49 protein-coding genes and 3 pseudogenes (1 of these 52 only partly in view) are annotated in these 56,495 nt (G+C 69.9%); 28 read left to right on the top strand and 24 right to left on the bottom strand.

From position 1 onward, the window contains the following. Positions 1 to 61 precede the first annotated feature (61 nt). Together LRS14_RS13750 and glpK are read left to right on the top strand one after the other, a co-directional pair. Positions 62 to 856 (top strand): DeoR/GlpR family DNA-binding transcription regulator, encoded by a 795-nt coding sequence (locus tag LRS14_RS13750; protein WP_257800477.1) that lies wholly within the window; start codon positions 62 to 64, stop codon positions 854 to 856. Then, a complete protein-coding gene (glpK, locus tag LRS14_RS13745; protein ID WP_046113269.1) occupies positions 853 to 2,352 on the top strand; it encodes a glycerol kinase GlpK in 1,500 nt (499 codons plus the stop codon). The genes LRS14_RS13750 and glpK overlap by 4 nt, the downstream gene beginning before the upstream one ends. A gap of 22 nt (positions 2,353 to 2,374) precedes the next feature. Here the strand turns inward: glpK and LRS14_RS13740 are convergent, their stop codons facing one another. The 8 genes from LRS14_RS13740 to LRS14_RS13705 all read right to left on the bottom strand — a co-directional run bounded on the left by LRS14_RS13740 (position 2,375) and on the right by LRS14_RS13705 (position 10,913). Continuing rightward, the gene (locus tag LRS14_RS13740; RefSeq protein WP_257799905.1) at positions 2,375 to 3,877 is read right to left on the bottom strand and encodes a pitrilysin family protein; all 1,503 of its coding nucleotides are present in this window, start codon (positions 3,875 to 3,877) and stop codon (positions 2,375 to 2,377) included. Next, positions 3,874 to 5,325: a pitrilysin family protein gene (locus LRS14_RS13735; RefSeq protein WP_257799904.1), complete on the bottom strand. Its 1,452-nt coding sequence runs from the start codon at positions 5,323 to 5,325 to the stop codon at positions 3,874 to 3,876. The genes LRS14_RS13740 and LRS14_RS13735 overlap by 4 nt, the downstream gene beginning before the upstream one ends. Positions 5,326 to 5,368: 43 nt before the next feature. After that, positions 5,369 to 5,935, bottom strand: coding sequence for an NADPH-dependent FMN reductase (locus LRS14_RS13730; RefSeq protein ID WP_257799903.1), 567 nt, complete (start codon positions 5,933 to 5,935; stop codon positions 5,369 to 5,371). Positions 5,936 to 5,980: 45 nt separating this feature from the next. Continuing rightward, on the bottom strand, positions 5,981 to 7,354 hold the full coding sequence (gene prsR / locus LRS14_RS13725) for a PEP-CTERM-box response regulator transcription factor (RefSeq protein WP_046113266.1): 1,374 nt from the start codon (positions 7,352 to 7,354) through the stop codon (positions 5,981 to 5,983). Next, positions 7,351 to 9,441 carry an XrtA/PEP-CTERM system histidine kinase PrsK gene (prsK, locus tag LRS14_RS13720; RefSeq protein ID WP_257799902.1) on the bottom strand — a complete coding sequence of 697 codons (2,091 nt, stop codon included), beginning with the start codon at positions 9,439 to 9,441 and terminating at the stop codon, positions 7,351 to 7,353. Before prsK ends, prsR begins: the two co-directional genes overlap by 4 nt. A 94-nt stretch (positions 9,442 to 9,535) precedes the next feature. Beyond that, positions 9,536 to 10,318 carry a TIGR03013 family XrtA/PEP-CTERM system glycosyltransferase gene (locus LRS14_RS13715; RefSeq protein ID WP_257799901.1) on the bottom strand — a complete coding sequence of 261 codons (783 nt, stop codon included), beginning with the start codon at positions 10,316 to 10,318 and terminating at the stop codon, positions 9,536 to 9,538. An 8-nt stretch (positions 10,319 to 10,326) separates the two neighbouring features. Continuing rightward, positions 10,327 to 10,572: a hypothetical protein gene (locus tag LRS14_RS13710; RefSeq protein ID WP_257799899.1), complete on the bottom strand. Its 246-nt coding sequence runs from the start codon at positions 10,570 to 10,572 to the stop codon at positions 10,327 to 10,329. Further along, a complete protein-coding gene (locus LRS14_RS13705; protein WP_257799898.1) occupies positions 10,569 to 10,913 on the bottom strand; it encodes a hypothetical protein in 345 nt (114 codons plus the stop codon). Before LRS14_RS13705 ends, LRS14_RS13710 begins: the two co-directional genes overlap by 4 nt. 344 nt (positions 10,914 to 11,257) lie before the next feature. Here LRS14_RS13705 and LRS14_RS13700 point away from each other — a divergent pair, with 344 nt between their 5' ends. The 4 genes from LRS14_RS13700 (at position 11,258) to LRS14_RS13685 (ending at position 15,626) form a co-directional block, all read left to right on the top strand. Next, the gene (locus tag LRS14_RS13700; RefSeq protein ID WP_046113263.1) at positions 11,258 to 11,977 is read left to right on the top strand and encodes a hypothetical protein; all 720 of its coding nucleotides are present in this window, start codon (positions 11,258 to 11,260) and stop codon (positions 11,975 to 11,977) included. Positions 11,978 to 12,175: 198 nt separating this feature from the next. Continuing rightward, on the top strand, positions 12,176 to 14,308 hold the full coding sequence (locus LRS14_RS13695) for a TonB-dependent receptor (protein WP_310740827.1): 2,133 nt from the start codon (positions 12,176 to 12,178) through the stop codon (positions 14,306 to 14,308). A gap of 8 nt (positions 14,309 to 14,316) precedes the next feature. Then, positions 14,317 to 15,462: a PepSY domain-containing protein gene (locus tag LRS14_RS13690; RefSeq protein ID WP_257799896.1), complete on the top strand. Its 1,146-nt coding sequence runs from the start codon at positions 14,317 to 14,319 to the stop codon at positions 15,460 to 15,462. Further along, positions 15,459 to 15,626 (top strand): hypothetical protein, encoded by a 168-nt coding sequence (locus LRS14_RS13685; RefSeq protein WP_257799895.1) that lies wholly within the window; start codon positions 15,459 to 15,461, stop codon positions 15,624 to 15,626. The genes LRS14_RS13690 and LRS14_RS13685 overlap by 4 nt, the downstream gene beginning before the upstream one ends. On the opposite strand, the pseudogene LRS14_RS13680 reads toward LRS14_RS13685, so the two are convergent. After that, a pseudogene (locus LRS14_RS13680) lies at positions 15,616 to 16,918 on the bottom strand (O-acetylhomoserine aminocarboxypropyltransferase/cysteine synthase family protein). The gene LRS14_RS13685 and the pseudogene LRS14_RS13680 overlap by 11 nt on opposite strands. A gap of 131 nt (positions 16,919 to 17,049) precedes the next feature. Here LRS14_RS13680 and LRS14_RS13675 point away from each other — a divergent pair. The 10 genes and pseudogenes from LRS14_RS13675 (at position 17,050) to LRS14_RS13630 (ending at position 26,121) form a co-directional block, all read left to right on the top strand. Beyond that, complete coding sequence (locus LRS14_RS13675; protein ID WP_257799894.1) at positions 17,050 to 17,946, top strand: TauD/TfdA family dioxygenase; 897 nt, start codon at positions 17,050 to 17,052, stop codon at positions 17,944 to 17,946. Positions 17,947 to 17,958: 12 nt separating this feature from the next. Then, positions 17,959 to 18,966, top strand: a complete 1,008-nt coding sequence (locus LRS14_RS13670) for an ABC transporter substrate-binding protein (RefSeq protein ID WP_046113257.1) — start codon at positions 17,959 to 17,961, stop codon at positions 18,964 to 18,966. A gap of 1 nt (position 18,967) precedes the next feature. After that, a complete protein-coding gene (locus LRS14_RS13665) occupies positions 18,968 to 19,819 on the top strand; it encodes an ABC transporter ATP-binding protein (protein WP_083440557.1) in 852 nt (283 codons plus the stop codon). After that, positions 19,816 to 20,685 carry an ABC transporter permease gene (locus LRS14_RS13660; protein WP_257799893.1) on the top strand — a complete coding sequence of 290 codons (870 nt, stop codon included), beginning with the start codon at positions 19,816 to 19,818 and terminating at the stop codon, positions 20,683 to 20,685. Before LRS14_RS13665 ends, LRS14_RS13660 begins: the two co-directional genes overlap by 4 nt. 21 nt (positions 20,686 to 20,706) lie before the next feature. Next, entirely contained in the window at positions 20,707 to 21,063 is a 357-nt protein-coding gene (locus LRS14_RS13655; RefSeq protein ID WP_046113255.1) for a thioredoxin domain-containing protein, read from the top strand. Between the two features lie 84 nt (positions 21,064 to 21,147). Beyond that, a pseudogene (locus tag LRS14_RS13650) lies at positions 21,148 to 22,153 on the top strand (sulfate ABC transporter substrate-binding protein). 136 nt (positions 22,154 to 22,289) lie between these two features. Next, positions 22,290 to 23,321, top strand: a complete 1,032-nt coding sequence (locus LRS14_RS13645) for a sulfate ABC transporter substrate-binding protein (protein ID WP_046113253.1) — start codon at positions 22,290 to 22,292, stop codon at positions 23,319 to 23,321. Continuing rightward, positions 23,318 to 24,163: a sulfate ABC transporter permease subunit CysT gene (gene cysT, locus LRS14_RS13640; RefSeq protein WP_046113252.1), complete on the top strand. Its 846-nt coding sequence runs from the start codon at positions 23,318 to 23,320 to the stop codon at positions 24,161 to 24,163. The genes LRS14_RS13645 and cysT overlap by 4 nt, the downstream gene beginning before the upstream one ends. Continuing rightward, entirely contained in the window at positions 24,164 to 25,069 is a 906-nt protein-coding gene (cysW, locus tag LRS14_RS13635; protein ID WP_083440556.1) for a sulfate ABC transporter permease subunit CysW, read from the top strand. Then, positions 25,066 to 26,121, top strand: coding sequence for a sulfate/molybdate ABC transporter ATP-binding protein (locus tag LRS14_RS13630; protein ID WP_257799892.1), 1,056 nt, complete (start codon positions 25,066 to 25,068; stop codon positions 26,119 to 26,121). Before cysW ends, LRS14_RS13630 begins: the two co-directional genes overlap by 4 nt. A gap of 28 nt (positions 26,122 to 26,149) precedes the next feature. On the opposite strand, the gene LRS14_RS13625 is transcribed toward LRS14_RS13630, so the two are convergent. Genes LRS14_RS13625 through LRS14_RS13615 form a run of 3 tightly spaced genes read right to left on the bottom strand, consistent with a single transcriptional unit; the run spans position 26,150 to position 31,063 of the window. Further along, positions 26,150 to 27,871 carry a M14 family zinc carboxypeptidase gene (locus LRS14_RS13625; RefSeq protein ID WP_257799891.1) on the bottom strand — a complete coding sequence of 574 codons (1,722 nt, stop codon included), beginning with the start codon at positions 27,869 to 27,871 and terminating at the stop codon, positions 26,150 to 26,152. A 52-nt stretch (positions 27,872 to 27,923) separates the two neighbouring features. Beyond that, on the bottom strand, positions 27,924 to 30,287 hold the full coding sequence (locus tag LRS14_RS13620) for a VanZ family protein (RefSeq protein WP_257799890.1): 2,364 nt from the start codon (positions 30,285 to 30,287) through the stop codon (positions 27,924 to 27,926). Positions 30,288 to 30,301: 14 nt separating this feature from the next. Further along, positions 30,302 to 31,063 (bottom strand): class II glutamine amidotransferase, encoded by a 762-nt coding sequence (locus tag LRS14_RS13615; protein ID WP_046113392.1) that lies wholly within the window; start codon positions 31,061 to 31,063, stop codon positions 30,302 to 30,304. A 90-nt stretch (positions 31,064 to 31,153) separates the two neighbouring features. On the opposite strand from LRS14_RS13615, the gene LRS14_RS13610 reads away from it, so the two are divergent. Continuing rightward, entirely contained in the window at positions 31,154 to 32,503 is a 1,350-nt protein-coding gene (locus LRS14_RS13610) for a putative zinc-binding metallopeptidase (protein WP_257799889.1), read from the top strand. On the opposite strand, the gene LRS14_RS30280 is transcribed toward LRS14_RS13610, so the two are convergent. After that, positions 32,460 to 33,257, bottom strand: coding sequence for an NAD(P)/FAD-dependent oxidoreductase (locus LRS14_RS30280; RefSeq protein WP_257799888.1), 798 nt, complete (start codon positions 33,255 to 33,257; stop codon positions 32,460 to 32,462). The genes LRS14_RS13610 and LRS14_RS30280 overlap by 44 nt on opposite strands. Before the next feature lie 94 nt (positions 33,258 to 33,351). Further along, positions 33,352 to 33,702, bottom strand: a pseudogene (locus LRS14_RS30275) (FAD-dependent oxidoreductase); the annotation flags it as partial. 155 nt (positions 33,703 to 33,857) lie between these two features. Here LRS14_RS30275 and LRS14_RS13595 point away from each other — a divergent pair. Next, entirely contained in the window at positions 33,858 to 34,310 is a 453-nt protein-coding gene (locus LRS14_RS13595; RefSeq protein WP_257799887.1) for a cache domain-containing protein, read from the top strand. After that, positions 34,307 to 35,860: a methyl-accepting chemotaxis protein gene (locus LRS14_RS30270; RefSeq protein WP_310740826.1), complete on the top strand. Its 1,554-nt coding sequence runs from the start codon at positions 34,307 to 34,309 to the stop codon at positions 35,858 to 35,860. The genes LRS14_RS13595 and LRS14_RS30270 overlap by 4 nt, the downstream gene beginning before the upstream one ends. On the opposite strand, the gene LRS14_RS13585 is transcribed toward LRS14_RS30270, so the two are convergent. Continuing rightward, entirely contained in the window at positions 35,857 to 38,061 is a 2,205-nt protein-coding gene (locus tag LRS14_RS13585; RefSeq protein WP_046113247.1) for a malate synthase G, read from the bottom strand. The two genes, LRS14_RS30270 and LRS14_RS13585, sit on opposite strands and share 4 nt — an antisense overlap. A gap of 191 nt (positions 38,062 to 38,252) precedes the next feature. Between LRS14_RS13585 and LRS14_RS13580 the strand changes: the two genes are divergently transcribed. After that, positions 38,253 to 39,197, top strand: coding sequence for a LysR family transcriptional regulator (locus LRS14_RS13580; RefSeq protein ID WP_257799886.1), 945 nt, complete (start codon positions 38,253 to 38,255; stop codon positions 39,195 to 39,197). On the opposite strand, the gene LRS14_RS13575 is transcribed toward LRS14_RS13580, so the two are convergent. Both LRS14_RS13575 and LRS14_RS13570 read right to left on the bottom strand, forming a co-directional pair. Next, positions 39,160 to 39,468: a PsiF family protein gene (locus tag LRS14_RS13575; protein WP_257799885.1), complete on the bottom strand. Its 309-nt coding sequence runs from the start codon at positions 39,466 to 39,468 to the stop codon at positions 39,160 to 39,162. The genes LRS14_RS13580 and LRS14_RS13575 overlap by 38 nt on opposite strands. A gap of 112 nt (positions 39,469 to 39,580) precedes the next feature. Next, positions 39,581 to 40,927 carry a serine/threonine-protein kinase gene (locus tag LRS14_RS13570; RefSeq protein WP_257799884.1) on the bottom strand — a complete coding sequence of 449 codons (1,347 nt, stop codon included), beginning with the start codon at positions 40,925 to 40,927 and terminating at the stop codon, positions 39,581 to 39,583. Between the two features lie 100 nt (positions 40,928 to 41,027). Here LRS14_RS13570 and argS point away from each other — a divergent pair, with 100 nt between their 5' ends. From argS to LRS14_RS13535, 7 genes are all read left to right on the top strand, one after another. Continuing rightward, positions 41,028 to 42,746: an arginine--tRNA ligase gene (gene argS / locus LRS14_RS13565; protein ID WP_257799883.1), complete on the top strand. Its 1,719-nt coding sequence runs from the start codon at positions 41,028 to 41,030 to the stop codon at positions 42,744 to 42,746. Further along, entirely contained in the window at positions 42,743 to 43,390 is a 648-nt protein-coding gene (locus LRS14_RS13560; RefSeq protein ID WP_257799882.1) for an SPOR domain-containing protein, read from the top strand. Before argS ends, LRS14_RS13560 begins: the two co-directional genes overlap by 4 nt. An 81-nt stretch (positions 43,391 to 43,471) precedes the next feature. Continuing rightward, the gene (locus tag LRS14_RS13555) at positions 43,472 to 44,125 is read left to right on the top strand and encodes a thiol:disulfide interchange protein DsbA/DsbL (RefSeq protein ID WP_257799881.1); all 654 of its coding nucleotides are present in this window, start codon (positions 43,472 to 43,474) and stop codon (positions 44,123 to 44,125) included. Positions 44,126 to 44,232: 107 nt separating this feature from the next. Then, positions 44,233 to 44,865: a lipopolysaccharide transport periplasmic protein LptA gene (gene lptA, locus LRS14_RS13550; protein ID WP_046113240.1), complete on the top strand. Its 633-nt coding sequence runs from the start codon at positions 44,233 to 44,235 to the stop codon at positions 44,863 to 44,865. Further along, positions 44,862 to 45,638, top strand: a complete 777-nt coding sequence (gene lptB / locus LRS14_RS13545) for an LPS export ABC transporter ATP-binding protein (RefSeq protein WP_257799880.1) — start codon at positions 44,862 to 44,864, stop codon at positions 45,636 to 45,638. The genes lptA and lptB overlap by 4 nt, the downstream gene beginning before the upstream one ends. Positions 45,639 to 45,660: 22 nt before the next feature. Next, positions 45,661 to 47,193, top strand: coding sequence for an RNA polymerase factor sigma-54 (locus tag LRS14_RS13540; RefSeq protein ID WP_046113239.1), 1,533 nt, complete (start codon positions 45,661 to 45,663; stop codon positions 47,191 to 47,193). Beyond that, a complete protein-coding gene (locus LRS14_RS13535; protein WP_257799879.1) occupies positions 47,194 to 48,432 on the top strand; it encodes a class I SAM-dependent RNA methyltransferase in 1,239 nt (412 codons plus the stop codon). Between the two features lie 18 nt (positions 48,433 to 48,450). Here the strand turns inward: LRS14_RS13535 and eutC are convergent, their stop codons facing one another. From eutC to eat, 3 genes are read right to left on the bottom strand one after another with little or no spacing between them, the layout of a single operon-like run. Next, on the bottom strand, positions 48,451 to 49,260 hold the full coding sequence (gene eutC, locus LRS14_RS13530) for an ethanolamine ammonia-lyase subunit EutC (RefSeq protein WP_257799878.1): 810 nt from the start codon (positions 49,258 to 49,260) through the stop codon (positions 48,451 to 48,453). Continuing rightward, positions 49,253 to 50,650, bottom strand: coding sequence for an ethanolamine ammonia-lyase subunit EutB (locus LRS14_RS13525; RefSeq protein ID WP_257799877.1), 1,398 nt, complete (start codon positions 50,648 to 50,650; stop codon positions 49,253 to 49,255). Before LRS14_RS13525 ends, eutC begins: the two co-directional genes overlap by 8 nt. Before the next feature lie 18 nt (positions 50,651 to 50,668). Further along, the gene (eat, locus tag LRS14_RS13520) at positions 50,669 to 52,069 is read right to left on the bottom strand and encodes an ethanolamine permease (RefSeq protein WP_404977555.1); all 1,401 of its coding nucleotides are present in this window, start codon (positions 52,067 to 52,069) and stop codon (positions 50,669 to 50,671) included. A 152-nt stretch (positions 52,070 to 52,221) separates the two neighbouring features. Here eat and LRS14_RS13515 point away from each other — a divergent pair, with 152 nt between their 5' ends. After that, a complete protein-coding gene (locus LRS14_RS13515) occupies positions 52,222 to 53,304 on the top strand; it encodes a helix-turn-helix domain-containing protein (RefSeq protein WP_257799874.1) in 1,083 nt (360 codons plus the stop codon). On the opposite strand, the gene LRS14_RS13510 is transcribed toward LRS14_RS13515, so the two are convergent. From LRS14_RS13510 to LRS14_RS13495, 4 genes are all read right to left on the bottom strand, one after another. Continuing rightward, the gene (locus tag LRS14_RS13510) at positions 53,186 to 53,671 is read right to left on the bottom strand and encodes a YidB family protein (RefSeq protein ID WP_257799873.1); all 486 of its coding nucleotides are present in this window, start codon (positions 53,669 to 53,671) and stop codon (positions 53,186 to 53,188) included. The genes LRS14_RS13515 and LRS14_RS13510 overlap by 119 nt on opposite strands. Positions 53,672 to 53,774: 103 nt before the next feature. Then, positions 53,775 to 54,524 carry a 16S rRNA (uracil(1498)-N(3))-methyltransferase gene (locus tag LRS14_RS13505; RefSeq protein WP_257799871.1) on the bottom strand — a complete coding sequence of 250 codons (750 nt, stop codon included), beginning with the start codon at positions 54,522 to 54,524 and terminating at the stop codon, positions 53,775 to 53,777. A gap of 33 nt (positions 54,525 to 54,557) precedes the next feature. After that, complete coding sequence (locus tag LRS14_RS13500; protein ID WP_257800476.1) at positions 54,558 to 55,295, bottom strand: 5'-methylthioadenosine/adenosylhomocysteine nucleosidase; 738 nt, start codon at positions 55,293 to 55,295, stop codon at positions 54,558 to 54,560. After that, on the bottom strand, positions 55,292 to 56,495 hold the 3' portion of the coding sequence (locus tag LRS14_RS13495; RefSeq protein ID WP_257799870.1) for a long-chain-fatty-acid--CoA ligase. The gene runs 500 nt beyond the window's last position; only the last 1,204 of its 1,704 coding nucleotides appear in the window; its start codon lies beyond the right edge, outside the window; the stop codon is at positions 55,292 to 55,294. The genes LRS14_RS13500 and LRS14_RS13495 overlap by 4 nt, the downstream gene beginning before the upstream one ends.

Here is a 56,495-nt window from a genome sequence, read left to right as displayed (position 1 = left end):
GGCAAACCGCCGGGAGGCAGAACGCGCTTTTGCCCCTACCCTCCCAGCCGTGGCCCAAACGCTGAACCCCAATCCCCGCCAGGAAGGCATGCTGGCCCTCGTGAAGACACGCGGTTCGGTGTCGGTCGAAACGCTGGCCGAGCACTTCGGCGTGACGCTGCAAACCGCGCGGCGCGATGTTCGTTTGCTGTGCGACGCCGGCATGCTGGCGCGTTTTCACGGCGGCGCGCGGGTGCCCAGCTCCACCACCGAGAACATCGCCTACCGGCAGCGCCAGTTGCTGAACGACGACGCCAAGCGCCGCATCGCGCGCGCCGCGGCGCAGGCGCTGCCCGACGGCTGCTCGCTCATCCTCAACATCGGCACCACCACCGAGGCCATCGCGCATGAGCTGCTGAAGCGCAAGGGCCTGCGCGTGATCACCAACAACCTGAACGTGGCGGCGATCCTGTCCGACAACCCGGACTGCGAGGTCATCGTGGCCGGCGGCGTGGTGCGCGGACGCGACCGCGGCATCGTGGGCGAGGCCACGGTCGACTTCATCCGCCAGTTCAAGGTGGACATCGGGCTGATCGGCATCTCGGCCATCGAGGACGACGGCACGCTGCGCGATTTCGACTACCGCGAGGTGAAGGTGGCGCGCGCCATCCTCGAGCATTCGCGCGAGGTGTGGCTGGCCGCCGACCACAGCAAGTTCAACCGCCCCGCGATGGTGGAACTGGGCCGGCTGGAGCAGGTGGACCGCCTGTTCACCGACCAGCCGCCGCCACCGCCCTTCGCCCACCTGCTGGCCGAGGCCGGCGTGCAGTGCGTGGTGGCCGGGGGCGGCGCCGACGAATCAGGAGACAAAGCATGACCGCCCGCTACCTGCTGGCACTGGACCAGGGCACGTCCAGCTCGCGCAGCATCGTGTTCGACCACCGCGGCACCATCGTGGCCATGGCGCAGCGCGAGTTCCGCCAGATCTATCCGCAGCCCGGCTGGGTGGAGCACGACCCGAAGGAGATCTGGACCTCGCAGCTGGCCACCGCCCGCGAAGCGCTGGAAGCAGCACGCCTCGCGCCCGCCGACCTGGCCGGCATCGGCATCACCAACCAGCGCGAGACCACGTTGCTGTGGAACCGCCGCACCGGCGAGCCCATCCACAACGCCATCGTCTGGCAGGACCGCCGCGCCGAGCCGCTGTGCGCCGAGCTGCGCGACGCCGGCATGGGCGAGCGGGTGCAGCGGACCACCGGGCTGGTGATCGATGCCTACTTCTCGGCCACCAAGCTGCGCTGGCTGTTCGACCACGTGGCCGGCGCACGCGAGGCCGCCGAGCGCGGCGAACTCGCCTTCGGCACCGTGGACAGCTGGCTGCTGTGGCAGCTCACGCGCGGGCAGGTACATGCCACCGACGTGAGCAATGCCTCGCGCACCATGCTGTTCGACATCCGCCGCAACCAGTGGGACGAGGAGCTGCTGCAGCTGCTGAAGATCCCGGCCAGCGTGCTGCCCGAGGTGCATCCGTCCAGCCACGTGTTCGGCGTGGCCGACCCCGAATTCCTGGGCGCCGCGGTGCCCATCGCCGGCATGGCGGGCGACCAGCAGAGCGCGCTGTTCGGCCAGGCCTGCTTCCGCCCCGGGCTGGCCAAGAACACCTACGGCACCGGCTGCTTCATGCTGATGCCCACCGGCCCGCGCTTCGAGACTTCGGCCAACGGGCTGCTGACCACCGCCGCCGCACAGATCGACGGCACGCCGCAGTACGCCTTCGAGGGCGGCGTGTTCATCGGCGGCGCGGTGGTGCAGTGGCTGCGCGACGGCCTGCGTGCCATCGAGAGCAGCGCCCAGGTGCAGGCGCTGGCCGAGAGCGTGCCCGATGCGGGCGGCGTGGTCTTCGTGCCCGCCTTCACCGGCCTGGGCGCCCCCTACTGGGACGCGGATGCGCGCGGCGCCATCGTCGGCGTGACCCGCGGCACCACCGTGGCCCACATCGCCCGCGCGGCGCTGGAAAGCATCGCATTCCAGAGCGCCGCGCTGCTGCAGGCGATGAGCCGCGACGCGGTGGCTGCCGGCGGCGCGCCGGTGAGCGAGCTGCGGGTGGACGGCGGCGCCTGCGTCAACGATCTGCTGATGCAGTTCCAGGCCGACCTGCTGGGCGTGCCGGTGGTGCGGCCGCAGGTCATCGAGACCACCGCGCTCGGCGCCGCCTACCTGGCCGGCCTGGCCACCGGCGTGTTCGGCAGCCTGGACGAGCTGAGCGCCCAGTGGCAGGTGCAGCGCCGCTTCCTGCCCACGCTGCCACGCGAGCGCGCCCAGGCGCTGATGGAAGGCTGGGAGCACGCGGTGCGGCAGGCCACGGCCAAGTAACCGCGCCCGCCGCCGCCACGGCTCAGCGGGCGGCCGCCTGCTGCAGTCCCGGGCCGCCGAAGTCCAGCTCGCCGGCCTGCAGACGCAGGGTGCTGGCGTCGGCGGCGGCCAGGGCATCGAACACCTCCGGCGCGGCGCTGAAGTCGCCCACCACCACGGTGCGCAAGTCGCTGGCCGGCCAGCGGCGCCGGGCGAACTCCTGCACCTGGCCGGGCGTGACGGCCAGCACCTCCTGCACGAAGCGGTCGAGCTCCGACAGCGGCCGGCCACTGGCCCAGCGCGCGGTGATCAGCGAGGCGATGCCGGCATTGGTGTCCAGCCGCCGCGCGAAGCCGCCCACCAGCGTGGCCTGGCGTGCGGCCAGTTCGTCGGCGGTGGGCGGCGTGGTGGCCAGGCCCAGCACCTGGGCCCGCAGCAGCTCGGCCACCTGGGCCGCATTGCGGTGGTCGGTCTGCGCGCTGGCTTCCCACAGGCCGCCCTCGGCATGCTGCTCGGCGCTGGTGCCGACGCCATAGCTCAGCCCGCGCTTGATGCGCACCTCCTGGTTGAGCCGCGCGGAATACCCGCCGCCCAGCACCGCATTGGCCACCTGGCCGATGCGCAGCTCGGCCACGTCGTCCGGCGCCAGCGAAGTGAAGGGCGCCAGCACGGTCACGCTGCTCTGGCCCACGCCGGGCAGGTTCACCAGCACCGTGCGGGGTGCCAGCGGCGCGGGCCGGCCGTCGCGGCGCGCCAGCGGCGCAATGCGGCTGGGCCGCCAGCTGCCCAGGTGCTGCTGCGCCAGCGCCAGCCCGCGCTCGGGCGTGAGGTCGCCGGCCAGCACCAGCAGGGTGTCCTCCGGCCGGAAGCCCTGCGCATGCAGCGCCTGCAGGTCGTCGCGCCGCAGGCGCTGCAGCGTCTGTTCGGTGCTCACGCCGCCATAGGCGCTGCCGCCCCAGTAGAGCCGGCGGGCCACCCGGCTGGCGATGCTGCCGGGGTCGCTGTTGCTCACCTTCAACGCATCCACCGCCTGCACGCGCAGCCGGTCCAGCTCGTCGGCGGCCAGCGTCGGCTGGCGCAGCACGTCGCTCATCAGCGACAGCGCCGCATCCAGGCGCGGCGTGGTCACCGTCATGCCCAGGCTGGTGGCGCGCCAGCCGCTGCTGGCCGACAGCGAGCCGCCCAGCGCCTCCGCCTGGCGCGCCAGCTCCGGCGCGGACACGGCACGGCCGTCGCGCCGCGCGCCCTGGGTGAGCAGCGCGGCCAGCATGTCGGCACGACCGGCGCGGTCCAGCGGATCGGTCTCGGCGCCCACGCGCACCAGCAGCCAGGCACTCACCAGCGGCAGGCCGCGGCGCGGGGCCACCACCACGTTCACGCCGTTGTCCAGCCGGCTTTCATGCAGGGGCGGCACCGTCACCGCGCGCGGCGGGCCGGCCGGTGGTGGTGCGCTCAGGTCGTCGGGCGTGGCGGCACCGGCGGGCAGCGTGGCCAGCAGGGCGGCAGCGGCGGGCAGGCTGCCGATGAGTTGGCGGCGGCGGATCATGGGCGGCCTTTCTGGCTGGCGGCCGCGTCGGGCGGCGCGGCGGCGGGCGCTTCGGCCTGCACGTAATGGAGGGTGGCGCGGCGCGCCTGCAGCAGGTGGCGGCGCAGCACACGCTGCACGTCGGCCGCACGCACCGCCTGCAGCCGCTGCAGCACCTCGTCGGCCTGGCGGGCATCGCCGTACTGGATCACCGCCCAGCCGGCGGCCGTGGCGCGGCCGTTGGGCGTCTGGCGCTCGGCCAGCGCGGCGGTGAGCAGCTGGGTGCGCACCTTGTCGAACTCGGCCTGCGCGATGGACCCGCGCGACAGCGCCGTGATCTCGCGCATCAGCGCCGCTTCCAGCGCGGGCAGCTGCTGCGCCGCCGGCTTGCCGCCGACACCGATGGCATAGGCCACCAGCATGCCGGCGTCGGCGTTGAGCTGGGTCTGGAAGCCGGCGGCCTGCGCCACGCGGTCCCGGTACACCAGCGCCTGGTTCATGCGGGACGATTCGCCGCCCGACAGCAGCGCGGAGGCCACGTCCAGCGCGGCGGCGTCCTCGTGCCGGGCCGCGGGGCCCTTCCACACCAGCGCCACCGCCGGCAGCGGCACCCGCGGCGCGTCCATCGTGCTGCGTACGTGGCGAGCGCGCGCGGGCTCCTGCACCGCCACGCGGGGAATGGCCTCGGCGGGCCGGGGGATGTGGCCGAAGTAGCGGTCCACCGCGGCGTCCAGCGCGGCGTCATCGAAATGGCCGGCTACGATCAGCACCGCGTTGTCCGGCCGGTAGTAGGTGCGGTGGAAGGCCTTCACGTCGTCCAGCGTGGCGGCGTTCAGGTCCTCGATGCCGCCCACCACCGGGCGGCGGTAGGGATGCTGCTCGAAGGCCAGTCCAGGCAGCGCATGGAACAGCCGGCCGTAGGGGCTCGCCAGCACGCGCTGGCGGAGTTCCTCCTGCACCACGGCACGTTCGCTGTCGAAGCTGGGCTGGTCCACCTCCAGGTGCTGCATGCGCTCGGCCTCGGCCCACAGCAGGCGTTCCAGGTGGTTGGCCGGCACCTCGCTCTGGTAGGCGGTCACGTCCTCTGCGGTGAAGGCGTTGTTGATGCCGCCCACGTCCTCGGTCAGCCGGTCGAACATCTCCGCGGCCATGTACCGGGTGCGCTTGAACATCATGTGCTCGAACAGGTGCGCGAAGCCGGAGCGGCCGGGCGGGTCGTCCTTGCCGCCCACCCGGTACCAGACCTGCACGCTGGCGGTCGCGGTGCCGCGGTCGGGCAGCGCGATGACCTGCAGCCCGTTGGCCAGCGTGCGTTGCCGCAGGCCCAGGGAAGGCAGCGCCACCTCGGCGGACCGGGCGCCCGGGCCCGGTGGCGTGGCGGCCCGGGCGGCCAGCCAGGGCGTGGCGGCCGCCGCGGCCGCCAGGCTGCCGAGCGTGCGCCGGCGTGTGAGCAGGAAGGGGTGCGTCATGCGGGCCATGCTAGCCCGCGCACTTTGGCCGACGGTTAAGCCTTCAGGCCGCAGGGGCGGCGTTGCGCTCGATCCAGCCGGCGAAGGCGCCCAGGAACTTCTGCAGGAAGGCCTGGGTGTCGGACTTCTTGATGGCGCCCAGCTCGTCGAACAGTTCGCCCGCGCCGCCGATGTAGGCCTCGGGCTGCTGCAGCACCGGCACGTCCAGGAACACCAGCGACTGGCGCAGGTGGTGGTTGGCGCCGAAGCCGCCGATCGCACCGGGCGACAGCGTGATCACCGCGCCGGGCTTGCCGCTGAGCACGCTCTGGCCATAGGGGCGGGAGGCATGGTCGATGGCGTTCTTCAGGACGCCGGGTACCGAGCGGTTGTATTCGGGCGTGATGAACAGCAGCGCGTCGGCGGGCTTGATCTGCTGCTTGAAGGTGGTGACGGCCGGAGCCGGGTTGGCCTCGTCGTCGGCGTTGTACAGCGGCAGCGCGCCGATCTCGACGATCTGCAGCCGCAGGCCTTCGGGGGCCATGGCGGCGAGCGCCAGCGCCAGCTTGCGGTTCAACGAGTCCTTGCGCAGGCTGCCGACGAGCACGGCGACATTGCGGGTCTGGGCCATGGGAATCCTTTCGCGGTGAGGGAAGACAACCGCGGTTTTACCCCGTCAGGCCCGTTCCACGCGGATGTTCAGCCGGCCGATCAGGTCGTACAGCGTGGGCCGGCTCACGCCCAGCAGCTCGGAGGTCTTCTGGATGTTGCCGTTGGCCCGGGCCAGCGCGGCCAGGATCGTCTCGCGCTCGGCCGTCTCGCGCGCCAGGCGCAAGTCGAAGGCGGTCTCGCCGGCGTCCGAAGGCGGCGCCACGTCGGGCAGGCCCAGGTCCTCGCAGGTGATGCGGTCGCCCTCGGCCATGATGGTCGCGCGCTTGATCACGCTGACCAGCTCGCGCACGTTGCCCGGCCAGGCATAGGCCTCGATGGCACGCAGCGCGTCCTCCGTGAAGCGCATGGTGCTGCGCTGCTCCTGCGAGAAGCGCTTGAGGAAGGCATGGGCCAGCAGCGCGGCGTCGCCCGCGCGGCTGCGCAGCGGCGGGATGTTGACCACGATCTCGGCCAGCCGGTAGTACAGGTCCTCGCGGAAGCGCTGTTCGCCGATCAGCGCCTTCAGGTCCTGGTGGGTGGCGCAGACCACCCGCACGTCCACCGCGATGGACTGGCGCGCACCGATGCGCTCGATCGTGCGCTCCTGCAGGAAGCGCAGCAGCTTGGCCTGCAGCGAATGCGGCAGGTCGCCGATCTCGTCGAACATCAGCGTGCCGCCGTGCGCCGTCTCGATGCGGCCGGGCGTGGTCTTGACCGCGCCCGTGAAAGCACCCTTCTCGTAGCCGAACAGCTCACTTTCCAGCAGGTTCTCCGGAATGGCCGCGCAGTTGATCGCCACGAACTTGCCGCTGCGCCGTGAAGCCTGGTGCAGCGCCTGCGCCAGCACCTCCTTGCCGGTGCCGCTTTCGCCCAGCAGCATCACGCTGGCATTGCTGGGCGCCACCTTCTCCACCATGCGGCAGATCTTCAGCATCTCCGGGTCGCGGGTGGTCACGCCCTGGGTGAGCTCGGTGCCGCGCAGCTCGCGCAGGCGCTGGTTCTCGGCCTGCAGCTCATGCAGGCGCAGCGCACGCTCCACCGTCAGGTTCAGCAGCTCCACCTCGAAGGGCTTGGCCAGGAAGTCATAGGCGCCCAGCTCCACCGCGCGCAGGGCGTTGGTGCGGTCGTTCTGGCCGGTGAGCACGATGACCTTCACGCCCGGGTCCAGGTCGAGCAGCTTCTCCAGCAGCGCGAAGCCTTCGGACACCGAGTCCTTGTCGGGCGGCAGGCCCAGGTCCATGGTGACCACCGGCGGCGTGCAGCGGCGGAACTGCACCAGCGCGCTGTCCCGGTCGGCGGCCGTCACCGACTCGAAGCGGTCGAGCGACCACTTGATCTGTTTCTGCAGCGCGAGGTCGTCCTCGACGATCAGCAGCTGGGGCGACTTCGCGGTACTCATGGGGCGCTCATCAGGTCGGCTTCGGAAGGCATCTTCGCATCATGAAGGGGCAGCAGCAGCGTGATGGTGGTGCCGCGGCCCACCGCGCTGTCCACCTCGATGCGGCCGCCCAGCTCGCTCACGTACTGGTGGCTTTCATAGGCACCGATGCCCATGCCGGCCGGCTTGGTGGTGCTGAACGGCTTGAACAGCCGGGTGTTGACGAACTCCGGGCTCATGCCCTGGCCGGTGTCGGCCACGACCACGCGGGCCTGGTTGCCGCCCGAACGCTCCACTCTCACCGACACCCGGCCGTCGGGCGGGGTGGCGTCCAGCGCGTTCTGCACCAGGTGTCCCAAGACTCGTGCCAGGCGCTCTTCCTGGCCGCGAACAAAAAGTGTGTCCTGTATCTCCAGCGCCACAGTTCTGCCGCGGGCTGCAGCGGTAGCGCGCACTTGCTCCGACACAACGCCCATGTCGACGCCGCAGACCACGCCCAGCGGTTTGTCTCCTTCGCGCAACTGCTGCATCAGCGCCTGCATCTTCTCCAGGGAGCTTTCGACCGTCAGCAGCATGTCCTGCTGGAACTCCGGGTTGTTTTTCAGGCGCTTGGCGTTCTGCATCATCAGCGACAGCTGCGTGATGATGTTTTTCAGGTCGTGCACCACGAAAGCCGACATGCGGTGGAAGGCATCGAATTTCTGTGCTTCCAGCAAGGCTTCGGTCGCGCGGGACTGCGCGAGGAAACTCGCCCCTTGCCGGCTGGCGGTTTTGAGCAGGTCGCGCACTTCCCAGGTCACGCTGCCGGCATGCGCCGGGCGCTTGAGCACCACGAAACCCAGCAGATCCGCCGGGCCGACGAACAAGGGAATCACCAGCCAGAAGGCCGCATGCTCGGTCAGCCAACTGGGAATCACCAGGCCCTTGTAGGCGGCGGGGCGTGCACGGTATTCATCCAGGTCGATGATCCAGCCGGTATCACACAGGAACCGGCACAGTGGGGAATGGGCCGGCTCCGCCGCCGCCAACGGCGGGACATTCCAGCGTGCGACCAGCGAATACTCTTCGTGCCGCGATGCCAACGCCCACAAGGCGCCGCCGGGGCACTGCAGCATTTCCGCCAAGCCCTGCACCACGCGCGCGCCCATGTCGGGCGCGGATGGGTCGCCTGACAGCCGCGCGGTGAATCGCAGCCATTCCGCCCGATAGTCGTAGCGGTAGGCGAAGAAATTCTTGGCGATGAATACCCGCAGCCGCGCCCGCACCGATCCCGACAGCATCAGCACCGCCAGGAACAGCAGCGCCAGGAACACCGTGGCCAGCTGCAGCGCGCGGCCCCAGTCGCCACTGAAATACTGAACGTAATAGCCAATGGCGGCCACCATCAGCAGGTAGGCGCCCACGAACATCAAGGTGGCGGTATGGAATACCACCGCGCGCGACATTTGCGCGCTGGCGCGCCAGTCCGCATGGCGGCGGGTGGCGATGAACAACAGCGGCACGGCCATGGCATGCACCGGCCCCCGGGTGGCCAATCCCGCGTCGTCCAATCCGCCAAACAGGACCGACTGGGAAAACAGGTACACGTCGTAAATGAAGACGAAACCGAGGCCCAGGCAGAGCGGCTTGATGTTCCAGTGGAATTCGCGCGGGGTGCGGCGGTAGAGCTGCTCCAGCAGAATCAGGCCGAATACCGGCAGCATCAGCGGCGCCAGATAACTCCAGCGGCCAATGGTCCAGGGCCAGATGTCCTGCAGCAGTCCCATCAGGCTGGCCAGCAGCGCGCCGGCCACCATCAGCGCAGCACCGGCGCGCAGGCCACGAAACCGGCGCTGTTCCGGCTGCAATACCTGCAGCAGGTACACGAATACGAAGCCATAGCGCACCGTGTCGAACAGCGCGAACAACCAGGTGGCCACCACGCTTTGCAGCGCCAGGGCCAGCCAGCCGGTGGCGGCCCACACGGCCGTGGCCGACATCGCCAGTGCGAACAGGCGGTGGGCGCCCACGTGGTGGGCAAACAGCCGTGCGGCGCTGCGCAGGCTTAGTGCAAACGCCGTGTAGGCGACGGCGGTGAAACCCCAGCCGTAGACCGCGAAGTCAGCCAAATCACATCCGGAGAAAGAAGCCGCCGGTCAGGGCGGCAGGGCCAGCATCGCGGGCTTCGGACTGCCGCCGGCGGATGGCCGGCATGGCAGGCGCCTAGCGGGCGCCCTTGCCGGTGAGCACCACGGCCACGGTTTCGAACAGGATCAGCAGATCCAGGAACAAGGTGTGGTTCTTGACGTAGTACAGGTCGAACTGCAGTTTCTCCTGCGAATCCTCCACCGTGGCGCCGTAGTGGTAACGCACCTGCGCCCAGCCGGTCACGCCCGGCTTGATGCTGTGGCGCACCGCGTAATAGGGAATCTCCTGCGTGAGTTTCTCGACGAAGAAAGGACGCTCCGGCCGGGGACCCACGATGCTCATTTCACCCTTGAGCACGTTGAACAATTGCGGCAGTTCGTCGATGCGCAGCTTGCGGATCACGCGGCCGACCTTGGTGATGCGGTCGTCCGCTGCGGTGGCCCAGCGCGGCTTGCCGTCCTTTTCGGCGTCGTTGCGCATGCTGCGAAACTTGACGACGTCGAACGATTCGCCATTCAAGCCCACGCGCTGCTGCCGGTAGAACACGGGGCCCGGGCTTTCCATGCGGATGAGCAGCATGGTCACCAGCATCACCGGTGCGGACACCACCAGCAACACGGCCGCCGACAAGATGTCGAACAACCGCTTGACCGCGGTGCGGAAAAAGCCCTGGTCAAACCCATCGCCGAAAATCAGCCAGCCGGCGTTGACGTAATCCAGCCGCAGCTTGCCCAGCGTTTTCTCGAAGTGGGTGGAGATGTCGGACACCCGGATGCCCTTGATCTTGCAGTCCAGCAGGTCGCGCAGCGGCATGTTGCCGCCCCGGCGCTCCGTCACCGCCACCACGATTTCGCTCACCCCGGCATTCAGCGCGGCGGCGGCCAGGAATGGCCGCTCAGCATTTGCGAAGGCGGTACCGCTACCTGCTGCTCGTTCGGCGCCGGGAAATAACCGACGATTTCCGCCGACGGATCGGAGGCGCGCAGGGTTTCACCCACCAGCTTGGCTGCCGGGCCCGAACCCAGCACCAGGATGCGTGAACGCGCACGGGCGTGCTTGCCGGCATGCGCCGCGTACACGCGGTGCACGATCACCGCGGCCACGGCGCTCATGGCCGCCAGCGGCAGGAAGGCCGGGCTGCCCACTTCCACGGGAAGCAGCGAAAACATGGCATAGGCCAGCGGCAGCGCAAAAGTGCGGCCAGCCCGGCGCGGGCCAGGCTTTCGGTGAAGGAGCGGTTGTGGGTTTGCTGGTAGAAGCCCGACGCGATATTGATCACGAAGGTGCAGGTGGCCAGCGACAACCCGTGGGTGGCCGTCATCGACAGCAGGAATTCACTGTGCTGCCGGCCGACGACCATGGCGGCCATGACAGCGGAAACAATCAATCCGTAATCGAACAACACCTGCAGCAACAAGCGCCGGTGAATATAGTGGTTGAACAAGCGGATCACGGAAACACCCCCCAAGAACGTCTGGTCGGTTCTGCTGGCGCCGGCGGAGGCGCGGACAGCGCGGCCACGTTACCGATGTGTTGCCAACAATATGTGTCAAGTAGCGCAGCAGCTGCGATGCAGCCCGCTTTTTGCGTAGTGCCCGTGCGCCGACGGAGCGCTGTTGCGGCTTTGCGAACTTGTTGTAGCAGCATGAAATGGCCGTAACTACCCCCTAAGAGGGTGCCCTTTCGGGGGAGGTCCACCATGATCGGCGCGCGGCGCGGATGTTGCAACGCAGCACAACGCGTAGCAGCCTGCCGCGCGCACTTCGCCACGCAAGCGGCAACCGGTAAATTGGCGTGATGGCAACACGGACCGGCATGCCCACGATCACGCGACCGCATCTGCGGCGTCTGCGGCAGATGTGGCGCTCGGCCGGCTGGCCCTGCCAGGACCTGATCGAGGCGGAATTGCTTGCGCTGCAACTGCTGGAGCGGCTGCTGGACGACCAGGGGCGGGTGACGCTGCGGGTGACCGACGCCGGGGTGCAGGCGATCGCCGCCTCGCTGCATGCCAACCGCGCCGCGCGGGACGCGCACGAAGAGCTGGTCGCGCGAGTGGCGCGCAGCATGCGGCACCAGGGCCGCATCACCTGGCGCCGGCTGAGCCTGCGCGCGCGGGTGGACGATGCCTGGATGCTGTGCCAGCCCGACGTGTTCTCCCTGCGCCAGACCACCGTGGAAGCCTACGCCGAGCCGGTGGTGCACGAGATCAAGGTGCGGCGTTCCGACCTGCTGTCCGACCTGCGGCAGCCGGCCAAGGGCGCCGCCTACCTGGCCACCGCCTGCCAGTGCTGGTACGTGCTGCGCGAGGGCATCGGCACCGCGGACGAGATTCCGGCGGCCTTCGGCGTGATGCTGGCGGGTGACGGCGGCATCGAGATCGCCCGCCCCGCGCCGCACCGCCCGATGACGGTGCCCTTTGCCACCTGGATGGCGTTGGCACGCACCAACGCCGACCCGGCGGAGGACGATGTGCAGGCTTGGCTGGGCGACGACGGCGGCGCGGGGCCGGTGGACTGAGGCAGCACGGCGCGGACGCCGCTCCGTTTCCCCACCGGCGGTGCGGCGGGCCCTTCGGATATCGGCAGCGACCCATCGTCCGCAAGGCCGACTGCGGGCGGAATGCCAGCTGCCGCGCTCATAATGAGAATCATTCTTGATGCGATTTGCCTTGGAGCTGTTGTGCAGTCTGTTCCTTGTTCCCTGAGCGCCCTGTCGTTGGCCACCCTGGCCCTGGCGTCGGCCCTGACCTCCACCGCGCAGGCGCAGGAGGTGCAGCAGGTCATCATCAACGCCAGTGCCGACGCCTCGGCCGAAGGCCTGAAGGCGCCCTACGCCGGCCGCCAGGTGGCGCGCGGTGGCCGGCTCGGCCTGTTCGGCAACCAGGACGTGATGGACACGCCGTTCAGCCAGACCAGCTACACGCAGGAGCTGATCCAGAACCAGCAGGCCGCCAGCATCGGCGACGTGCTGCGCAACGACCCGACCGTACGCGTGGCGCGCGGCTTCGGCAACTACCAGCAGCTGTACCTGATCCGCGGCTTTCCGGTGTATTCCGACGACATGGCCTACAACGGCCTGTACGGCCTGCTGCCGCGCCAATACCTGGCGGCCGAGCTGATCGAGCGGGTGGAGGTGCTGCGCGGTGCGAACAGCTTCGTCAACGGCGTGGCGCCCACCGGCAACGGCGGCGGCCTGGGCGGTGCCATCAACGTGATGCCCAAGCGCGCCCCCAATGAGCCGGTGAATCAGGTGACGGTGGGCGTGGAAAGCGGCGGCCAGGCCTACCTGGCGGCCGACGTGGCGCGACGCTTCGGCCCCGACAAGAGCACCGGCCTGCGCCTGACCGCCGTGCGCCGCGACGGCGACACCGCCATCGACGGCGAGGACCGCGAACTGGGCCTGCTGGGCGTGGGCCTGGACTGGCGCAACCGCGACGTGCGCGTGTCGGCCGACATCGGCTACCAGGACCAGCAGCTCAGCGGCACCCGCCCCAGCGTGACGCCCGGTACCTACATTCCCAAGCCGCCCGATGCCGCCGGCAACTTCGGCCAGCCGTGGACCGTGTCAAACGAGCGCGACACCTTCGGCACCCTGCGCGCCGAATGGGACCTGGCGCCGCGCACCACCGCCTGGCTGGCTGCCGGTGCGCGCAAGGGCAAGGAATACAACGACCTGGCCGGCGTGACGGTGACCGGCGATGGCGGCGCCACCAGCGTCTCCCGCTTCGTGAACGTGCGTCGCGACGACATCGCCACCGGCGAGCTGGGCCTGCGCCACGAGCTCACCACCGGCAGCGTGAAGCACCAGCTGGTGGCCTCGGCCTCGTTGTTCACCGCCAAGGAGCGCAACGCCTACGTCTTCCAGGGCCCCAATGCAGCCAACAGCCTCTATGACCCGTTCACGGTGACGCCGCCTTCCACGCACAGCTTCACTGGCGGCACGCTGGACGACCCGCACGTGGTGGGCCGAATCCGCACCCGCAGCCTGGCGGTCGCCGACACGCTCTCGTTCGCCGACGACACCATCAAGCTGACGCTGGGTGCCCGCCACCAGTCGATCGAGACCCGCGGCTACGACTACAACACCGGCGTGCAGAACGCCTACTACGACGAGAGCAAGGTCACGCCGATGGCCGGCCTGCTGGTGAAGTTGTCCAGACAAGTGTCCGTCTACGCCACCTATGCCGAAGGGCTGGTCAAGGGCGAGGAGGCATCGGCGTCGTACATCGGCCCGGACGGCAACCAGACGCCGGTGGACAACCAGGGCGAGATCTTCGCGCCCTACGTCACCAAGCAGGTGGAGCTGGGTGCCAAGATGGACCTGGGCCGCTTCGGCGGCACCGTGGCGCTGTTCCAGGCGAAGAAGCCGGTGTCGGGCGTGGTGGGCACGCGCTTCGTCGGCTCGGCCTACAAGCAGACCAACCGCGGCATCGAGGCCACGGTGTTCGGCGAAGCCACTCGCGGCCTGCGCCTGCTGGGCGGCGCCACCTACCTGCACACCGACGTGCAGGACAACGACGCCGTCGGCGCGCCGAAGTGGCAGCTCAACGCCAATGCCGACTGGGATGTGCCCGGCGTGCCCGGCCTGGCGCTCACCGGCCGCGTCACCTACACCGGCAAGCAGTACGCCAACGCGGCCAACACGCTCACCGTCAAGTCGTGGGCACGGCTGGACGTGGGGGCGCGCTACGGCTTCACCGTGGCCGAGCGTGCCGTCACGCTGCGCGCCAACATCAACAACCTGACCGACCGCGACTACTGGGCCTCCGTCGGCGGCTTCCCCGGCGCCAACTACCTGGTGCTGGGCGAGCCGCGCACGCTGGTGCTGTCGGCCAGCGTCGACTTCTGAGGCACGCCATGCTCAGCACCCGCGCCATCCGCGGCTGGCAGGCGGTGCACACCTGGTCCAGCCTGGTGTGCACCGTGTTCATGCTGCTGCTGTGCCTGACCGGCCTGCCGTTGATCTTCCACCACGAGATTGGCCACCTGCTGGGCACCGAGATCGAGGCCGCCGAGATGCCGGCCGACGCGCCGCGCGCCAGCCTGGACGAAGTGATGGCCCTGGCCGGCCAGCGCTACCCAGGCAAGCAGGGCATGTTCGTCTCGCAGGAGGAGGACGACGACCGGGTCTGGTACGTGACGATGTGCGAGCGGCGCGATTCCAACGACAACCTCAAGCAGGTGGCGGTGGACGCCCGCACCGCCCACGCGCTGGGCGATCCGCCGCTGGACAGCGGCTTCATGTGGGTGATGCGCTCGCTGCACATCGACCTGTTCGCCGGCCTGCCGGGCATGCTGTTCCTCGGCCTGATGGGCGTGCTGCTGCTGGTGGCCATCGTCTCGGGCACGGTGCTGTATGCGCCCTTCATGCGCAAGCTGCGCTTCGGCGACGTGCGGCGCGACCGCAGCCCGCGGGTGAAGTGGCTGGACCTGCACAACCTGCTGGGCATCGTCACGCTGGTGTGGTTCACCGTGGTGGGCGCCACCGGCGTGATCAATGCCTGGTCGGATCTGCTGGTGAAGTACTGGCAGGCCACGGAGGTGGCGCAGATGGTGGCGCCCTACGCAGGCCAGCCGCCGCTGGAACGGCCCGGCTCACTACAGGCCGCGGTGCAGGCGGCCAAGGCGGTGGCGCCCGGCATGAAGGTGGCCTTCGTCGCGTTTCCCGGCACCAGCTTCGCCAGCCCGCACCACTACGGCGTGTTCCTGCGCGGCACCGATGCCGTCAGCAGCAAGCTGCTCAAGCCGGTGCTGGTGGACGCGATGACCGGCCAGGTGACCGACAGCCGCGAACTGCCCTGGTACCTCACCGCGCTGCTGATCTCGCAGCCGCTGCATTTCGGCGACTACGGCGGCCGCCCGATGCAGATCCTGTGGGCGGTGCTGGACGTCATCACCATCGTGGTGCTGGCCAGCGGGCTGTACCTGTGGGTGGTGCGGCGCCGCCAGGCGCGCGTGGCCGACGGCAAGTTGTCTATGCAAGCCGACGGAGCGGCCTCATGAGCGCCCCCGTAGGGCCAATCTGGCGTGCGCCCATCGTGCTGGGCGTGGTCACTGCGGTCGGCCTGCTGTCGGGCCTGCTGGGCGACGGCGCCTGGGACGCCGTGGCCTGGCTGGGCCTGGGCGTTCCCAGCCTGGCCTGCTGCTGGTACGGGCTCAGGCGGTAGCTGCCAGCGCCTGGTCCAGGTCGTGCAGCAGGTCGTCGATGTGCTCGATGCCCACCGACAGCCGCACCGTGTCTTCGCCCACGCCGGTCTTGGCCAGCTCTTCCGGTGACAGTTGGCGGTGCGTGGTGGAGGCCGGATGCGTGGCCAACGACTTGGCGTCGCCGATGTTCACCAGCCGGGTGAAGAGCTGCAGCGCATCGAGGAAGCGCGCACCGTCGGCCCGCTTGTCGCCCGAGGTGCCCTTGACGCCGAAGGTCAGCAGGCCCGAAGCCTTGCCGCCCAGGTACTTGCGGGCCAGCGCATGGTCGGGATGGTCCTCCAGGCCGGCGTAGTTGACCCAGGCCACCTGGGGATGCTGCTTCAGGTGCTGGGCCACGGCCAGCGCATTGGCGCTGATGCGGTCCATGCGCAGGGCCAGCGTCTCGATGCCCTGCAGGATCTGGAACGAGTTGAACGGCGAGATGGCCGAGCCCATGTTGCGCAGCGGCACCACGCGCGCGCGGCCGATGTACGCGGCCGGGCCCAGCGCTTCGGTGTAGACCACGCCGTGGTAGCTCACGTCGGGCTCGTTCAGGCGCTTGAAGCGCGCCTTGTGCTGCGCCCACGGGAACTGGCCTGAATCGACGATCGCTCCGCCCACGCTGGTGCCGTGGCCGCCCATGTACTTGGTGAGCGAATGCACCACGATGTCGGCGCCATGCTCGATCGGGCGGCACAGGTAGGGGGCTGGGCACGGTGTTGTCGACGATCAGCGGCACGCCGTGGCGGTGCGCCAGCTCGGCGATGCGGGCGATGTCCGTCACGTTGCCGGCCGGGTTGCCCAGCGACTCGACGAAGATGGCCTTGGTGCGCTCGTCGATCAGCGGCTCGAAGCTGGCCGGGTCGCGGTGGTCGGCAAAGCGGGTGTCGATGCCGTACTGCGGCAGCGTATGCGCGAACAGGTTGTAGGTGCCGCCATACAGCGCGGTGGACGAGACGATGTTGTCGCCCGCCTCTGCGATGGTGAGGATGGCGTAGGTCACCGCCGCCTGCCCCGAGGCTAGCGCCAGCGCGCCGATGCCGCCTTCCAGCGCCGCCACGCGCTGCTCCAGCACGTCGGTGGTCGGGTTCATGATGCGGGTGTAGATGTTGCCCGCCACCTTGAGGTCGAACAGGTCGGCGCCGTGCTGCGCGTTGTCGAAGGCGTAGGCCACCGTCTGGTACAGCGGCACCGCCACCGACTTGGTGGTGGGGTCGGGTCGGTAACCGGCATGCACCGACAGCGTCTCGAACTTCGGCTTGCGCTCGCTCATGGGTCTACTCCATTTGTATCCTGGGGTATGAGCGTAGCGGCGGGAAGCGGCCTGCGCATATGCGCAGAACGAGGAAGCGCATGCGCAATGCTTCGTTCATCGCGCCGGGCGGAATCTCTAGAGTCGGGCGCATGTCTGCAGTATTTGCTCCCACTCCTGCCCGCTCGGCCGCTTCCGGCCGCCTCGAGATCCGGCCGCTGGATGCGCCGCTGGGCGCCGAGGTGCTGGGGCTCGACCTCTCCCGCCCGCTGGCCGACGACGACTTCCAGCGCATCCACCGCGCGCACCTGGACCACCATGTGCTGGTGTTCCGCGACCTGCAGATCACCCCGCAGCAGCAGATCGACTTCAGCCGCCGCTTCGGCCCGCTGCAGATCCATGTGCTGCGGCAGTTCCAGCTGGCCGGCCACCCGGAGATCCTGGTGGTATCCAACATCAAGGAAAACGGCCAGCCGATCGGCCTGGGCGATGCCGGCCACTACTGGCACTCCGACCTCTCGTACAAGGAGCTGCCCAGCCTGGGCTCGATGCTGCATGCGCAGGAGCTGCCCAGCGAGGGCGGCGACACCCTGTTCGCCAACCAGCACCTGGCCTGGGAGCGCCTGCCCGAGGCGCTGAAGGAGCGGGTGGCCGGCCTGCGTGCCGAGCACCACTATCTGGCCAAGTACGCAGAGCTGCAGCAGCGCAACCCGTGGCGGCCCAACCTGACGCCAGAGCAGATCGCCGAGGTGAAGCCGGTGGTGCACCCCGTGGTGCGCACCCACCCGGAGACCGGTCGCAAGGCGCTGTTCGTCAGCGAGCACTTCACCACCCGCATCGTCGGCCTGCCCGAGGACGAGAGCCGGGCGCTGCTGGACGAGCTGTTCAAGCTCACCACGCTGCCCGAGCTGATCTACCGCCACGTGTGGCAGCCGCATGACATGGTCTTCTGGGACAACCGCTCCGTCACCCACCTGGCCGCCGGCTGCCCCGACCACCTGCGCCGCCGCCTGAACCGCACCACCATCGAAGGCACCGCGCCCTTCTGACCGGGTACCCACATGCTGCTGAAGAAACTCCTCGCCGCCACGCTGGCGGCCGGCCTCTCCCTGGGCGCCGCCACCGCCGCCCACGCCGAAGGCCAGATCCGCATCGCCGAGCAGTTCGGCATCGTCTACCTGCTGCTGGACGTGGCCAAGGACCAGAAGCTGATCGAGAAGCACGGCAAGGCCCAGGGCCTGGACGTGAAGGTCGAGTTCGTCACGCTGTCCGGCGGCGCCGCGGTGAATGACGCGCTGCTGTCCGGCTCCATCGACGTGGCCGGTGCCGGCGTGGGCCCGCTGCTCACGCTCTGGGACCGCACCCGCGGCCGCCAGAACGTTCGCGGCATCGCCTCGCTGGGCAACTTCCCGTACTACCTGGTGAGCAACAACCCGAACGTGAAGACCATCGCCGACTTCACCGACAAGGACCGCATCGCAGTGCCGGCGGTGGGCGTGTCGGTGCAGTCGCGGGTGCTGCAGCTGGCCTCGGCCAAGCTGTGGGGCGATGCGCAGTACAACAAGCTCGACAAGATCAGCGTGGCGGTGCCGCACCCGGAGGCCACCGCGGCCATCATCAAGGGCGGCACGGAGATCACCGGCCACTTCGGCAACCCGCCGTTCCAGGAACAGTCGCTGGCCGGCAACCCGAATGCGCGCATCGTGCTCAAGAGCTACGACGTGCTGGGCGGCCCGGCCTCGGCCACGGTGCTGTACGGCACCGAGAAATTCCGCGAGCAGAACCCGAAGACCTACAAGGCCTTCGTCGCTGCGCTGGACGAGGCGGCGCAGCTGATCCGCGGCAACCCGGAGCTGGCGGCCGACATCTTCATCCGCACCAACAAATCCAACGTGGACCGCAAGCTGCTGCTGTCCATCATCAAGAACCCCGAGGTGCAGTTCAAGCTGGTGCCGGAGAACACCTTCGCGCTGGCCGAGTTCATGCACCGGGTGGGCGCCATCAAGAACAAGCCCGCGTCGGTGAAGGACTACTTCTTCGACGACGCGCACCTGGCCGGTGGGCATTGACATGACGGCCGCCACGCTGCGCACCGGCAGCGCGCCGCCGCAGGCCCGGCCGCCGGTGCGCCCGGCCAGCCATGACCAGGCCGCCCCGGCCGGCGCCGGCGATGCCCTGCTGCAGGTGGACGGCGTGACGCTGGAATACGCGACGCGCGAGCGGGTGGTGCGCGCCACCCACCGGGTGAGCTTCGACGTGCACCAGGCCGACCGCTTCGTGCTGCTCGGCCCCTCGGGCTGCGGCAAGAGCACGCTGCTCAAGGCCATCGGCGGCTTCATCGCGCCACGCGAGGGCGAGATCCGCCTCGATGGCCAGGCGGTGCACCAGCCGGGCCCGGACCGCATCGTCGTGTTCCAGGAATTCGACCAGCTGCCGCCGTGGAAGACGGTCAAGGCCAACGTGATGTTCCCGCTGCTGGCCTCGCGCAAGCTGGGCCGCAAGGAGGCGGAGGAACGGGCGCTGGACTGCCTGGCCAAGGTGGGCCTGTCGAAGTTCGCCGATGCCTATCCGCACACGCTGTCGGGCGGCATGAAGCAGCGCGTGGCCATCGCCCGCGCGCTGGCCATGCAGCCCAAGGTGCTGCTGATGGACGAACCCTTCGCCGCGCTGGACGCGCTGACCCGCCGCCGCATGCAGGAAGAGCTGCTTGCGCTGTGGGACGACGTGCGCTTCACGCTGCTGTTCGTCACCCATTCGATCGAGGAAGCGCTGGTGGTGGGCAACCGCATCCTGCTGCTGTCGCCGCATCCGGGGCGCGTGCGCGCCGAGATCAACAGCCACCAGTTCGGCCTGCACAGCCTGGGCGGTGCCGACTTCCAGGCCACCGCGCAGCGCATCCACGGCCTGCTGTTCGACCAATGAGCATGCTGCAGCCTCCGATCCGCGCCGAGTACGAGCGGGAGCCCGAAGCCCTGACCGACGCGCCGGCCGAGCGCGCGCTGCCGCTGGCGCAGCGCATCTGGCAGCAGTCGGCGGTGCGCAAGGCGGTGATCCTGGCGGTGCTGGCACTGCTGTGGGAGCTGATCGCGCGCTGGCAGGACAACGACCTGCTGCTGCCCACCTTCAGCCAGACCGCGCAGGCCTTCATCACCGACCTGCGCAGCGGCGAGCTGCTGACCAAGGCGCGCATCTCCATCGGTGTGCTGCTCCAGGGCTACCTGCTGGGCATCGCCACCGCCTTCGTGCTGACCACGCTGGCCGTCTCCACCCAGCTGGGGCGCGACCTGCTGGGCACCCTGACGGCGATGTTCAACCCGCTGCCGGCCATCGCACTGCTGCCCCTGGCGCTGCTGTGGTTCGGCCTGGGCAACGGCAGCCTGATCTTCGTGCTGGTGCACTCGGTGCTGTGGCCGCTGGCGCTCAACACCTACGCCGGCTTCCAGGGCGTGCCCGAGACGCTGCGCATGGCCGGCCGCAACTACGGCCTGCGCGGGCTGCGCTACGTGCTGCTGATCCTGGTGCCTTCGGCCCTGCCGGCCATCCTGTCGGGGCTGCGCATCGGCTGGGCCTTTGCCTGGCGCACGCTGATCGCGGCGGAGCTGGTGTTCGGCGCCTCCTCCGGCCAGGGCGGCCTGGGCTGGTACATCTTCCAGAACCGCAATGAGCTGTACACGGACCGTGTGTTCGCCGGCCTGGCCATGGTCATCCTGATCGGGCTGGCGGTGGAAAGCCTGGTGTTCGACACCCTGGAGCGCGTGACGGTGCGGCGGTGGGGCGTGCAGCGCTGACGGGCGCGGCACACTCACGGCATGCAAAGTTCCGATCGCCTGCTGGTGGCCTGCCTGTGCGCGGCCTGGTGCGGCACCTGCCGCGAATACGAAGCCGCCTTCGAGGCCGCGCGCGCGGCCGACGGCGGCGCCGCCGACTGGGCCTGGATCGACATCGAGGACCACGACGAGGTGCTGGGCCCGCTGGACGTGGACAACTTCCCCACGCTGCTGATCGCCCGTGGCGACCAGGTGCTGTTCTACGGCACCGTCACGCCGCACCTGCAGACGCTGCAACGGCTGCTGGCCAATGCGCGCCAGGGCGACTTCCAGCCGGTGATCGACGCTCAACTGGCCGGCCTGCCAGCCCGGGCGCGGCCTTACTTGAAATCCGAATAAGGGTCGAACGAACAATTCGTTCCTTGCAGGACATCCGCTTCCTACAGTGGCGGCAACGTCACCACCATCGCCCCCGGGAACCGCATGAACCTCAAGAAGACCCTGCTCGTCGGCGCCGCGCTGGCGGGTGCCGCGTTCGGCACGCTGGCCAAGGACTTCACGCTGTTGAACGTCTCGTACGACCCGACGCGCGAGCTCTACGTGGAATACAACGCCGCCTTCGCCAAGGCGTACAAGGCCAAGACGGGCGACACCGTCACCGTCAAGCAGTCGCACGGCGGCTCGGGCAAGCAGGCCCGCTCGGTGATCGACGGCATCGACGCCGACGTGGTGACGCTGGCCCTGGCCTACGACATCGACGAGATCGCCGCGAAGGCCAAGCTGCTGCCCGCCGACTGGCAGAAGCGCCTGCCGCACAACAGCTCGCCCTACACCTCCACCTACGTGTTCCTGGTACGCAAGGGCAACCCCAAGGGCATCAAGGACTGGGGCGACCTGGCCAAGCCCGGTGTCGGCGTCATCACCGCCAATCCCAAGACCTCGGGCGGTGCACGCTGGGGCTACCTCGCCGCCTATGGCTGGGCGCTGAAGCAGCCCGGCGGCAACGATGCCAAGGCCAAGGAATACATCGCCAAGGTGATGGCCAACGTGCCGGTGCTGGATTCCGGCGCACGCGGCTCCACTGTCACCTTTGCCGAGCGGGGCCTGGGCGACGTGCTGCTGGCCTGGGAGAACGAGGCGCACCTGTCGCTGAAGGAGTTCGGCGAAGGCAAGTTCGACATCGTGTACCCGCCCACCAGCATCCTGGCCGATGCCGCCGGTGGCGGTGGTGGACAAGGTGGTGGACAAGAAAGGCACGCGCGCCGTGGCGCAGGCCTACCTGGAGTACCTCTACACGCCGGAAGGCCAGGAGATCGCGGCGAAGAACTTCTACCGCCCGATCGACCCCAAGGTGGCAGCCAAGTACGCTACCAACTTCCCGGCCATCAAGCTCTTCACCGTGGACGAGGTGTTCGGCGGCTGGGCCAATGCCCAGAAGACGCACTTCGCGGATGGCGGCACCTTCGACCAGGTCTACACCCGCAAGTAACGGCCTGCTCCTTGCCAGAACGAGCCGCCCTTCGAGGCGGCTCATTTGCTTTGTGCATAAGCAAAAGCGAAATAAGTGGTTGGACCGGGGTTTACCCGGTCTTACATTCGCTCCTCGCATTTAAGAACGGTTTGATATGAACGCAACGTCTTTTCGCGCACCTTCCTTGCTCCGTCGCAGCCTGCTGGCGCTGGCCCTGGCCGGCAGCGCCGGCTTCAGCCTGGCCGCCGGCCCTACGCTCTTGAACGTGAGCTACGACGTCTCGCGCGAGCTGTACAAGGAAGTGAATCCCGCCTTCCAGAAGCAATGGAAGCAGCAGGCCGGCGAGGACGTGACGATCAACCAGAGCCATGGCGGCTCCAGCAAGCAGGCGCGCTCGGTGCTGGAAGGGCTGGAGGCCGACGTCATCACGATGAACCAGTCGAGCGACATCGACATCCTGGCCACGCGCGGCAAGCTGCTGCCCGAGGACTGGGCCAAGCGCCTGCCCAACAACTCGGCGCCCACCACCTCGGTCACGGTGATCCTGGTGCGCAAGGGCAATCCCAAGGGCATCAAGGACTGGGCCGACCTGGCCAAGCCTGACATCAGCGTCGTCATTCCCAACCCCAAGGTCACCGGCAACGGCCGCTACACCTATGTGGCGGCCTGGGGCTCGGTGCTGAAGGCCGGCGGCAACGCCACGCAGGCGCGCGAGCTGGTGCAGAAGATGTTCGCCAACGTGCCGGTGTTCGACGGCGGCGGCCGCGCGGCCACCACCACCTTCGCGCAGCGCAACATCGGCGACGCGCTGGCCACGTTCGAGAGCGAGGTCAACCTCATCAAGGCCGAGTTCGGCGACAACTTCGACGTGGTGTACCCCAAGTCCACCATCCTGGCCGAGAACCCGGTGGCGGTGATCGACAAGGTGGTGGACAAGAAAGGCACGCGCAAGCAGGCCGAGGCCTACCTGAAGTTCCTGTACTCGGATACGGCACAGGAGATCGCGGCCAAGCACCAGCTGCGCCCGCGCTCGCCCGCGCTGCTGGCCAAGTACGCCAAGGACTTCCCGACCGTCACCACCTTCACCATCGACGAGTACTTCGGCGGCTGGACCAAGGCGCAGAAGGACCATTTCGACGACGGCGCCATCTACGACCAGGTCCTGGCGGCAGGCCGGAAAAAGTGATCTTCTCGCGCACCCTGCTGAAGCGGCACAGCGTGCTGCCCGGCTTCGACATCACGCTGGGCTTCACGCTGCTGTACCTGAGCCTGATCGTCCTGATCCCGCTGTCGGCCGCGTTCCTCAAGACCTTCACGCTGACCTGGCCGGCCTTCTGGGAGGCCGTGGCCTCGCCGCGCGTGGTGGCCTCGTACCGGCTGACCTTCGGTGCCTCGTTCGCGGCGGCGCTGCTCAACGGCTTCTTCGGCCTGGTCATCGCCTGGGTGCTGGTGCGGTATGAGTTCCCGGGCAAGCGCATCATCGACGCGCTGGTCGACCTGCCCTTCGCACTGCCCACCGCAGTGGCCGGCATCGCGCTCACCGCCATCTACGCCACCAACGGCTGGATTGGCCAGTACCTGGCGCCGCTGGGCATCAAGGTGTCGTTCACGCCGCTGGGCGTGTTCGTGGCGCTGGTGTTTATCGGCCTGCCCTTCGTGGTGCGCACGCTGCAGCCGGTGCTGGAAGACCTGCACAAGGAGGTGGAGGAAGCCGCCGCCACGCTGGGCGCCAGCCGCGCGCAGACCTTCCGTCGCGTGATCTTCCCCATCCTGATGCCGGCGCTGCTCACCGGCTTTGCGCTGGCCTTCGCGCGGGCGCTGGGTGAATACGGCTCGGTGATCTTCATCGCCGGCAACATGCCGATGATCTCGGAGATCACGCCGCTGCTCATCATCACCAAGCTGGAGCAGTACGACTACGCCGGCGCCACCGCGATCGCGGTGGTGCTGCTGGTGGCGTCCTTCGTGATGCTGCTGCTGATCAACCTGCTGCAGGCCTGGGCGCGCCGCCGCCAGGGGGGCAACTAGATGACTGCATCCACCACTTCGCTGGCGCCCGCGGGCGCGGTGTCCTCGCGCGCGCCGCGCAGCGCGCTGGCCGCCACCGCCGAGCCGGCCTGGGTGCGGCGCACGCTGATCGGCATCGCGCTGGCCTTCCTGGCCTTCTTCCTCTTCGTGCCGCTGGTGGCGGTGTTCTTCGAGGCGCTGAAGAAGGGCGTGGACGTGTACCTGGCCGCGCTCACCGAGGCCGATGCGCTGTCGGCCATCAAGCTCACGCTGATCGCCGCGGCGGTGTCGGTGCCGCTGAACCTGGTGTTCGGCCTGGCCGCGGCCTGGTGCATCGCCAAGTTCGACTTCCGCGGCAAGAACGTGCTGCTGACGCTGATCGACCTGCCGTTCTCCGTCAGCCCGGTGATCGTGGGCCTGATCTACATGCTGGTGTTCGGCCTGCAGGGCTGGTTTGGCGAGGCGCTGCGCGAGCACGACATCAAGATCGTGTTCGCGCTGCCCGGCATCGTGCTGGCCACGGTGTTCGTCACCTTCCCGTTCGTGGCACGCGAGCTCATCCCGCTGATGCAGGCGCAGGGCACCGAGCAGGAGGAAGCCGCGCGGGTGCTGGGCGCCAACGGCTGGCAGATCTTCTGGCGGGTGACCCTGCCCAACGTGAAGTGGGCCCTGCTGTACGGCGTGATCCTGTGCAACGCACGGGCGATGGGCGAGTTCGGCGCGGTGTCGGTGGTGTCGGGCCACATCCGGGGCCAGACCAACACCATGCCGCTGCACATCGAGATCCTCTACAACGAATACCAGTTTGCGGCCGCGTTCGCGGTGGCCTCGCTGCTGGCCGGCCTGGCGCTGGTCACGCTGGTGCTGAAGCTGCTGGTCGAGCGCAAGGTGCGGGCTGAAAAAGCGCTCGCAGGAAACGAAGCATGAGCATCGAAATCAGGAGCCTGAACAAGGCCTTCGGCAAGACGGTCGTCTGCGACAACCTCAACCTCGACATCCCGTCGGGCGAGCTGGTGGCGCTGCTGGGCCCTTCCGGGTCGGGCAAGACCTCGCTGCTGCGCATCATCGCGGGGCTGGAGAAGCCCGACAGCGGCACCGTGCTGTTCGGCGGCAAGGACGCCACCTTCGACGACGTGCGCGACCGCAACGTCGGCTTCGTGTTCCAGCACTATGCGCTGTTCGCGCACATGTCCATCTTCGAGAACGTGGCCTTCGGGCTGCGGGTACGGCCCAAGGCCACGCGGCCGAGCGAAGCCGAGATCCGCAGCAAGGTGACGGCGCTGCTCAAGCTGGTGCAGCTCGACTGGATCGCCGACCGCTATCCGCACCAGCTCTCGGGCGGGCAGCGGCAGCGCATCGCGCTGGCGCGTGCGCTGGCGGTGGAGCCGCAGGTGCTGCTGCTGGACGAGCCCTTCGGCGCGCTGGATGCCAAGGTGCGCAAGGAGCTGCGCCGCTGGCTGCGCCGGCTGCACGACGAGATGCACGTGACCAGCGTGTTCGTCACCCACGACCAGGACGAGGCCATGGAGGTGGCCGACCGCATCGTGGTGATGAACCAGGGCCGCATCGAGCAGGAGGGCACGCCCGACCAGGTGTACGACCATCCGGCCACGCCCTTCGTGCTGCAGTTCCTGGGCGACGTGAACCTGTTCCACGGCCGCCTGGGCCATGCACCCGGCGGGGCGGAGGGCGCGGTGAGCTACGTGCGCCCGCACGAGCTGGACATCGTCGACCGGGCCGACGACAGTACCTGGGCGGTGACGCTCTCGCAGGCGCTGACGGTGGGGCCGCTGACGCGCGTGGAATTCAAGCGCGCCGACGACGGCAGCTACGTGGACGTGGAACTGCCGCGCGAGGCCTGGCACGTGCTGCGCGACAAGCTGCAGCTCAAGCCCGGCAGCCCGGCCCACCTGCGGCCGCGGCGCGTCACCCGCTTCGACGACCACAACGCGCCGATCGACCCCGCCGCGGCGATCTGACCCGGCCGCGCCGCGCGCGCGGCGCGGCTCAGTCCAACGACACCTCGGTGCGCACCGTGCCCGCACGGTCCGCACGTGCGGTCAACGCCAGCCGCGTGCCCACCGGCGCACGCACCACCCACTCGGCCACGGCGCGGTCGGCGGTCAGCTCCCGGTTGGGCAGAAAGGCCTGCTGCGACACCTTGGGCGCATGGCCCTCGAGCTGCGGGCCCTCGAAGCGGTGCTTGCCGCTGACCAGCGACACCTCCGCGCCTTCGGGCAGGTGGATCTCGAACACCACGCCGCGCACCGTCTTGCGCTGCAGCGCGCGCCGGCTCACGTAGCTGGGCAGCCAGCCGGCGTTGGTCACGGCGAAGCGGATCCGCCATGTGTCGGGGCCCAGCGCACGCACTTCGGTGCGCAGCATCTCCAGCTTGGGCAGGCTCAGCGCCAGCTGCGTCATCCAGGCCGGGAAGCGGGCCACCTCGCGCTCGCGCAGGTGGGGCGGCGGGTTGCGCCAGAAGTTCATGCGGTCCCAGCCGCCAATCTCCACCGCGCCCAGCTGCGGATGCTGGAACGGCTGCCAGTCGACGAAGGCCAGGCCGCCGCACTGCTCGTCGCTCCACTTCAGCAGCTTGAGGTCGTCCTCGGCCGGGTGCTCGCGGTACCAGTCGATCCACTTGTAGCCGGTGATGCCGGCCTCCCGGTTGGGCGCCCACAGCTCCACCGTCCAGAACAGCGCGCCCAGGTGCTCGTACAGCCAGTCCTGCGTGCCGCTGATGTGCTCCTTCGGGTGGTACTTGAACTCGTGGTGGATGCTGACGCAGGGGTAGCCGGTGAGCTTCTCGCCGATGCCCGAGAGCTTGCGGTACAGCCACAGGTCCTCGGGAATCATGTCGTCGTCGCTGCCGCTGCCCAGCGGCCGCAGGATCACGCCGCTGTGCGTGTGGTAGCTGATGCCGCCGCCGATGTTCGGGTGGGCGACGATGAAGTCCACCATCGCGCGCACCTCGGGCTCGCTGGTGGGATAGGGGCCGGCGCCGCTCTGCTCGAACTCCTGCCGCCAGCCGCTGGGGAAGTTGCGGTTGAGGTCCAGCCCTTCCGGGTCGCGGTTCAGGCTGGCCAGCAGGCCGTCGTAGTTCTTCAGCGTGCCTTCGGGCAGCAGACGGAAGTACTCGCCGCCGAACTCGCCGGGATCGCGTGCCACCAGCAGCCGCGGCTCGTCGGGATGGCGCTTCCACGGGCCGTTGGGATCGGCGATGCGCATGCTGAGGATGCGGCCGTCGCCGTCCACGTCCTCCATTGTCAGGCCCTCCACCGGCTCCTCGTCGTAGGGGTAGCGGCGCACGGAGGAGCGGATGTGCCGCGGCCGGTCGGCCAGCGCCAGCTCGGCGCCGTCGGGGTTCAGGCGCGGGCAGAGGTAGATGCAGCGGGTGTCCAGCAGCTGCGTCACCTCGCGGTCGTGGCCGTGGCGGCCGAGCAGCTGGTGCAGGTAGTACAGGCAGGCGGTGCTGGCGGTCAGCTCGGCGGCGTGGATGTTGCCGTCGATCCAGAAGGCCGGCTTGTCGGTGTCGTCGCCGGTGGCGGTGTTCGTCAGCACCACCAGCCAGATGTCGCGGCCCTCGTAGCTGCGGCCGATCGAGCGCAGCTGCACCAGGTTCGGCCGCGCGGCGGCATAGGCCCGCAGCAGGTCGGTGAGCGCATCGTGCCGGTAGAAGCGGTCGAAGGCGGGTTCGGGGAGTGCAGGCAGGCCTGCCACGTCATCGGTCATGGTGGTATACTTCGTGGAAGCAGCGCGATCGCTGCAGTGGAGCGTGCCGGGCTCAGGCCGTCCTCACCCGGCGAGTGGAGGGCCGCGCCGGCCGGGCCGCCGCGGGTGCGCGCAAGGCCACCACGCGGCGCCAGCCCGGCCATTGCAGCAGCGCCGTCAGCAGGAACAGCGCGCCGCAGGCGGCCACCCAGCGCTGGAGCAGCGCAGCACCGCCGGCGTAGTGCTCGCGGTCGGAGGACAGCAGGAACTGCGCGGCGGAAAAAGCCCGGCCGTACTTGAGCAGCATCGGCTCGGTGCCCTGCCACAGTGCCAGCGTGGCCAGCGGCCAGGCCAGGGCGGCCAGGCCCAGCAGCAGACCACGGCGGCACGCCCCGGCCAGCACGGCGGCCACCGCGGAAGCCGCGGCGAACAGGCCCGCCAGCCCGATGAACAGCAGACCGCTGGCCAGCGGGCCGCCGCCATCGCGCATCAGCTCGGTGAGGTTGTCGGTGGCGGCCCAGTGCACCACCACCGCGTGCAGCGGCAGCGCGCAGGCCAGCGTGAGCAGCAGCCAGCGGGTGAGCATGCCGTGCGACTGCGCGGTGCCCAGCCAGCGCACGCCCCACACCGCACCCAGCGCGGCCAGCGTGGCGGCGGCATGCAGGGCGGCGTAGCGACCCCAGGCCTCCAGCTCGCCGGGCCAGCCCAGCACCGGGGCGCCGACCACGTCCCACAGGCTTTCCTCGGGCGTGACGGTGACGAGCAGCAGCCCGGCCAGCAGGCCGCCGGCCACCACCGCGGCCAGCAGCCAGCCGCTGCGGCGGCGCAGGCCGAGCAGGCGGTCATGCAGCCACAGCGGCGCGGCCAGCAGCAGCGCCAGCGCCACGGCCACGCCCAGCGCGGTGAACAGGCCGTCGATGCTCCCGGGCAGCAGTTCCACCACGTTGTAGGGCACGCCAGGCAGCCGGGCGCTACGCCACAGCAGCAGCGCCAGGCCGACGGTGATGGCGGCGTCCAGCCACAGGCCGGCCGGCGCCCGGCCCGGCACGGCCGGTGCGGCCATGCTGGCAGTCGGCGTGGCGGGCGGAAAAACCGCCGCGGCGGGTCGCGCGGACGGCAGCACGGCGGCGGCGGCCCCCAGCCGCGCGCCGAGGAAGATGCCCACCCAGGCGCCGGCCGCTTCCAGCAGCGCGTCGGTGAAGTCGGCCACCTTGCCCGGCAGCGCCAGCTGCCCGCCTTCCACCACCAGCGCCAGCAGCACCGCCAGCAGCGCCCCGATGCGGTGCCAGGCCTGCCGGCGTGCCGGCGAGGCGCCGGCCTGCTGCGCGGCCCAGCCTGCCCACAGCAGGCCGCCGGGCAGGAACACCAGCGACTTGCGCAGCAGCTCGTTCAGGGCCTGGAACTCGCTGCCGGCGTAGTAGGTGGCGAAGGGCACGCGCAGCGCCTCGTTCCAGCGCGCTGCCAGGCTGGTGCCTGCCAGGCCGAAGTCGAACGGATACCAGAACACCGCCAGCGCGCCCGCAACCCACAGCAGCAGCCACAGCGGCCAGGCCCGGCGCGAGACGGCGCCGGCGCCGGGCCGCGCGGCCAGCATCGCACCCAGGCCACAGCCCAGGCCGCCGGTGATCACGTCGGTGGTGCTGGTCACGCGGGAGAACACGAACAGCTGCAGCAGCTCCAGCACCATCGCCACCATCACGCCGCGCAGCACGGCCTGGCCGGTGCTGCGGCCCGCCAGGCGCCACAGCAGGCCCACCGGCGCCCACAGCAGCACGTCCACCGCCATGTCGTACAGCGCCTGTGCCGGGTCGGCCGCCAGGTCGGTGAAGGGCAGCAGGTCGATGCGCCCTTCCTGGTACTTGTGATACAGCTCCACCGGGCTGACGGTGAGGTCCAGCGGCATCACCGCGAACAGCACCAGCAGCACCAGGTAGCCGCGCAGGATGCGGCCGGCCAGCGGGCGCGCACCCTCGGCCTGCCACCAGCCCAGCGCCCAGTGGCGCAGCCGGGTGCCGTACAGCGCATGCACCATCAGGCCGCCGGCGGCGCCGGCCGCCTCGGCGGTGATGTCGTTCAGCGACACGGTGCGCGCCGGAAAGAACACCTGCGTGAACTCGATGCCCACCGCCAGCGCGGCACAGCCCAGCCAGATGAGCAGGCTGCCCAGCATCGCCAGTGCGCCGCGCCGCGCGCCCACCAGCCGCTCGCGCAGCAGGAAGGCCAACGGCATGAAGAGCAGCAGGTTGGCCACCAGGTCGGCCCGCGAGGCCAGGCCCAGGTTCAGCATCGGCGTGCTGGCGAAGCGGGCCAGCGCCTCGTCCAGCGGCAGCGGCTGCAGGCGCAGCGGCACCAGGCTGCCGTAGATCACGAAGGCCAGGTAGGCCAGCAGCGCGGTGGTCACCAGCCGCCGCAACGAAGCGGCGTGGGGAACAGCCACCGCCTGCCCGGTCATCAGCCGGCTTGGCAGGGTTCGCCGCCCATGAACACGCGCAGCTCGCCGGGCGCGAACGCGGTCCACGGCTCGTCGCGCGTGAGCGGCTGGGTGGCGATGAGCGTCACCCGGTCGTCGGGGCCGGTCAGGGGCGCGAAGTCCACGCTCAGGTCCTCGTCGGCCAGCCGGGCCGCGCCGAAGGGCGGGCGGCGCTGCAGCCAGTGCAGGTGGGTGCTGCAGTGCGCCCACAGCGCCTGGCCGTTGCTCAGCAGGCAATTGAAGGTGCCATGCGCGGCCAGCACCGGCAGCAGCTCGCGCAGCGTGTGCGTCAGCTCGGCCACGGTGGGTACGCTGGCGTGCGCCTTGGCCAGCTCCTGCATCAGCCAGCAGAAGGCGCGCTCGCTGTCGGTGTCGCCCACCGGCCGGAAGGCGGCATGCAGGCGCGGGTTGAAGCCCTTGAGGTCGCCGTTGTGGGCGAACACCCAGTAGCGGCCCCACAGCTCGCGCATGAAGGGATGCGTGTTCTCCAGCGCCACCCGGCCCTGCGTCGCCTTGCGGATGTGGGCGATGACGTTGCGGCTCTTGATGGAGTAGTTCTTCACCAGCTCGGCCACCGGCGACTGCCGCGCGCTGTGGTGATCGACGAACAGGCGCACGCCGCGATCCTCGAAGAACGCGATGCCGAAGCCGTCCTTGTGTTCGTCGGCGCGGGTGGCGAGACCGGTGAAGCTGAACATCACGTCGGTCGGGGAATGGGCGTTCATGCCCAGCAGTTGGCACATGTCCATGTAAGCATAGCCTGACGACCGCTTGCGGCTGCCGCCACTGGCCAGCGCCGCGACCGCCGCCGAAGATGCGCAAGGAGAAAAACCATGCCGTCCTTCCTCAACGACCTGTCCGCCGGCTGGCGCGTCGCGCCCGCCAACACGCCCGAAACCCCCATCCCCAGCAGCTACCGCTGCCAGTGCGGACGCGCCGTGTTCTTCCGCAACAGTCAGTGCGTGGCCTGCGGCACCGCCCTGGGCTACGACCCGGTACGGGCGATGGTGCTGCCGCTGCTGCCGCTGATGCCCGCGCCCACCGACGCCGCCGCGCCGCTGTGGCAGGCGGCAGAAGGCTTCGGCCAGGCGGGCGTGCAGTACAAGCGCTGCACCAACTTCGACACCGTGGCGGGCTGCAACTGGCTGTTGTCGGCCGATGAGCCGGCCACGCTGTGCATCGCCTGCCGGCTCAACCGCACCATTCCCGATCTGTCCGATCCCGAGAACCAGGCGCTGTGGCGGCGCATCGAGATCGCCAAGCGCCGGCTGGTGGCGCAGCTGCTGCGCCTGGGCCTGCCGGTGAAGTCCCGCGTGTCGGAAGACCCGCAGGGCTTCATGTTCGACCTGCTGCGCTCCTCGGCCGGCTCGCCGCCGGTGATGACTGGCCACGACGAAGGCCTGATCACGCTGAATGCCGAGGAGGCCGACGACGCCCGCCGCGAGCAGGTGCGGCAGTCGATGCACGAGCCCTACCGCACGATGCTCGGCCACTTCCGCCATGAGGTGGGCCACTACTACTGGGACCGCCTGGTGCGCGACACCGAATGGCTGGAGCCCTTCCGCCTGCGCTTCGGCGACGAGCGGGCCGACTACCAGGAAGCGCTGAACCGCCACTACCAGAACGGCCCCGACCCCGACTGGCCGCAGCGCTGCGTCAGTGCCTACGCCAGCATGCACCCGTGGGAGGACTGGGCCGAGACCTGGGCCCACTACCTGCACATGGTGGACACCATGCTCACCGCGCGCGGCCTGGGCATCAATGGCGAGAACATCGAGCTGGAGATCGAGCCCTTCACCCTGGCCGACCTGGACATCGCCGATTCGCCCGACGCCGAGCGCTTCCTGCAGTTCATCAACACCTGGGTGGAACTGGCGGCGGCGCTGAACGAGCTGGCGCGCGCCATGGGCCAGCAGGACCAGTACCCCTTCGTGCTGTCGCGCCCGGCCATCGCCAAGCTGCACTTCGTGCACCGCCTGGTGAGCGCCACGCGGGAGGCCACCAATGCCACGCCCGAGCCCACGCCCGTGACGGTGGACCCGGTGGTGGCCAGCACGGCGCCCGCGGTGGACGAAACGCCGGCCGCGGTGGACACCGCGCCGGAACAGGCGCTGCAGCAGCCGCCGCAGGCGCAGCAGCTCAGCGGATCGGCAGGAACAGCTTCGTCAGCCCACGCAGGGTGACGAGGTTGCCCGGGTTGTGCGTCTCGTCGAGCACGCCGCTCATGCGGCGCACGATGCCCGGGCTGCGCTTGGCGCGCCAGATCAGCAGGTCGGCCAGCCAGGGATGTTCGTTGACGCGGTTGGCGCGTTCGTAGAGGTCGAAGCGCGGCTTCAGCGCCCGCAGGCGGGATTCATAGTCGGCCCGCACCGCGCCGTCGTCCAGCTGGCGGCGGCGCCCGACCACCAGCGCCTCGGCGGCCAGCAGCCCGGTTTCCATCGCCTTGCCGATGCCCTCGCCGGTGAAGGCATAGGTGCTGCCTGCGGCCTCGCCGGTGACCAGCAGCCCGGGCTCGGAGTATCTGGCGCCCTCCAATGAACAGCGCAGGGGCGCGCCCTTCAGCTCGCCCTGCAGCGTACCGCCGGCCATCAGGGCCTTGGCCGGGGCGTAGCACTCGGTGAAGGCGGCGAACACCTCGCGCAGGTTCACGTCCTGCATGCTGCGGCGGCCGTCCTTCATCTTGTTGTGGCTGTGGGCCAGGCCCACGCCGATGTTGAACACGCCATCGCGGCACGGAAAGATCCAGCCGTAGCCCGGCCGCAGCTTCTGGTGCCACACCACCTCCATCGCGGTGATGCGGCCGACCATGGCGTCGTTCTTCACGTAGCCGCGCAAGGCCACGCCGCTGGGCTGCTGGCGCTCGCACACCTCGGCGGCCAGCAGCGCCTTGGGCACCGCGCCGGTGGCCAGCACCAGCCAGCGGGCGCGCACCTCCACCGCGGTGTCGCCCTGCTTCAGCCGGGCCCCCCACCACCTGGCCACCCTCGCGCAGCGGCGCCTCGAAGCGCACCGGGGTGAACAGCCGGGCACCGGCGTTCACCGCGGCGCGGCAGAGGATGTCGTCCAGTTCGCGTCGCGGCATCACCGACAGCGAGCCCGGCACGTCGATGCGCCCGCCGCGCGGGCCGATGCAGGCCACATGGCTCACGCGCTGCGCCGCGGCCTGCACCTCGGCATACACGCCCAGGCGCTTGAGCGCGGCATGCGCATCGGGGATCAGGCCGTCGCCGCACACCTTGTCGCGCGGGAAGTTGTGCTGGTCCACCAGCGCCACGTCGAAGCCCTCGCGCGCCAGCCACTGGGCGCAGGCGCTGCCGGCGGGGCCGGCACCCACCACCAGGACGTCGCAGGAGGAGGGAAGCAACGCGGGGGCGGCGGTCATGGCGGCGGCAAATGGGCTGAAAACGTCGCGCGATTGTAGGCAGCCGGCCGCCGCTCCTTCAGCACCGGCCGGCTTCGCCGATATCAAAACCGAGCAGATCAATCACCCTGTCGGTTGGTTCTGCCGGTCACTAATTTCAAATCGACGGAGATCCCATGAAGAAGTGGAAGCAAACCGCCGCCGCCGCGGCGCTCAGCCTTTGCGCGTGGAGCGCGAATGCCGATACGCAGGCCGACGCCAAGGCCCTGCTCGAGGCCGCCGTGTCCGAGGTGAAGTCCGCCGGCATGGACGCCACCGTCAAGTCGATCAACGCTGGCGGCAAGTGGAACAAGGGCAGCCTGTACGTGGTGATGGCGCGCTTCGACGGCACGATGCTGGCGCATTCGGCCAACGACAAGATTCCGGGCAAGAACATGCTGGAAGCCAAGGATGCGGCGGGCAAGCACTTCGTGCAGGAAGCCATTGCGGCAACCAAGTCCGGCGGCGATGGCCAGATTGCGATGCGCTGGGGCAACCCGGCCACGCGACAGATCGGCGACGCGACCATGCTGGTCAAGCGCGTGCCGGGTCAGGACGCGTACGTCGGCTCGGTCGTGTTCAAGCCATGAGGCGGTTGGACCACCTGTCGCTGCTGGCCAAGCTGGCGCTGGCGCCGGCGGCCTGCCTGCTGCTGATGCTGCTGTCGGCCGGCGGCGCGCTGTGGGGCTTCACCCAGCAGCAGCAGGCGCTGCACGTGCTGGTCAACGACCGGCTGGCTAGCTACGGATTCATGGCCGGGGTGGAGTCGCAGTTGCGCGACCTGAACGGCCTGATCAACCGCTCGCTCGGCTACGAGGCGATGGGTTACAACGCGCAGGAAGTCGGCCAGATCGACACCGCGCTGCAGGCCGAGCTGGCCGCGCTGAAAAAACGGCTGGCCGACCGCGCGGCGCTGCCGCTGCCGGCCGATGAGCAGGCCGCGCTGCAGCGGCTGGCCGCATCGGTGGCCCAGTACGACAAGGCGGTGCGCGACACGCTGGACATGAAGTCGGCCGGCCCGGCGATCGCCTCCACTTTCCTGTCCACCGCCCAGAAGACCTACGACGACCTGCTGACCGCGACCCGCGCGGACAGCCAGGCCAAGCTGGCCGCCGCCAATGCCGATGCCGAACAGGCGGCCGCCAGCGCCGCCCGGGCGCGCGCGGCCATCGGCGTGTGCACGCTGCTGGCAATCGCGGCTGGCAGCACGCTGGCGGTGCTGAGTGCACGCGGCCTGCTGAGGCGCATGCGTCGGCTGTCGGCCCAGGTGGCGGCCATGGCGGCTGGCAACATGTCAGTGCCGCTGCAGGCGCAGGGCAGCGACGAGGTGGGCCGGCTGATGCGCGACCTGGAAGCGGTGCGCCAGCGGCTGTCGGCCTCGCTGTCGGCGGTGCAGCAGGCCTCGGCTTCGGTGCGGCTGGCCGCCGGCGAGATCGCGGCGGGCAATGCCGACTTGAGCGAGCGCACCGAGCGCCAGGCCAGCAGCCTGCAGCAGACCGCGGCGTCGATGGAACAGCTCCAGGCCACGGTGCGCCACAACGCCGATACAGCCCAGCAGGTGAACCAGCTCGCCAGCGCTGCCTCGGCGGTGGCCGGCCGCGGCGGCGAGGTGGTGGGCGACGTGGTGCGCACGATGGAGGCGATCAGCCACAGCGCGCGGCGCATCGCCGACATCATCGGCGCCATCGACGGCATCGCCTTCCAGACCAACATCCTGGCGCTGAACGCGGCCGTGGAGGCCGCACGTGCCGGCGACCAGGGCCGCGGCTTCGCGGTGGTGGCGGGCGAGGTGCGCAGCCTGGCGCAGCGCAGCGCGCAGGCCGCGCGCGAGATCAAGTCGCTGATCGGCGACAGCGTGAGCAAGGTGGAAGCCGGCTCGGCGCTGGTGGGCACGGCGGGCAGCACGATGTCCGACATCGTGGCGCAGGTCAAACGCGTGGGCGACCTGATCGGCAAGATCACGGCTGCCACCGCGGAGCAGAACGCCGGCATCGGCCAGGTGGGCGTGGCCATCAGCCAGCTCGACACCGCCACGCAGCAGAACGCCGCGCTGGTGGAACAGAGCGCCGCCGCCGCCGAGAGCCTGCAGCAGCAGGCGGTGCGACTGGTGGAGGCGGCGGCCGTGTTCCGGCTGGCTTAGGCGGCCGCCTTCACCTTCAGGCGCCAGGCGTGCAGCAGCGGCTCGGTGTAGCCGCTGGGCTGTTCCAGGCCCTTGAGCACCAGGTCCAGCGCGGCGCGGTAGGCGTAGGAGGTGTCGAAGTGCCCCGCCATCGGCCGGTACAGCGGGTCGGCGGCGTTCTGGCCGTCCACCACGGCGGCCATGCGCTGGAAGGTCTCGTGCACCTGCGCCTCGGTCACCACGCCGTGCAGCAGCCAGTTGGCCATGTGCTGGCTGGAGATGCGCAGCGTGGCGCGGTCTTCCATCAGGCCCACGTCGTGGATGTCGGGCACCTTGGAGCAGCCCACGCCCTGGTCGATCCAGCGCACCACGTAGCCGAGGATGCCCTGCGCGTTGTTGTCCAGCTCCTGCTGGATGTCGGCGGCCGACCAGCTGCGCTCGGCGGCGATGGGCGCCTGCAGCAGCCCGTTCAGCAGCGTGTCGCGCTCGGCGTCGGCATCGGTCTGCTCCAGCGTCTTCTGCACCTCGGCCACGTTGACCTGGTGGTAGTGCAGCGCATGCAGCGTGGCCGCGGTGGGCGAAGGCACCCAGGCGGTGTTGGCACCGGCCTTGGGGTGGGCGATCTTCTGCTCCAGCATCGCCGCCATCAGGTCGGGCATGGCCCACATGCCCTTGCCGATCTGCGCACGGCCCCGCAGGCCGCAGCCCAGGCCCACCAGCACGTTGTTGCGCTCGTAGGCCTGGATCCAGGCACTGCTCTTCATGTCGCCCTTGCGCAGCACCGCGCCGCCGCGCATGCAGCTGTGCATCTCGTCGCCGGTGCGGTCGAGGAAGCCGGTGTTGATGAAGGCCACCCGGGCCGACGCGGCGGCGATGCAGGCCTTCAGGTTGATGGAGGTGCGGCGCTCCTCGTCCATGATGCCCAGCTTGACGGTGTTGGCCGGCAGGCCCAGCAGCTTCTCCACACGGTCGAACAGCTCGGCGGCAAAGGCCACTTCGGCCGGGCCGTGCATCTTCGGCTTGACGATGTACACCGAGCCGGCACGCGAGTTGCGCACGCCGCCGGTCTCGCCACGGCGCTTCAGGTCGTGCAGCGCGATGGTGGTGGTGACCACCGCGTCCATGATCCCTTCAGGGATCTCCTTGCCGCCGTCCCAGAGGATCGCCGGGTTGGTCATCAGGTGGCCCACGTTGCGCACGAACATCAGCGAGCGGCCGTGCAGCGTCACGGTGCCGCCATTTGCACCGGTGTATTCGCGGTCGGGGTTCAGCCGGCGGGTGAAGGTCTTGCCGCCCTTGGCCACTTCCTCGGTCAGCGTGCCCTGCTGGATGCCGAGCCAGTTGCCATAGGCCACCACCTTGTCGGCGGCGTCCACCACGGCCACGGAGTCTTCCAGGTCGAGGATGGTGGACAGCGCGGCTTCCAGCACCAGGTCGCTCACGCCGGCCGCGTCGGTCTGGCCGATGGCGGTGCTGCGGTCGATCTGGATGTCGATGTGCAGGCCGTTGTGCACCAGCAGCACCGAGCTGGGCGACGCCGCGTCGCCCTGGTAGCCGACGAACTGCGCCGGGTTCGCCAGGCCGCTGGCGCCGGTCTTCAGCTGCACCACCAACTGGCCACCTTCCACCTTGTAGGCGGTGGCGTCGGCATGCGAGCCGCTGGCCAGCGGCGCCGATTCGTCGAGGAACTTGCGTGCGAAGGCGATGACCTTGGCGCCGCGGGCGGGGTTGTAGCCGCTGCCCTTCTCCGCGCCGTCGGTCTCGGGAATGGCGTCGGTGCCGTACAGGGCGTCGTACAGCGAGCCCCAGCGGGCATTGGCCGCGTTCAGCGCATAGCGGGCGTTCAGGATCGGCACCACCAGCTGCGGGCCGGCCTGCACCGCCAGCTCGGCGTCGACGTTGGAGGTGGTGGTCTGCACGTCGGCCGGCTGCGGCTGCAGGTAGCCGATCGACTCGAGGAAGCTGCGGTAGGCCGGCATGTCGGCGATGGGGCCGGGGTTGGCCGCATGCCACTTGTCCAGCTCCACCTGCAGGCGGTCGCGCTCGGCCAGCAGGGCGGCGTTCTTCGGCGCCAGGTCGTGCACGATGGCATCGAAACCCTGCCAGAAGGCGGCGCTGTCCACGCCGGTGCCCGGCAGCACCTTGTCTTCGATGAAGCGGAACAGGTCGGTCGAGACCTGCAGGCGGTGGGCGGCGGTGCGTTGTTCGGTGCGGTCGGTCATGGTGCGGTCCTCACGGAGATTCGGCAATGCTGCGCACTCTATGACAGCCAGGCGCCCGGATTGGTGGTGCCGCCCACGCAGCATCTTTACCCGCAGCGCATGAATCGGAGCGCTGGATTCATGCGCCCAGCACCAGCTATCAGTGCCGGAACCGGCTTGATTCATGCGCCGGCAACAGGTATTTTCCTGCAATGGACCGGCTGAAACAGATTGAATCCTTCGTTGCGGTGGCCACCAAGGGCAGCCTGACCGCCGCGGCGCAAGCCGAAGGCGTGGCACCGGCCGTGGTGGGCCGTCGCATCGACGCGCTGGAAGCCAGGCTGGGCGTGAAGCTGCTGGTGCGCACCACGCGGCGCATCACGCTCACGCACGAAGGCAGCGCCTTTCTCGAGGATTGCCAACGCCTGCTGGCCGACCTGGCGAATGCCGAATCCGGCGTCAGCGCCGGCGGCGCCAAGGCCAGCGGCCTGCTGCGCATCACCGCGCCGGCCGGCTTCGGCCGGCGACATGTGGCGCCGCTGGTGCCGCGCTTCCTGGCCGCCCACCCCGACGTGCATGTGTCATTGAACCTGGCCGACCGGGTGGTGGACATCGTGCACGAGGGCTTCGACTGCGCCATCCGCGTGGGCGACCTGCCCGACAGCAGCCTGGTCAGCGTGCGGCTGGCAGACAACCGCCGGCTGTGCGTGGCGACGCCGGCCTACCTCAAGCGGGCGGGCGTGCCGAAGCAGCCGTCCGATTTGTCGCGCCACGAATGCCTGACGCTGAGTTCCGACGCCAGCCAGTCCCGCGGCTGGGCGTTCGCGATGGAGGGCCGCACCCACCACCTGCGGCCCACCGGCCGGCTGGACTGCACCGACGGCCAGGTGCTGCACGACTGGTGCCTGGCCGGGCTGGGCATTGCCTGGCGCAGCACCTGGGAGGTTGAGGCGGAAATCGCCCGCGGCGAGCTGCAGACGGTGCTGGACGACTACATCGCCCCGCCCAACGGCATCTTCGCGGTGTTTCCGCATGCCAAGCACCTGCCGCTGCGGGTGCGGCTGTGGATCGACTTCGTCAAGCAGACGTATGCCGATCCGCGGTACTGGGCAGGGGAAGTCAAGCTGGGTTCTTGGCCGACAGGCAGCTCTTCATGAACGCCTTGCGCTCGTCGCCCTTCATGTCCTTGGCGTCCGCGTTGCAGGTCTTCATCTTCGACTGCTGCGTGGTGGGCTCCGGCTTGGCCGACAGGCATTGCTTCATGAAGGCCTTGCGCTCGTCGCCCTTCATGTCCTTGGCGTCGGCATTGCAGGTCTTCATCTTCGACTGCTGGGCGGTGGGCGCCTTGGCTTCGTCGGCAGCCAGGGCCGGCTGCACGGACAGGGCGGCGGCCAGGCACAGGGCGGCGGCGGACAACAGCTGCTTCATGGACTCTCCTCGCTTGGGGTGATGGTTGCGGCGCGATTGGAGCGCTCCACGCCCCCGCCGGCAAGGGCTCAACGCGACAGACTGCCCGGCGGTGCACCCGGCCGGCTGGCGGCTACAGGATGCGGCGCGGGTGCGCCAGCTGTTCGTGCGCGGCATGCAGCCGGCGCACCAGCACGCGGATGAAGGCCTTGTCGAACAGGTGGCGGGTGCCCACCGACAGCTGCTCCAGCGTCTCGGGCGTGAAGGACACGGTGGTGGTGGAAGTGGTCACCAGCACGTCGGCGCTGTGGCGGCGCAGCTCCGGGTTGGGCGCCAGGTAGGCCATCTCGCCCACCGAGGTGCCCGCGCCCAGCTCGGCCACCCGGGCGCCGTCGCGGTACACGTCCACCCCGCCCTGGGCGACGATGTGGAAGGTGTTGCCTTCCTGCCCGCGCTTGTACAGGGCATGGCCGTACTTGAAGCGCTGCCAGCGCGCGCGGTGCACCACCTCCCACAGCTCCACGTCGCCAAAGCCGGCGAAGAACTCCAGGCTGCGCAGCATGGTGAAGCGCTCCGAGTCCAGCACGCCCTGCAGCTTGCCGCGCGGCACCTCGCGGTTGGCCACCAGCGCGGACAGCGCCTGCGCGAAGGCATCCCAGTCGGCGGGCCGGTCGTCCCGCTGCTTGGCCAGCGCACCACGCACCAGGCGGTCCAGCGAGGGCGGCACGCCGTCGCGCAGCGCCATCAGCGGCGGCGGGTCCTGGTGGTAGATCTGGTTCATGATCGCCGGCTGGGTATCGGCGTCGAACGGCGGCCGGCCGGTGACCAGGTGGTACAGCACCGCCGCCAGCGAATAGATGTCGGCCCGGCAATCCAGCGTGCTGCCGTCCAGTTGCTCGGGCGACATGTAGGCCAGCGAGCCCACGCGGAAGATCTGCGTGCGGTCCGAGCGCAGGTTGAGCACGCTGCCGAAGTCCGTCACCTTGACGTCGATGACCTGGTCGCCCTCCACCACCGCCAGCAGGTTGGCGGGCTTCACGTCACGGTGGATCAGGCCCTGGCGGTAAACGTAGCCCAGCGCCATCGCGCACTTGAAGCCGATCTCCACGATCTGCTCCAGCGACAGCAGCTGGTCGGCGCGGCAGAAGCGCCGCAGGGTGTGGCCGGGCACGTACTCCATCACCAGGTAGGGCGCGACCGGGTCTTCCACCGCGTCGTAGATCTGCACGACGTTCGGGTGTTGCAGGCGCCCGACAAGTGCGGCTTCGGCGGCGAAGAATTTTTCGAAGTAGCGGGGTTCGGTGCCGCCGTCGTGCGCCGGCAGGCTCACCCGCTTCAACGCCACGTCGCGCTGGTGGAATTCATCGCGCGCCAGGAACACCTCGCTGGTGGCGCCCTCGCCCAGCCGCCGGCTGACGCGGTACTTGCCGATGGCCGCGGGCAGGTGCGGCTCCGCAGCGGCGGCCGGCGCGACGGGCATCAGGGTCGTTCGTTCGGCAGCGGACATGGCCCCGTATCTTCGGCCGCCCGCCCCGCCGGCTTGAGGCGGGTGCGCCACCCCCCAACTTAGAATCTCCGCCATGATCCAAGCCAAGCAGGACTTGCTCGCCGCCTTGCGCGCAGCAGTCGCGGAACTGGCGCCCGAAGCCGGCCCGTCTGTCCCCCCGCTCGAAAGCCTCGAATTCGAATCGCCCAAGCAGGCCGCCCACGGAGACTTCGCCGTCACCGTGGCGATGCAGCTCGCCAAGGCCTTGAAGAAGAATCCGCGTGAACTGGCACAAGCCCTGGTGGCGGCGCTCAAGCGCCAGCCCGCGGTGGAGCGCTGGGTGTCGGCGCTGGAAATCGCCGGCCCCGGCTTCATCAACCTGCGCCTGAAGGAAGCCGCCAAGCAGGCCGTGGTGCGCGAGGTGCTGGAAGGCGCCGAGCAGTTCGGCCGCCAGCCCGCCAACGGCACCAAGCTGATGGTGGAGTTTGTCTCCGCCAACCCCACCGGCCCGCTGCACGTGGGCCATGCCCGCCAGGGCGCGCTGGGCGACAGCCTGAGCCACCTGTTCGAGACGCAGGGCTTCGCCGTCACCCGCGAGTTCTATTACAACGACGCCGGCGTGCAGATCGCTACCCTGGCCGCCTCCACCCAGGCGCGCATCCAGGGCCTGAAGCCCGGCGACGCCGGCTGGCCCGAATCGGCCTACAACGGCGACTACATCGCCGACATCGCCGCCGATTTCATGGCCAGGAAGACGGTGCGGGCCGACGACCGGGAGTTCACCGCCAGCGGCGACCCCGACGACCTGGACGGCATCCGCCAGTTCGCGGTGGCCTACCTGCGGCACGAACAAGACCTGGACTTGCAGGCCTTCGGCGTCAAGTTCGACAGCTACTACCTGGAAAGCAGCCTATACACCTCCGGCCGCGTCGATCAGACGGTGGCCCGCCTGGTGGCCGCCGGCAAGACCTACGAGCTCGACAACGCGCTGTGGCTGCGCACCACCGACTACGGTGACGACAAGGACCGCGTGATGCGCAAGTCCGACGGCAGCTTCACCTACTTCCTGCCCGACGTGGCGTACCACATCGCCAAGTGGGAGCGCGGCTACGCCAAGGTGATCAACTGCCAGGGCACCGACCACCACGGCACCATCGCCCGGGTGCGCGCCGGCCTGCAGGCGGCCAACGTCGGCATCCCGCAGGGCTACCCCGACTACGTGCTGAACACGATGGTTCGGGTGGTGCGCGACGGCAACGAGGTGAAGATCAGCAAGCGCGCCGGCAGCTACGTGACGCTGCGCGACCTGATCGACTGGACCAGCCGCGACGCGGTGCGCTTCTTCCTCATCAGCCGCAAGGCCGACACCGAATTCACCTTCGACATCGACCTGGCGCTGAAGCAGAACGACGAGAACCCGGTGTTCTACGTGCAGTACGCCCATGCGCGGATCTGCTCGGTGCTGGCCAAGGCCAGCGCGGCCGAGCTGGCGCAGGCCGACCTGTCGCGCCTGGTGGCGCCCACCGAGCTGTCGCTGATGCTGAAGCTGGCCGACTACCCGGCCATGCTCACCCGCGCCGCGGCCAGCCTGGCTCCGCACGACGTGGCCTTCTACCTGCGCGACGTGGCCTCGGCCTTCCACAGCTATTACGCGGCCGAGCGTTTCCTGGTCGACGATGCCGAGCTGGCCCGCGCCCGCCTGGCGCTGCTGGCTGCCACCCGGCAGGTTTTGCGCAATGCCCTGTCGCTGCTGGGCGTGAGCGCCCCCGAGAGCATGAACCGGGCCGAAGAAGCCCAGAAGGAACCCGCATGAAGTCGCAACGTGGAGGCTTCGTGATGGGCCTCATCGTCGGCCTGCTGGTCGGCCTGGCGCTGGCGCTGGGCGTGGCCCTGTACGTCACCAAGGTGCCGGTGCCCTTCGTCAACAAGGTGCCGCAGCGCTCCGCCGACCAGGACGCCGCCGAAGCCGAGAAGAACAAGAACTGGGACCCCAACGCGCCGCTGGCGGGCAAGCCGCCGCGCAGCGCCTCCGGCACGGTGCAGCAGCCGGCCTATCCGTCGCAGCCGGCGGTACCGGCGCCCACCCCGGCCGTGCCGCCCACCCAGCAGCCGGCGCCTGCCGCGCCGCCGACCGGCTCCACCCGCGACCCGGCGGCCATCCTGTCCGGCCAATCCGGCGGTGCATCTTCGGCGCCGCGGTCCACCAGAACGGGCACCGATGCGTTCACCTACTTCGTGCAGGCGGGCGCGTTCGCCAAGCCCGAGGATGCGGAACAGCAGCGCGCCAGGCTGGCGATGCAGGGCCTGGCGGCCCGTGTCACCGAGCGGGAGCAATCGGGCCGTACCGTGTACCGGGTGCGCCTGGGCCCGTTCGAACAGAAAGAAGACGCCGAGGCGGCCCAGCAGCGCCTGCAAGGCACCGGCACCGAAGCGGCACTGGTGCGGGTGGAACGCTGATTCGCCCGCCTGGCGAACCAAAGGCGGCGCGCAGCAGTCCACCTGCGTTCCTGCCAGCACACAGACACCAAGAGGAATTGCATGAACCGTCGTGACTTCTCCGCCCGCGCCGCCGGCACGGGCCTCGCCCTGGGATTCGGCCTGGTCGGCCAGGCCGCCCACGCCCAGGGCGGCCCGCTCGTCGAGGGCAAGGACTATGTCAAGCTGCAGACCGCCGCCCCGGTGGCCAGCGGCGGCAAGGTGGATGTGGTGGAGTTCTTCTGGTACGGCTGCCCGCACTGCAATGCCTTCGAGCCCTCGCTGGACGCCTGGGCCAAGAAGCTGCCCGCCGACGTCAACTTCCGGCGCGTGCCGGTGAGCTTCTCGGCCATGCACGAGACGCATGCCAAGATCTTCTACGCGCTCGAGTCGCTCGGCCAGGTGGAGGCGCTGCACCGCAAGGTGTTCGCGGCGCTGCATGTGCAGCGCAAGCGGCTGGACAAGGAAGCCGACATCGTCGAATTCATGACCCAGAACGGCGTGGATGCGGCCAAGTTCACCGAGGCCTACAAGTCGTTCGGCGTGGCCACCAAGGTGCGCCAGGGCAAGGCGCTGTCCGAGGCATACAAGATCGACGGCGTGCCGGCCATCGGGGTGGCCGGCCGGTGGTTCACCGCGCCGTCACTGGCGGGCTCGCCCGAGCGTGCGCTGGCGGTGAGTGATGCGCTGATCCAGATGGCCCGCAAGCCGGCCTGATGCCGGCCGGGGCGGGCCCGACCCGCCCCAATTCACGGCGCCGGGCTGCACGTCAGGTGACGGTCATGAATCTGTGGCTAGAATGGCCATGCAAGTTTCATGCCTTTATGACCACCCAACGCCCACGCCATTCGTTCCCGTCCAGCCTGCGCAGCCTTGCGGTGGTCATGGCCGCCGTGGGCCTGCTGGCCGCAGGCCCAGCCGCCCAGGCCGCCCGGGCAGACCGCAGCCAGCCCATCACCATCGACGCCGACAAGCCCGGCACGGTGGACATGCTCAAGCAGGTGGTGGTGTTCAACGGCAACGTGGTCATCACCCAGGGCACCATCACCATCCGCGCCGAGCGCGCCGAGATCCGCGAGGGCGCCGATGGCTTCCGCTCGGCGGTGGCGGTGGGCACGGCCAGCCAGCCGGCCAGCTTTCGACAGAAGCGCGAAGGACTGGATGAATTCATCCAGGGCACGGCCGATCGCATCGAATATGAAGGCCGGGGCGACGTGGTGCGCTTCGTCGGCGGCGCCCAGGTGCAGCGACTGCGCAACGGCGTGGCGGCGGACCAGATTTCCGGCGAACGCATCACCTACGACAGCACGACCGAGGTGTTCAGCGTGGCCGGCAGCACCGCGCCGGCACCGGCCAGCGGTGCCAGCGGCCCGGGCAACGGCCGCGTGCGGGTGATCCTCACTCCGCGCGAGGGCTCCGAGGCCGCCGAGCCCGCAGCATCCGGAGCCTCCCGGTGAGCGCGCTGCCCGCCACCCCGGCGCCGCGCAACGACAGCCGCCTGGAAGCCAGCCGGCTGCAGAAGCGCTACGGCACGCGCACGGTGGTGAAGGACGTGCACCTGGCGGTGGGCGCTGGCGAGGTGGTGGGCCTGCTGGGCCCCAACGGCGCCGGCAAGACCACCACCTTCTACATGGTGGTGGGACTGGTGCGCGCCGATGCCGGCGAGATCCGCATCGATGGCGCCGAGGTGCAGCACAAGCCGATCCACCAGCGCTCGCGCATGGGCCTGTCGTACCTGCCGCAGGAAGCGTCGATCTTTCGGAAGCTCACCGTCGAGGAGAACATCCGCGCCGTGCTGGAACTGCAGCGCGGCGCCGACGGCCGCTCGCTGCCCGGCAAGGAGATCGACCGGCTGCTGGAAGGCCTGCTGGCCGACCTGGGCATCGAGAAGCTGCGCGCCAGCCCGGCGCCGGCGTTGTCGGGCGGTGAACGGCGGCGGGTGGAAATCGCCCGCGCGCTGGCCACGCAACCGCGCTTCATCCTGCTGGACGAGCCGTTCGCCGGCGTCGACCCCATCGCGGTGATCGAGATCCAGCGAATCATCGGTTTCCTGAAGGCGCGCGGCATCGGCGTGCTGATCACCGACCACAACGTGCGCGAGACGCTGGGCATCTGCGACCGCGCGTACATCATCAGTGAAGGCCGCGTGCTGGCCGAAGGCACGCCCAACGAGATCGTCGACAACACGGACGTGCGCAAGGTCTACCTTGGCGAGCACTTCCGCATGTGATTGAAGCAACCCGGTTGATGTCATGAAACCATCGTTGCAGATCCGCCTCTCGCAGCACCTGGCGCTCACGCCGCAACTGCAGCAGTCCATCCGGCTGCTGCAGCTGTCGACGCTCGAGCTGCACCAGGAAGTCGAGCAGATGCTCGAGCAGAACCCTTTCCTGGAAACCGAGGAGGAACACGTTCCGGCGTTCGAGCAGTCGATGGAACGGCCGGCCGCCAGCGCGACCGCCAGCGACGACGGTGACTTCGCGGCAAGCAGCGAGCCCAGCGGCAGCAGCGAGGCCGAAGGCGCCGACGCGCCGGGCGTGGACAGCGCGGAGTTCGGCACCACCGAGCGCGAAGACTGGGAGAACGGCACCGAGCGCGACGACTTCGACGGCATCCGCGAAACGCCCTCCTCGGGCAGCGGCAGCAGCGACAACGACGACTTCGAGCCGCAGGAGCGCGGCGGCAGCGGCATCTCCCTGCAGGAGCACCTGCGCGCGCAGATGGCCGGCATGCGGCTGGAGCCGGCGGACGCCGCGGCGCTGCACGTGCTGATCGAATCGCTGAACGAGGACGGCTACCTGGCCGACCGGCTGGAAGACATCGTCGCGCAGCTGGCCGGCGAGGCCGACCCCGAGCAGCAGGAAGAGCTGCTGGAACGCCTGCAGTGCGCGCTGAAGTGGCTGCAGAGCCTGGAGCCACTGGGCGTGGGCGCACGCGACCTGCCCGAATGCCTGGTGCTGCAGCTCAAGGCCCAGACGCGCTGCGAGGCGCAGGCGGTGGCCATCATCGTGTGCAAGCACCACCTGGAGCTGCTGGCGCGGCGCGACCTGAAGAAGCTCATCGCCGCCACCGGCGCCGACGAAGAGCTGCTGAAGGCGGCGCAGGAGCTGATCCGCCGCTGCGAGCCCAAGCCGGGCCGGCCGTTCTCGCGGGCCGAGGCCAACATCATCATTCCCGACGTGATCGTGCAGCGCAACGGCCGCGGCTGGAAGGTGGTGCTCAACCCCGACGTGATGCCCAAGCTGCGCATCAACGACCTTTATGCCCAGGCCATCCGCGGCAACCGCGGCCAGAACGGCAACGGCGCGCTGGGCGCCCGGCTGCAGGAAGCGCGCTGGTTCATGAAGAACATCCAGCAGCGCTTCGACACCATCCTGCGCGTGTCCAGCGCCATCGTCGAGCGGCAGAAGAACTTCTTCACCCACGGCGAGATCGCGATGAAGCCGCTGGTGCTGCGCGAGATCGCCGATGAGCTGGGCCTGCACGAGTCCACCATCTCCCGCGTGACCACCGCCAAGTACATGGCCACGATGTTCGGCACCTTCGAGCTGAAGTACTTCTTCGGCTCGTCGCTGAACACCGATGCCGGCGGCAATGCCTCCAGCACGGCGGTGCGTGCGCTCATCAAGCAGCTGGTGGCGGCGGAAGACGCGGCCAAGCCGCTGTCGGACAGCCAGCTCAGCCAGATGCTGGAAGAACAAGGCATCCAGGTGGCGCGGCGCACCGTCGCCAAGTACCGCGAAGCGCTGAAGATCGCGCCCGCCAACCTGCGCAAGGCCATGTAGATGCCCACCACCGCCCTGTTCCTGCCCTGCGCCGCCGGCGTCGAAGAATTTCTGGCCGCCGAATGCCGGCGCCTGCTGGGCGACAAGCCGCGTTTGGAAACCGCCCGCGGCGGCGTGACCGTGTACGGCGACGAGCGCGACGCCATGCGCCTGAACCTGGGCTGCCGCCTGGCGCAGCGGGTGCTGTGGCCCGTGGCCCACGGCCCGTACCACGACGAGCATGAGCTGTACGAGCTGGGCCGCACCGTGCGCTGGGGCGACTGGATCACGCCGCGGCAGACGCTGCGGGTGGACAGCACCGCCCAGCGATCGCCGCTGCGCAGCCTGAACTTCGCCAACCTGCGCATCAAGGACGCGGTGTGCGACGACCTGCGCGAAGCCACCGGCGAGCGGCCGAGCGTCGACACCCGCTGGCCCGACCTGCCGCTGGCGCTGCACCTCACCGCCACCCACGCCACGCTGTACGTCGACCTGTCCGGCGAAGCGCTGTTCAAGCGCGGCTGGCGTGAGGCCAAGGGCGAGGCGCCGCTGAAAGAAACCCTGGCCGCCGCCATGCTGGCCGCCGCCGGCTGGCAGGGCCGCGCCGAAGACGGCCCGCTGTTCGACCCCTGCTGCGGCGCCGGCACCATCGCCATCGAGGCGGCGCAGATCGCCTGCGGCATCGCGCCGGGCTCGCAGCGCCGCTTCGCGTTCGAGAAGCTGCTGCCCTTCCGCCCCCACCTGGCCGCCTGGCGGCAGATGCAGGCCGACGCTCAGGCCGCAGTGCATGCGCCGGCGGTGCCGATCTTCGCGGGCGACGTGTCCTTCCGCATGACCGACTTCGCCACCCGCAACGCCGAGCGGGCCGGCGTGCTGCATGCCATCGACTTCAAGACTGCCGACGCGCTGCAGCGCCCGGCGCCGGCCGAGCGTGGCGTGCTGATGATGAACCCGCCGTACGGCGAGCGCATCGATGCCAAGGGCACCGGCCAGGGCGGCGGCCAGGCCTTCGAGGGCGGCGGCAGCCCGGCCGAGTTCTACGCCCAGCTGGCCACGCACTGGAAGCGGCAGTTCTCGGGCTGGACGGCCTGGGTGCTCAGCCCCGACATGAAGCTGCCATCGATGATGCGGCTGAAGGAAAGCCGCCGCGTGCCGATGTGGAACGGCCCGATCGAATGCCGGCTGTTCCGCTTCGACCTGGTGGCCGGCTCGGCCCGGCCGGCACCTGCAGCGCGCGCGGCCGAAGAGCCTTCGGACTGAGGGTGCACCCCGGCTGAGTCAGCCCGCGGCCAGCGGCGGCGTCGCGGCCGCGGCTGGCGCCTCCAGCACCTCCAGGTCGCTTTCGTCCTTCAGCGCCACGCCGCTGCAGCCCAGCACCCGCGCGCGCTTCATCAGCCAGGCCAGCTTGAAGGCGGCGGCTTCGGGGCGCAGGCCTTCGGGGCGCACGTTGGAGATGCAGTTGCGCTCGGCGTCGTGCCGGCCGCGGCGCGGGCCGTGGGTGAGGTAGATGCCCAGGCTGTCGGGTGAACTCAGGCCCGGCCGCTCGCCGATCAGGATGGCCGACAGCGATGCGCCGAGGATCTCGGCGATCTCGTCGGCCACCGCCACCCGAGCCTGCGTCACCACCACCAGCGGCGCGAGCTTGAAGCCTGCCGGCAGGTGCTGCGGCAGCGCGGCCAGCAGCGGCAGCGCGTGGCGCTGCACCGCCAGCGAGGACAAGCCGTCGCCGATCACGAGGCAGAGGTCGGGCACGGGCTCGCCGGCGGCGCGCTGATGCTGCGCATGGGCGCGCAGGCGCGCGGCGTCCTCCTCATGCAGCTGGCGGCCGAGGTCGGGGCGGCGCAGGTATTCGGTGCGGTCGACGGCGCGGCTGCGGGCATGCAGCACCGGCCAGCCGGCGGCCTGCAGATCGGCTTCCAGCGCCGGCACGTCCAGCGGCGCATGGATGGCGTCGCGCGCCATCGCATGCGCCAGTCCGAAGCGCAGCGCCTCGGCGGTGGGCGTGGCCACGCCGGCGCGGCCGAGCGCGATGCGGGCCGAGGTGTGGCTGCGCCAGCCGTCCCAGGGGTCGGGCAGCACCTCAGCCATGGCCCAGCGCCAGCGCGCCCATGTCGGCCAGCAGCCGGTGGTTGGCCGAAGGCGGCAGCACCTGGCCGGCACGGTCGGTGATCTGCATGCGCTGCAGCCAGGCCTCGAACTCGGGCGCGCGCTTCAGGCCCAGTGTTTCGCGCAGGAACAGCGCGTCGTGGAACGAGGTGCTCTGGTAGTTGAGCATCACGTCGTCCGCCCCCGGCACGCCGATCACGAAGTTGATGCCGGCCGCGCCCAGCAGCACCAGCAGCGTGTCCATGTCGTCCTGGTCGGCTTCGGCATGGTTGGTGTAGCAGACGTCGCAGCCGATGGGCAGGCCCAGCAGCTTGCCGCAGAAGTGGTCTTCCAGCCCGGCGCGGATGATCTGCTTGCCGTCGTACAGGTACTCCGGCCCGATGAAGCCCACCACGGTATTGATCAGCAGCGGGCTGTAGCGACGCGCCAGCGCGTAGGCGCGGGCCTCGCAGGTCTGCTGGTCGACGCCGAAGTTGGCATTGGCCGACAGCGCGCTGCCCTGGCCGGTCTCGAAGTACATGACGTTGCTGCCCACCGTGCCGCGCTGCTGCGCCAGCGCGGCGGCCTGCGCCTCGGCCAGCAGCTCGGGCGTGACGCCGAAGCTGCGGTTGGTCTTCTCGGTGCCGCCGATCGACTGGAACACCAGGTCGACCGGCACCCCGGCCTCGGCCAGTTGCAGCGTGTTGGTCACGTGGGTGAGCACGCAGCTCTGGGTCGGGATCTCGAAGCGCTGGATCACCTCGTCCAGCATGCGCAGCAGGCCGGCCAGCACCGGCAGGCTGTCGGAGGCGGGGTTGACGCCGATCACCGCATCGCCCGCGCCGTACATCAGGCCGTCCAGCGTGGAAGCGGCGACGCCGCGCAGGTCGTCGGTAGGGTGGTTGGGCTGCAGCCGCACGGCCAGGTGCCCGGGCAGGCCAATGGTGTTGCGGAAGCGCGTGACCACCCGGGCCTTGCGCGCCACCGCGATCAGGTCCTGGTTGCGCATCAGCTTGCTCACCGCGGCCACCATCTCGGGCGTGAGGCCGGGCGCCAGGGCGGCCAGGGCGTCGGTGTCGGCCCCGTCGCCCAGCAGCCAGTCGCGGAAGGCGCCCACCGTGAGGTGGGACACCGGCGCGAAGGCGGCCGCATCGTGGGTGTCGATGATCAGCCGGGTGATGTTGTCGTCCTCGTACGGCACCAGCGCTTCCTGCAGGAAGACCTTCAGCGGCAGGTCGGCCAGCACGTGCCGGGCGGCCATGCGCTGCTGCGCGGTGGCGGCCGCCACGCCGGCCAGCTGGTCGCCCGAGCGGGCCGGGCTGGCGCAGGCCATCACCTGCTTCAGGTCATCGAAGCGATGGACCTCGCCGGCGAGCATGGAGCGGTAGGTCATCGTGCGGGGACACCGGGTTCAGAGCGCGCCCTGCAGCAGCTTGTCCTGCGGGGCCTCGTCGCGGGAGCGGGAGGTGAGGCGGAAGTAAGCGTAGGCGATCGCCATCAACCCCAGGAAGACCACGGTCAGCAACGGGTTGAACCACACCATCGCGCCCAGGCACACCACGCCCAGCACCAGCGCGATGGCCGGGAACAGCGGATAGAACGGCGCGCGGTAGGGCCGGGCCAGCATCGGCTCGGTGGCGCGCAGCTTGAACAGCGAGGCCATCGAGGTGATGTACATGACGATGGCGCCGAAGACCGACATCGTCACGATGTTGGCGGTGAGCGACTGGCCGCCGAACTGGATCCACTGGTCGCTGAAGATGGCGGCGATGCCGACCACGCCGCCGGCCAGCAGCGCACGGTGCGGCGTCTGGAAGCGCGGCGACAGCACCGCGAACGAGCGCGGCAGGTAGCCGGCGCGGGCCAGCGCGAAGATCTGCCGCGAATAGCCCATGATGATCCCGTGGAACGAGGCGATGAGGCCGAACAGCCCGATCCACACCATCATGTGCAGCCAGCCGCTGGACTCGCCCACCACCACCTTCATCGCCTGCGGCAGCGGGTCGTTGATGTTGGCGATCTTGCGCCAGTCGCCCACGCCGCCGGCCATGATCATCACGCCGAACGCCAGCACCACCAGCGTGAGGATGCCGGCGATGTAGGCCTTCGGGATGGTGCGCTGCGGATCGCGCGCTTCCTCCGCCGCCATGGCCGCGCCTTCGATGGCCAGGAAGAACCAGATGGCGAAGGGGATGGACGCGAAGATGCCCGCCACCGCCGCGCCGCTGAACACGTCGCTGCCGGCCCAGCCGTTGGCCACGTAGTTGGCCAGCAACCAGCCCGGGCTCACCACGCCCATGAACACCAGCAGCTCGAAGATGGCCAGCAGCGTGACCACCAGCTCGAAGGCCGCGGCGATGCCGATGCCCACCCAGTTCAGCGCGATGAACACCACATAGGCGGCCACCGCGATCAGCTTCGGGTCGAGCGCCGGGAACTGCACGTTCAGGTAGGCGCCGATGGCCAGCGAGATGGCCGGCGGCGCGAACACGAACTCCACCAGCGTCGCAAAGCCGGCGATGAAGCCGCCGGTGGGCCCGAAGGCCCGGCGTGCATAGGCAAACGGCCCGCCGGCATGCGGAATGGCGGTGGAGAGCTCGGTGAAGCTGAAGATGAAGGTGGTGTACATGGTGGCCACCAGCAGCGTGGCCACCAGGAAGCCGAGCGTGCCGGCGCTGTTCCAGCCGTAGCTCCAGCCGAAGTACTCGCCCGAGATCACCAGGCCGACGCAGATGCCCCAGAGCTGGAAGGGCCCGAGCACCTTCTTGAGGCCCGGCGCGGCGGCGGTGGTGGGGGAAGCAACCATGGTCATCCTCGCAGGTAGCCGAACAATGCGGCGGATTGAAGCAAGCCGCCTGCGGCCGCCCTATCCCAAAACGGAAATCCGCAAGGCGCGGCCGCCGTGGCATCGCTCTTGCAATGCTGGCGGCCACAAGCACAGGACATGTCCGGGGGGAGCTCGCCGTGTCACCGTTACAGGGTCCGGGCCTGCGCTACCAGGCGCTGGCCAGCAATGACGTGGACCAGCACGCCAGCCACCTGTCGTGCTGGCAGCAGCAGTACGACCAGCTCTCGCAGGGCCGCTTCGCCGGCACGGTGCGTGAGTTGTGGGCCGACGACGGCCCGCGGCTGCAGGTGTTCCATGAGCACACGCGCCAGCAGACCAGCCAGCAGTGCCAGCCCTGGCGCGGCGCGGTGTGGTTCGGCATCCCCGATGGCCGCCAGCACGATGCGCTGCATTTCTGCGGCCGGCTGCAGGCGCCGCAGGCCACGCGGCCGGTGCTGCGCGCGGCGGCCGATGCGTCGTTCACGCTGCGCACGCCGGCCGACTTCGGCATCTATGGCGTGGTGATCGACGCCGACTGGCTGGCCCGGCGGCTGGACACGCTGGCGGTGCACGATGCCGGCGCCCACCGCGCGGCGCTGCAGGCGGTGCAGGTGACGCCGGCGGTGCACCGGGCCATCTGCCGCACCATCGAATCGATGCTGCACCTGGGTGCGGCCGGCCAGGCGGCCCAGCCCGGCGGCCGCATGGCACTGCAGACGCTGCTGGACCAGCTGCTCGGGTTGCTGTGCGGCCGGGCGGCCGAGGACGGCCCGCCTGCCGACACCGCCGCCAGCCGCCGCCTGGCCACCGTGATGCTGGCGCGCGAACTGGTGAGCCGTCCGATGAACCACACGACGACGGTGGACGAGCTGTGCGCCGAGCTGCACCTCACCCGCCGCACGCTGCAGAACCACTTCCGCAGCGTGGTCGGTGATTCACCGGCCGACTTCCTGAAGGCAGTGCGCATGAACGCCTGCCGCCGCAAGCTGCGCGAAGGCGGCGCCACGGTGCAGGACGTGGCGGCGCAGTGGGGCTTCTTCCACATGGGCCACTTCGCGCACGACTACAAGCAGATGTTCGGCGAGCTGCCCTCGCAGACGCTCAGCGCGCGAAGCGCTCGAGGATCGAGCCGATCTCGCCCAGCCCGCCATCGGCCGGCAGCTGGCCCTGCGGCGTCATCTGGTCGACGGCCTGCGGCAGCACCTGCGACAGCTGGCTGAGCAGGTCGCCCTGCGACAGGCCGGTCTGCTGCGTCAGCCGGCCCAGCAGATCGTCGCCGAACACCTGGCCGAGCTGCCCCGGCGACACCGGCTGGTTGGCGCCGGTGCCCACCCAGGACGACACCACGTCGCCCAGGCCACTGCGTGTGAACTGCTCCACCAGCGCGCCCAGCCCTCCGCCCGTGCCCGGCCCACCCTGCTGCCCCACCTGGGACAGCACCAGCGCGACGATGCGCAGCAGGTCGGCCTGACCGCCACCGTGGCCGCCGCCCAGCATGCCGCCGAGCGCACCGCCGAGGCCGCCACCCCGCGCGCCCTGCCCGTTGTTGTTGCCCAGCATGCCGATGGCCAAGTCCAGCAATCCCATGTCGATCTCCTCGTGATGGATGAAAGAGCGCCGGATTGTGGGAACGCAGCGCGCCGCAGCCCGGCGCGCCGGGGCGGCCTGCGCATTAGCGCACGAAGCGCCTTCAGCCTGCGGCGTTTGGCACCACAGCCAGCAGGCCCAGTGCGGCCAGTGCGGCCAGCGGCGCGGTGTCTGCGCGCAGCACCGCGGGGCCGAGCGAGGTCGGCAGGAAGCCGCTGCGCCGCGCTGCTTCCACCTCCGCGGCAGAGAGCCCGCCCTCCGGCCCGCTGAGCAGCAGCAGCCGTGGCGGCGGCCGCGGCTGCAGTCGCTGTGCCAGCGGCAGCGCGGCCTCGCCGAAGCCCAGCAGCCAGCGGGCGGCGTCGCCGGTGTCGCCCAGGCCATCCAGCCACGCCTGCAGGGCCAGCACGGGGCCGACGGCCGGCACCCGGTTGCGGCCCGACTGCTCGCAGGCCGCCACCGCGATGCCCTGCCAGTGCGCCCGCTTGCGTTCGGCGCGTTCACCGGCCAGGCGCAGCACCGAGCGTTCGCTCATCAGCGGCTGGATGGCGGCCACGCCGAGCTCCACCGCCTTTTCAACCAGCGTGTCCATGCGGTCGTTGGCGGGCATGGACAGCGCGATGGTCAGCTGCGGGCCGATCTCGCGCTCCACGGCATCGTGCGTGTCCACCTGCACCTGCACCGCGCTGCGGCCGATGTGCTCGACGCGCGCCGACCACTCGCCGCCCTGGCCATTGAACAAGGTGAGCGGTGCGCCGGGCTGCAGCCGCAGCACCTGCACATGGCGGGCCGCGCCAGGCGGCAGATCAAGAAGCTGACCGGCGGCCAGCGGGGCTTCGACATGGATTCGCGGCATAGGCCCGCGAGTGTGCCTCGCGGCGCGGCGGGGTCAGAGGCTGCGCAGCGCGGCGGCGACGATGTCGCGCGAGTACTCGGCCGCCACCTCGGCGATGAAGCGCTGGAAGTCCACATGCGCGCTGTCGTCGGCGCGGTCGGACACGGTGCGCAGCACCGCGAAAGGCCGGCCGAAGGCGGCGCACACCTGCGCCACCGCGGCACCTTCCATTTCCACCGCCAGCGCATCGGGCAGCGCGGTGCGCAAGGCGTCGCTCTCGACCGCGGTGCTGACGAAGCGGTCGCCACTGACCACCAGGCCCTGGTGGCTGCGCACGGTGCCGATGCCCAAGCGCTGCAGCGCGGGATGCGGCTGCGCCAGCACTTCGTCCGCCGCCGCCGCCAGCGCATCGGCCAGCACCGCATCGGCCGCGAAGCGGGCACGGCCCGCCGAGGGCACCACATAGCGCGGGAACAGCGGCGACACGTCCAGGTCGTGCTGCAGCAGCTCGCGCGCCACCACGACGTCGCCCACCCGGACCCCCGGCGTCAGGCCGCCGGCCACGCCGGTGAACAGCAGCGCCTGCGCGCCGAAGGCATCCAGCGCCAGGGTGGCCGTGCTGGCGGCGGCCACCTTGCCGATGCCGCTGAGCACCAGCAGCACCTCATGCCCCTGCAGCCGGCCGCGGTGGAAGCTGCGGCCACCGCGCTGCTGCAGGCTGCGGCCTTCCAGCAGGGCGTCGATGGCGCTCAGCTCCTCATGCAGCGCGCTGACGATGGCGATCAAGGTCAGCTGGCCACCGTGGCGGGTGGCTCGGCGCTGCGCTTGTCGCGCAGCTCGCGACGCAGGATCTTGCCGATCGGCGTCTTGGGCAGCTCGGTGCGGAACTCCACCACCCGCGGCCGCTTGTAGCCGGTGAGGTTGGCTTCGCAGAAGGCCCGCACGTCCTGCTCGGTGAGCGCGGGGTTCTTCTTGACGATGACCACCTTCACCGCCTCGCCGGCCTTGTCATCGGGCACGCCCACCGCGGCGCACTCCAGCACGCCGTCCAGCTGCGTCAGCACGTCCTCCACCTCGTTGGGATACACGTTGAAGCCGCTGACCAGGATCATGTCCTTCTTGCGGTCCACGATCTTGAAGAAGCCGCGCTCGTCGATCAGCCCCACGTCGCCCGTGCGGAAGAAGCCGTCGGCCGTCATGACCTTGGCCGTCTCGTCGGGCCGCTGCCAGTAGCCGGCCATCACCTGCGGGCCGCGGATGGCGATCTCGCCGGCGGTGCCGGCGGGCACCTCGCGGCCATCGTCGTCCAGCAGCGCGAACTCGGTGTTGGGCATCGGCAGGCCGATGGTGCCGGTGAACTTGTGGCTGTCCACCGGGTTGCACGAAGCCACCGGCGAGGTTTCCGACAGGCCGTAGCCCTCCACGATCGGGCAGCCGGTCTTCTCCAGCCACAGCTTGGCGGTGGCGCTCTGCACCGCCATGCCGCCGCCCACCGAGATCTTCAGGTGGCTCCAGTCCACCGTGTTGAAGGCCGGATGGTTGGCCAGCGCATTGAACAGCGTGTTGACCGCCGGGAAGCTGTGGAAGCGGTGCTTGCTCAGTTCCTTCAGCACCGCCGGCAAGTCGCGCGGATTGGGAATCAACAGGTTGCAGCCGCCCATGCGCATGGAGAGCATCATGTTCGTGTTGAAGCCGAAGATGTGATACAGCGGCAGCGCGCACACGGTCACGATCTGCTCGCCCGGCGGGATCTTGGTGAGCGCCGGCTGGTACCAGGCCTCGCACTGCAGCACGTTGGCCACCAGGTTGCGGTGCAGCAGCACCGCGCCCTTGCTGACGCCGGTGGTGCCGCCGGTGTACTGCAGCACCGCGATGTCGTCCGGGCCCAGCGAGGGCGCGGTGTAGGGCTTGCGGCGGCCGATCACCAGCGCATCGTTGAAGCGCACGGCGGTGGGCAGCTCGAAGGCCGGCACCATCTTCTTGACCTTGCGC

Source organism: Aquincola sp. J276, from assembly GCF_024700035.1.
Classification (GTDB): domain Bacteria; phylum Pseudomonadota; class Gammaproteobacteria; order Burkholderiales; family Burkholderiaceae_C; genus Aquincola; species Aquincola tertiaricarbonis.
The sequence above is the reverse complement of the archived record's forward strand: the minus strand, read 5'-3'. Positions and strand labels throughout refer to the sequence as shown.

Bases quoted from the DNA above. Each gene is read 5' to 3' on its own strand.
- glpK (WP_046113269.1), top strand. From the start codon at position 853: ATGACCGCCCGCTACCTGCTGGCACTGGACCAGGGCACGTCCAGCTCG.
- LRS14_RS13740 (WP_257799905.1), bottom strand. From the start codon at position 3,877: ATGATCCGCCGCCGCCAACTCATCGGCAGCCTGCCCGCCGCTGCCGCC.
- LRS14_RS13735 (WP_257799904.1), bottom strand. From the start codon at position 5,325: ATGACGCACCCCTTCCTGCTCACACGCCGGCGCACGCTCGGCAGCCTG.
- LRS14_RS13730 (WP_257799903.1), bottom strand. From the start codon at position 5,935: ATGGCCCAGACCCGCAATGTCGCCGTGCTCGTCGGCAGCCTGCGCAAG.
- prsR (WP_046113266.1), bottom strand. From the start codon at position 7,354: ATGAGTACCGCGAAGTCGCCCCAGCTGCTGATCGTCGAGGACGACCTC.
- LRS14_RS13710 (WP_257799899.1), bottom strand. From the start codon at position 10,572: ATGAGCGCCGTGGCCGCGGTGATCGTGCACCGCGTGTACGCGGCGCAT.
- LRS14_RS13700 (WP_046113263.1), top strand. From the start codon at position 11,258: ATGGCAACACGGACCGGCATGCCCACGATCACGCGACCGCATCTGCGG.
- LRS14_RS13690 (WP_257799896.1), top strand. From the start codon at position 14,317: ATGCTCAGCACCCGCGCCATCCGCGGCTGGCAGGCGGTGCACACCTGG.
- LRS14_RS13685 (WP_257799895.1), top strand. From the start codon at position 15,459: ATGAGCGCCCCCGTAGGGCCAATCTGGCGTGCGCCCATCGTGCTGGGC.
- LRS14_RS13675 (WP_257799894.1), top strand. From the start codon at position 17,050: ATGTCTGCAGTATTTGCTCCCACTCCTGCCCGCTCGGCCGCTTCCGGC.
- LRS14_RS13670 (WP_046113257.1), top strand. From the start codon at position 17,959: ATGCTGCTGAAGAAACTCCTCGCCGCCACGCTGGCGGCCGGCCTCTCC.
- LRS14_RS13665 (WP_083440557.1), top strand. From the start codon at position 18,968: ATGACGGCCGCCACGCTGCGCACCGGCAGCGCGCCGCCGCAGGCCCGG.
- LRS14_RS13660 (WP_257799893.1), top strand. From the start codon at position 19,816: ATGAGCATGCTGCAGCCTCCGATCCGCGCCGAGTACGAGCGGGAGCCC.
- LRS14_RS13655 (WP_046113255.1), top strand. From the start codon at position 20,707: ATGCAAAGTTCCGATCGCCTGCTGGTGGCCTGCCTGTGCGCGGCCTGG.
- LRS14_RS13645 (WP_046113253.1), top strand. From the start codon at position 22,290: ATGAACGCAACGTCTTTTCGCGCACCTTCCTTGCTCCGTCGCAGCCTG.
- cysW (WP_083440556.1), top strand. From the start codon at position 24,164: ATGACTGCATCCACCACTTCGCTGGCGCCCGCGGGCGCGGTGTCCTCG.
- LRS14_RS13630 (WP_257799892.1), top strand. From the start codon at position 25,066: ATGAGCATCGAAATCAGGAGCCTGAACAAGGCCTTCGGCAAGACGGTC.
- LRS14_RS13625 (WP_257799891.1), bottom strand. From the start codon at position 27,871: ATGACCGATGACGTGGCAGGCCTGCCTGCACTCCCCGAACCCGCCTTC.
- LRS14_RS13615 (WP_046113392.1), bottom strand. From the start codon at position 31,063: ATGTGCCAACTGCTGGGCATGAACGCCCATTCCCCGACCGACGTGATG.
- LRS14_RS13610 (WP_257799889.1), top strand. From the start codon at position 31,154: ATGCCGTCCTTCCTCAACGACCTGTCCGCCGGCTGGCGCGTCGCGCCC.
- LRS14_RS13595 (WP_257799887.1), top strand. From the start codon at position 33,858: ATGAAGAAGTGGAAGCAAACCGCCGCCGCCGCGGCGCTCAGCCTTTGC.
- LRS14_RS30270 (WP_310740826.1), top strand. From the start codon at position 34,307: ATGAGGCGGTTGGACCACCTGTCGCTGCTGGCCAAGCTGGCGCTGGCG.
- LRS14_RS13585 (WP_046113247.1), bottom strand. From the start codon at position 38,061: ATGACCGACCGCACCGAACAACGCACCGCCGCCCACCGCCTGCAGGTC.
- LRS14_RS13580 (WP_257799886.1), top strand. From the start codon at position 38,253: ATGGACCGGCTGAAACAGATTGAATCCTTCGTTGCGGTGGCCACCAAG.
- LRS14_RS13575 (WP_257799885.1), bottom strand. From the start codon at position 39,468: ATGAAGCAGCTGTTGTCCGCCGCCGCCCTGTGCCTGGCCGCCGCCCTG.
- LRS14_RS13570 (WP_257799884.1), bottom strand. From the start codon at position 40,927: ATGCCCGTCGCGCCGGCCGCCGCTGCGGAGCCGCACCTGCCCGCGGCC.
- argS (WP_257799883.1), top strand. From the start codon at position 41,028: ATGATCCAAGCCAAGCAGGACTTGCTCGCCGCCTTGCGCGCAGCAGTC.
- LRS14_RS13560 (WP_257799882.1), top strand. From the start codon at position 42,743: ATGAAGTCGCAACGTGGAGGCTTCGTGATGGGCCTCATCGTCGGCCTG.
- LRS14_RS13555 (WP_257799881.1), top strand. From the start codon at position 43,472: ATGAACCGTCGTGACTTCTCCGCCCGCGCCGCCGGCACGGGCCTCGCC.
- lptA (WP_046113240.1), top strand. From the start codon at position 44,233: ATGACCACCCAACGCCCACGCCATTCGTTCCCGTCCAGCCTGCGCAGC.
- LRS14_RS13540 (WP_046113239.1), top strand. From the start codon at position 45,661: ATGAAACCATCGTTGCAGATCCGCCTCTCGCAGCACCTGGCGCTCACG.
- LRS14_RS13535 (WP_257799879.1), top strand. From the start codon at position 47,194: ATGCCCACCACCGCCCTGTTCCTGCCCTGCGCCGCCGGCGTCGAAGAA.
- eutC (WP_257799878.1), bottom strand. From the start codon at position 49,260: ATGGCTGAGGTGCTGCCCGACCCCTGGGACGGCTGGCGCAGCCACACC.
- LRS14_RS13525 (WP_257799877.1), bottom strand. From the start codon at position 50,650: ATGACCTACCGCTCCATGCTCGCCGGCGAGGTCCATCGCTTCGATGAC.
- eat (WP_404977555.1), bottom strand. From the start codon at position 52,069: ATGACCATGGTTGCTTCCCCCACCACCGCCGCCGCGCCGGGCCTCAAG.
- LRS14_RS13510 (WP_257799873.1), bottom strand. From the start codon at position 53,671: ATGGGATTGCTGGACTTGGCCATCGGCATGCTGGGCAACAACAACGGG.
- LRS14_RS13505 (WP_257799871.1), bottom strand. From the start codon at position 54,524: ATGCCGCGAATCCATGTCGAAGCCCCGCTGGCCGCCGGTCAGCTTCTT.